50 protein-coding genes and 2 pseudogenes are annotated in these 52150 nt (G+C 52.0%); 27 read left to right on the top strand and 25 right to left on the bottom strand.

Annotation, left to right across the window (positions count from 1 at the left end):
• The 8 genes and pseudogenes from HMPREF3119_RS19850 to HMPREF3119_RS11800 form a co-directional block, all read left to right on the top strand.
• On the top strand, nt 1–505 hold a 505-nt coding region (locus HMPREF3119_RS19850; RefSeq protein ID WP_246829276.1), incomplete at its 5' end, for an ABC transporter substrate-binding protein.
• A gap of 148 nt (nt 506–653) precedes the next feature.
• The gene (gene oppA, locus HMPREF3119_RS11830) at nt 654–2294 is read left to right on the top strand and encodes an oligopeptide ABC transporter substrate-binding protein OppA (RefSeq protein WP_004238181.1); all 1641 of its coding nucleotides are present in this window, start codon (nt 654–656) and stop codon (nt 2292–2294) included.
• Between the two features lie 79 nt (nt 2295–2373).
• Nucleotides 2374–3294, top strand: a complete 921-nt coding sequence (oppB, locus tag HMPREF3119_RS11825) for an oligopeptide ABC transporter permease OppB (protein ID WP_004238180.1) — start codon at nt 2374–2376, stop codon at nt 3292–3294.
• Between the two features lie 14 nt (nt 3295–3308).
• Nucleotides 3309–4217, top strand: coding sequence for an oligopeptide ABC transporter permease OppC (gene oppC, locus HMPREF3119_RS11820; protein WP_004238179.1), 909 nt, complete (start codon nt 3309–3311; stop codon nt 4215–4217).
• A gap of 11 nt (nt 4218–4228) precedes the next feature.
• Nucleotides 4229–5203 (top strand): ABC transporter ATP-binding protein, encoded by a 975-nt coding sequence (locus HMPREF3119_RS11815; RefSeq protein ID WP_004239183.1) that lies wholly within the window; start codon nt 4229–4231, stop codon nt 5201–5203.
• Nucleotides 5203–6201 carry a murein tripeptide/oligopeptide ABC transporter ATP binding protein OppF gene (gene oppF, locus HMPREF3119_RS11810; RefSeq protein WP_032098122.1) on the top strand — a complete coding sequence of 333 codons (999 nt, stop codon included), beginning with the start codon at nt 5203–5205 and terminating at the stop codon, nt 6199–6201. Before HMPREF3119_RS11815 ends, oppF begins: the two co-directional genes overlap by 1 nt.
• Before the next feature lie 231 nt (nt 6202–6432).
• Nucleotides 6433–6646, top strand: a pseudogene (locus tag HMPREF3119_RS11805) (hypothetical protein).
• A 27-nt stretch (nt 6647–6673) separates the two neighbouring features.
• Nucleotides 6674–7231, top strand: a complete 558-nt coding sequence (locus HMPREF3119_RS11800) for a helix-turn-helix transcriptional regulator (RefSeq protein WP_036417280.1) — start codon at nt 6674–6676, stop codon at nt 7229–7231.
• 20 nt (nt 7232–7251) lie between these two features.
• Here HMPREF3119_RS11800 and HMPREF3119_RS11795 read toward each other — a convergent pair whose 3' ends face one another.
• Complete coding sequence (locus HMPREF3119_RS11795; protein WP_032098125.1) at nt 7252–7584, bottom strand: HI1450 family dsDNA-mimic protein; 333 nt, start codon at nt 7582–7584, stop codon at nt 7252–7254.
• 69 nt (nt 7585–7653) lie between these two features.
• The gene (gene cls / locus HMPREF3119_RS11790; RefSeq protein WP_004238173.1) at nt 7654–9114 is read right to left on the bottom strand and encodes a cardiolipin synthase; all 1461 of its coding nucleotides are present in this window, start codon (nt 9112–9114) and stop codon (nt 7654–7656) included.
• A gap of 254 nt (nt 9115–9368) precedes the next feature.
• Here cls and HMPREF3119_RS11785 point away from each other — a divergent pair, with 254 nt between their 5' ends.
• Together HMPREF3119_RS11785 and HMPREF3119_RS11780 are read left to right on the top strand one after the other, a co-directional pair.
• Nucleotides 9369–9548 carry a YciY family protein gene (locus HMPREF3119_RS11785; protein ID WP_015422737.1) on the top strand — a complete coding sequence of 60 codons (180 nt, stop codon included), beginning with the start codon at nt 9369–9371 and terminating at the stop codon, nt 9546–9548.
• A 120-nt stretch (nt 9549–9668) separates the two neighbouring features.
• Nucleotides 9669–10403: a TonB family protein gene (locus tag HMPREF3119_RS11780; RefSeq protein WP_049240517.1), complete on the top strand. Its 735-nt coding sequence runs from the start codon at nt 9669–9671 to the stop codon at nt 10401–10403.
• Between the two features lie 55 nt (nt 10404–10458).
• On the opposite strand, the gene HMPREF3119_RS11775 is transcribed toward HMPREF3119_RS11780, so the two are convergent.
• The 4 genes from HMPREF3119_RS11775 to HMPREF3119_RS11760 form a co-directional block, all read right to left on the bottom strand.
• Nucleotides 10459–11241 (bottom strand): bestrophin-like domain, encoded by a 783-nt coding sequence (locus tag HMPREF3119_RS11775; protein WP_004239188.1) that lies wholly within the window; start codon nt 11239–11241, stop codon nt 10459–10461.
• Nucleotides 11242–11371: 130 nt separating this feature from the next.
• Complete coding sequence (gene dbpA, locus HMPREF3119_RS11770; protein WP_015422736.1) at nt 11372–12745, bottom strand: ATP-dependent RNA helicase DbpA; 1374 nt, start codon at nt 12743–12745, stop codon at nt 11372–11374.
• A gap of 136 nt (nt 12746–12881) precedes the next feature.
• A complete protein-coding gene (gene yciA / locus HMPREF3119_RS11765) occupies nt 12882–13322 on the bottom strand; it encodes an acyl-CoA thioester hydrolase YciA (RefSeq protein ID WP_004238167.1) in 441 nt (146 codons plus the stop codon).
• Nucleotides 13323–13391: 69 nt separating this feature from the next.
• Nucleotides 13392–13931, bottom strand: a complete 540-nt coding sequence (locus tag HMPREF3119_RS11760; RefSeq protein WP_004239196.1) for a septation protein A — start codon at nt 13929–13931, stop codon at nt 13392–13394.
• A gap of 217 nt (nt 13932–14148) precedes the next feature.
• Between HMPREF3119_RS11760 and HMPREF3119_RS11755 the strand changes: the two genes are divergently transcribed.
• A complete protein-coding gene (locus tag HMPREF3119_RS11755) occupies nt 14149–15906 on the top strand; it encodes a SulP family inorganic anion transporter (protein WP_015422735.1) in 1758 nt (585 codons plus the stop codon).
• Here the strand turns inward: HMPREF3119_RS11755 and qseC are convergent.
• Nucleotides 15896–17242, bottom strand: coding sequence for a quorum sensing histidine kinase QseC (gene qseC, locus HMPREF3119_RS11750; protein ID WP_070579996.1), 1347 nt, complete (start codon nt 17240–17242; stop codon nt 15896–15898). The two genes, HMPREF3119_RS11755 and qseC, sit on opposite strands and share 11 nt — an antisense overlap.
• Nucleotides 17229–17900, bottom strand: coding sequence for a quorum sensing response regulator transcription factor QseB (gene qseB, locus HMPREF3119_RS11745; RefSeq protein WP_004239200.1), 672 nt, complete (start codon nt 17898–17900; stop codon nt 17229–17231). Before qseB ends, qseC begins: the two co-directional genes overlap by 14 nt.
• A 181-nt stretch (nt 17901–18081) precedes the next feature.
• Between qseB and HMPREF3119_RS11740 the strand changes: the two genes are divergently transcribed.
• A complete protein-coding gene (locus HMPREF3119_RS11740) occupies nt 18082–18495 on the top strand; it encodes a YgiW/YdeI family stress tolerance OB fold protein (protein ID WP_015422734.1) in 414 nt (137 codons plus the stop codon).
• Between the two features lie 25 nt (nt 18496–18520).
• Here the strand turns inward: HMPREF3119_RS11740 and HMPREF3119_RS11735 are convergent, their stop codons facing one another.
• Nucleotides 18521–19090 carry a YcxB family protein gene (locus HMPREF3119_RS11735; RefSeq protein WP_032098130.1) on the bottom strand — a complete coding sequence of 190 codons (570 nt, stop codon included), beginning with the start codon at nt 19088–19090 and terminating at the stop codon, nt 18521–18523.
• Between the two features lie 87 nt (nt 19091–19177).
• Nucleotides 19178–19954: a YciC family protein gene (locus HMPREF3119_RS11730; RefSeq protein WP_004238158.1), complete on the bottom strand. Its 777-nt coding sequence runs from the start codon at nt 19952–19954 to the stop codon at nt 19178–19180.
• Between the two features lie 425 nt (nt 19955–20379).
• On the opposite strand from HMPREF3119_RS11730, the gene ompW reads away from it, so the two are divergent.
• Entirely contained in the window at nt 20380–21015 is a 636-nt protein-coding gene (gene ompW / locus HMPREF3119_RS11725; protein ID WP_004238157.1) for an outer membrane protein OmpW, read from the top strand.
• Between the two features lie 80 nt (nt 21016–21095).
• On the opposite strand, the gene HMPREF3119_RS11720 is transcribed toward ompW, so the two are convergent.
• From HMPREF3119_RS11720 to HMPREF3119_RS11690, 6 genes and pseudogenes are all read right to left on the bottom strand, one after another.
• On the bottom strand, nt 21096–21410 hold the full coding sequence (locus HMPREF3119_RS11720) for a BON domain-containing protein (protein WP_004239204.1): 315 nt from the start codon (nt 21408–21410) through the stop codon (nt 21096–21098).
• A 124-nt stretch (nt 21411–21534) separates the two neighbouring features.
• Nucleotides 21535–22341, bottom strand: coding sequence for a tryptophan synthase subunit alpha (gene trpA, locus HMPREF3119_RS11715; protein WP_004238155.1), 807 nt, complete (start codon nt 22339–22341; stop codon nt 21535–21537).
• Nucleotides 22341–23531, bottom strand: coding sequence for a tryptophan synthase subunit beta (gene trpB / locus HMPREF3119_RS11710; protein ID WP_070579816.1), 1191 nt, complete (start codon nt 23529–23531; stop codon nt 22341–22343). The genes trpA and trpB overlap by 1 nt, the downstream gene beginning before the upstream one ends.
• Before the next feature lie 32 nt (nt 23532–23563).
• Nucleotides 23564–24931: a bifunctional indole-3-glycerol-phosphate synthase TrpC/phosphoribosylanthranilate isomerase TrpF gene (trpCF, locus tag HMPREF3119_RS11705; protein WP_070579813.1), complete on the bottom strand. Its 1368-nt coding sequence runs from the start codon at nt 24929–24931 to the stop codon at nt 23564–23566.
• A gap of 3 nt (nt 24932–24934) precedes the next feature.
• A pseudogene (gene trpD, locus HMPREF3119_RS19845) lies at nt 24935–26557 on the bottom strand (bifunctional anthranilate synthase glutamate amidotransferase component TrpG/anthranilate phosphoribosyltransferase TrpD).
• Nucleotides 26557–28107 (bottom strand): anthranilate synthase component 1, encoded by a 1551-nt coding sequence (locus HMPREF3119_RS11690; protein WP_070579808.1) that lies wholly within the window; start codon nt 28105–28107, stop codon nt 26557–26559. The pseudogene trpD and the gene HMPREF3119_RS11690 overlap by 1 nt, the downstream one beginning before the upstream one ends.
• 333 nt (nt 28108–28440) lie before the next feature.
• On the opposite strand from HMPREF3119_RS11690, the gene HMPREF3119_RS11685 reads away from it, so the two are divergent.
• The 4 genes from HMPREF3119_RS11685 to HMPREF3119_RS11670 all read left to right on the top strand — a co-directional run bounded on the left by HMPREF3119_RS11685 (nt 28441) and on the right by HMPREF3119_RS11670 (nt 32126).
• A complete protein-coding gene (locus tag HMPREF3119_RS11685; RefSeq protein WP_070579806.1) occupies nt 28441–29310 on the top strand; it encodes an RNase RNM in 870 nt (289 codons plus the stop codon).
• A gap of 13 nt (nt 29311–29323) precedes the next feature.
• Nucleotides 29324–29944 carry an L-threonylcarbamoyladenylate synthase gene (locus tag HMPREF3119_RS11680; RefSeq protein ID WP_070579803.1) on the top strand — a complete coding sequence of 207 codons (621 nt, stop codon included), beginning with the start codon at nt 29324–29326 and terminating at the stop codon, nt 29942–29944.
• A gap of 110 nt (nt 29945–30054) precedes the next feature.
• On the top strand, nt 30055–30987 hold the full coding sequence (gene rluB / locus HMPREF3119_RS11675; protein ID WP_004239215.1) for a 23S rRNA pseudouridine(2605) synthase RluB: 933 nt from the start codon (nt 30055–30057) through the stop codon (nt 30985–30987).
• Between the two features lie 191 nt (nt 30988–31178).
• On the top strand, nt 31179–32126 hold the full coding sequence (locus tag HMPREF3119_RS11670; protein WP_046024640.1) for a hypothetical protein: 948 nt from the start codon (nt 31179–31181) through the stop codon (nt 32124–32126).
• A 15-nt stretch (nt 32127–32141) separates the two neighbouring features.
• On the opposite strand, the gene HMPREF3119_RS11665 is transcribed toward HMPREF3119_RS11670, so the two are convergent.
• Nucleotides 32142–32924, bottom strand: coding sequence for a YciK family oxidoreductase (locus tag HMPREF3119_RS11665; RefSeq protein WP_024473155.1), 783 nt, complete (start codon nt 32922–32924; stop codon nt 32142–32144).
• 179 nt (nt 32925–33103) lie between these two features.
• On the opposite strand from HMPREF3119_RS11665, the gene sohB reads away from it, so the two are divergent.
• Nucleotides 33104–34156: a protease SohB gene (gene sohB / locus HMPREF3119_RS11660; RefSeq protein WP_004239219.1), complete on the top strand. Its 1053-nt coding sequence runs from the start codon at nt 33104–33106 to the stop codon at nt 34154–34156.
• A gap of 90 nt (nt 34157–34246) precedes the next feature.
• Here sohB and HMPREF3119_RS11655 read toward each other — a convergent pair whose 3' ends face one another.
• A complete protein-coding gene (locus tag HMPREF3119_RS11655; protein WP_015422731.1) occupies nt 34247–34498 on the bottom strand; it encodes a YciN family protein in 252 nt (83 codons plus the stop codon).
• A 287-nt stretch (nt 34499–34785) separates the two neighbouring features.
• On the opposite strand from HMPREF3119_RS11655, the gene topA reads away from it, so the two are divergent.
• The 4 genes from topA to acnA all read left to right on the top strand — a co-directional run bounded on the left by topA (nt 34786) and on the right by acnA (nt 41964).
• Nucleotides 34786–37374 (top strand): type I DNA topoisomerase, encoded by a 2589-nt coding sequence (topA, locus tag HMPREF3119_RS11650; RefSeq protein ID WP_004239222.1) that lies wholly within the window; start codon nt 34786–34788, stop codon nt 37372–37374.
• Nucleotides 37375–37743: 369 nt separating this feature from the next.
• Nucleotides 37744–38718: an HTH-type transcriptional regulator CysB gene (cysB, locus tag HMPREF3119_RS11645; RefSeq protein ID WP_004238139.1), complete on the top strand. Its 975-nt coding sequence runs from the start codon at nt 37744–37746 to the stop codon at nt 38716–38718.
• 22 nt (nt 38719–38740) lie between these two features.
• Nucleotides 38741–39145 (top strand): hypothetical protein, encoded by a 405-nt coding sequence (locus HMPREF3119_RS11640; protein ID WP_004239223.1) that lies wholly within the window; start codon nt 38741–38743, stop codon nt 39143–39145.
• Between the two features lie 146 nt (nt 39146–39291).
• Nucleotides 39292–41964 (top strand): aconitate hydratase AcnA, encoded by a 2673-nt coding sequence (gene acnA / locus HMPREF3119_RS11635; RefSeq protein WP_070579800.1) that lies wholly within the window; start codon nt 39292–39294, stop codon nt 41962–41964.
• Between the two features lie 73 nt (nt 41965–42037).
• Here acnA and ribA read toward each other — a convergent pair whose 3' ends face one another.
• Complete coding sequence (gene ribA / locus HMPREF3119_RS11630; RefSeq protein WP_024473150.1) at nt 42038–42646, bottom strand: GTP cyclohydrolase II; 609 nt, start codon at nt 42644–42646, stop codon at nt 42038–42040.
• Nucleotides 42647–42847: 201 nt separating this feature from the next.
• Here ribA and HMPREF3119_RS11625 point away from each other — a divergent pair, with 201 nt between their 5' ends.
• The 5 genes from HMPREF3119_RS11625 to yciH all read left to right on the top strand — a co-directional run bounded on the left by HMPREF3119_RS11625 (nt 42848) and on the right by yciH (nt 46372).
• Nucleotides 42848–43582: a phosphatase PAP2 family protein gene (locus HMPREF3119_RS11625; RefSeq protein ID WP_070579798.1), complete on the top strand. Its 735-nt coding sequence runs from the start codon at nt 42848–42850 to the stop codon at nt 43580–43582.
• Nucleotides 43583–43768: 186 nt separating this feature from the next.
• Nucleotides 43769–44074 carry a LapA family protein gene (locus tag HMPREF3119_RS11620; protein ID WP_015422730.1) on the top strand — a complete coding sequence of 102 codons (306 nt, stop codon included), beginning with the start codon at nt 43769–43771 and terminating at the stop codon, nt 44072–44074.
• A 5-nt stretch (nt 44075–44079) separates the two neighbouring features.
• Nucleotides 44080–45249 carry a lipopolysaccharide assembly protein LapB gene (lapB, locus tag HMPREF3119_RS11615; protein WP_004238133.1) on the top strand — a complete coding sequence of 390 codons (1170 nt, stop codon included), beginning with the start codon at nt 44080–44082 and terminating at the stop codon, nt 45247–45249.
• A 63-nt stretch (nt 45250–45312) separates the two neighbouring features.
• Nucleotides 45313–46047, top strand: a complete 735-nt coding sequence (gene pyrF / locus HMPREF3119_RS11610) for an orotidine-5'-phosphate decarboxylase (RefSeq protein ID WP_004238131.1) — start codon at nt 45313–45315, stop codon at nt 46045–46047.
• A gap of 1 nt (nt 46048) precedes the next feature.
• Nucleotides 46049–46372 carry a stress response translation initiation inhibitor YciH gene (gene yciH, locus HMPREF3119_RS11605; protein WP_004238130.1) on the top strand — a complete coding sequence of 108 codons (324 nt, stop codon included), beginning with the start codon at nt 46049–46051 and terminating at the stop codon, nt 46370–46372.
• Between the two features lie 34 nt (nt 46373–46406).
• On the opposite strand, the gene HMPREF3119_RS11600 is transcribed toward yciH, so the two are convergent.
• The 6 genes from HMPREF3119_RS11600 to rsxD form a co-directional block, all read right to left on the bottom strand.
• Nucleotides 46407–46613 (bottom strand): glycine zipper 2TM domain-containing protein, encoded by a 207-nt coding sequence (locus tag HMPREF3119_RS11600; RefSeq protein WP_004238129.1) that lies wholly within the window; start codon nt 46611–46613, stop codon nt 46407–46409.
• Nucleotides 46614–46821: 208 nt separating this feature from the next.
• Complete coding sequence (locus HMPREF3119_RS11595) at nt 46822–48759, bottom strand: exoribonuclease II (protein WP_015422729.1); 1938 nt, start codon at nt 48757–48759, stop codon at nt 46822–46824.
• A gap of 101 nt (nt 48760–48860) precedes the next feature.
• A complete protein-coding gene (gene nth, locus HMPREF3119_RS11590) occupies nt 48861–49502 on the bottom strand; it encodes an endonuclease III (RefSeq protein ID WP_004239230.1) in 642 nt (213 codons plus the stop codon).
• 63 nt (nt 49503–49565) lie between these two features.
• Nucleotides 49566–50270 carry an electron transport complex subunit E gene (locus HMPREF3119_RS11585; protein ID WP_004238126.1) on the bottom strand — a complete coding sequence of 235 codons (705 nt, stop codon included), beginning with the start codon at nt 50268–50270 and terminating at the stop codon, nt 49566–49568.
• Nucleotides 50270–50896, bottom strand: coding sequence for an electron transport complex subunit RsxG (gene rsxG / locus HMPREF3119_RS11580; RefSeq protein ID WP_004238124.1), 627 nt, complete (start codon nt 50894–50896; stop codon nt 50270–50272). Before rsxG ends, HMPREF3119_RS11585 begins: the two co-directional genes overlap by 1 nt.
• Entirely contained in the window at nt 50893–51987 is a 1095-nt protein-coding gene (gene rsxD / locus HMPREF3119_RS11575) for an electron transport complex subunit RsxD (protein WP_070579795.1), read from the bottom strand. Before rsxD ends, rsxG begins: the two co-directional genes overlap by 4 nt.
• Nucleotides 51988–52150: the final 163 nt, after the last annotated feature.

The following is a 52150-nucleotide window of genomic DNA, read 5'->3' as shown; positions in this document are numbered from 1 at the left end:
AAAAGCGCGCAAACTGCTGGAAGAAGCCGGTTACAGCGAAAAAAATCCGCTGACCTTTGAATTGCTCTATAACACGTCCGATCAGAATAAACAGCAGGCAATTGCCGCCGCCTCCATGTGGCAGAAAAATATCGGCGCGAAAGTGGTGCTGAAAAACCAGGAATGGAAAACCTCCAATCAGAATCGCCATGAAGGAAATTATCAGGTAGCCCGGGCGACCTGGTGCGCGGATTACAATGAGCCATCCTCGTTTCTGAACATTTTTCTGTCAGACAGCAGTAATAACACCAGTTTCTACCGGAATATTGCATTTGACAGTGCAATGCAGCGTGCTTTGCTGGCAACGGATGAAAAAACACGTCAATCCGCTTACCAGGAGGCAGAAACTCAGTTAGATCAGGACTCTGCATTAATTCCTGTTTATTATCGCGTGAGTGTCCGGCTGATAAAACCATCAGTCGGCGGAATTACCGGCAATGACCCGCTTGATTATATGGATATATAGCGCTTATATATGGTAGAAACACATTAATAATAAAAAATTTGCACTCACAGAGTGCGAAAAAAATGAAGGTGCGGAAGTTAAAACGAAAAGCACCTGATAAAAACGCAACAAACGCAAAACACATTCGTCAATGGGGAGTTTATGTAAGATGGTTAATTCAACGAAAAAAACACTGCTGGCACTCAGTGTGGTAGCAGCAATGGGGATGGGTATTGGTACACAGGCGTTTGCTGCGGATGTACCGGCCGGTGTTCAGCTGGCAGATAAACAGGATTTAATCCGCAATAACGGCTCTGAGCCGCAGTCACTGGATCCGCATAAAGTGGAAGGGGTACCGGAAGCGAATATTATCCGTGACCTGATGGAAGGTATTACCCTGGAAGGACCAAGTGGTGAAATTCTGCCGGGCTCGGCAATCTCCTGGGAAAATAAAGATTTTAAAGTCTGGACGTTTAAAATCCGCGAAGATGCAAAATGGTCCAACGGCGACCCGGTCACCGCACAGGACTTCGTTTACAGCTGGCGCCGCCTGGCTGATCCGAATACCGCATCACCGTATGCCAGTTATCTCCAGTATGCTCACGTGGTGAATATTGATGATGTTATCGCCGGGAAGAAAAAGCCGGAAGAGCTGGGCATCAAAGCGCTGGATGATAAAACCCTTGAACTGACCCTCTCTGAAGAAGTGCCGTATATTCCGAAACTGCTGGCGCATAACTCCATGTCTCCGGTGCATCCGGCCACTGTCGAGAAATTCGGTGATAAGTGGACTCAGCCGGGCAATTATGTCAGCAACGGCGCATACACCCTGAAAGACTGGGTGGTTAACGAAAAAATCGAACTGACCCGCAACCCGAAATACTGGGATAACGAAAAAACCGTTATTAATAATGTCCGTTTCCTGCCGATTTCCTCTGAAGTTACTGATGTTAACCGCTACCGCAGCGGTGAAATCGACATGACCTATAACAACCTGCCGATTGAACTGTTCCAGAAACTGAAAAAAGAAATTCCTGACGAACTGCGCATTTCGCCGTATATGTGTACCTATTACTACGAAATCAATAACGAAAAAGCGCCGTTTGATAACCCGAAAGTCCGTGAAGCCCTGAAACTGAGCCTTGACCGCGACATTATGGTCAACAAAGTCAAAGCACAGGGTGATACCCCGGCATTTGGTTTCACACCACCGTTTGCGGATGGTATGTCAGCCAAAGAGCCTGAGTGGTTCGCGAATATGACGCAGGAGCAGCGTAACGAAAAAGCGCGCAAACTGCTGGAAGAAGCCGGGTTTACCAAAGATAAACCACTGAAATTTAACCTGCTGTATAACACATCTGATCTGCACAAGAAAATGGCGATCGCCGCATCGTCTATCTGGAAGAAAAACCTCGGTGCAGAAGTTCAGCTGGTTAACCAGGAATGGAAAACCTTCCTCGATACCCGCCATCAGGGGACTTATGATGTTGCCCGTGCCGCATGGTGTGCGGATTATAACGAACCGTCTTCATTCCTGAATATGGTTCTTTCTTACAGCAGCACCAACACTCCGCATTATAAGAGTGCGGAGTTTGATAAGCTGATGAAACAATCCCTTCAGGTGAAAACCGATGCGGAACGTGCGCAGATCTATCAGCAGGCGGAAGCCCGGCTGGATAAAGACTCTGCCATTGTGCCGGTCTATTACTATGTCAGTACCCGTTTAGTGAAACCGTATGTAGGTGGCTATACCGGAAAAGATCCGCTGGATCACTTCCACACCAAAAACTTATATATGATTAAAAAATAATACCGACGGTTGGCCGCCCTGCGAAGGGCGGCCTGTGTAGTGTGTACCCCCGGAAGCGGGTACTGTATAGGAACGGGCAATGTTTAAGTTTATTCTTCGCCGTATACTCGAGGCGATCCCGACGCTTTTTGTGTTAATTACTATCTCTTTCTTTATGATGCGTCTGGCTCCGGGCAGTCCATTTACCGGTGAGCGTAAATTGCCGCCGGAAGTGATGGCGAATATTGAAGCCAAGTACCATCTTAATGATCCGATTCACGTTCAGTATTTTGATTATTTAGTTCAGTTATCAAAGGGGGACTTCGGGCCTTCCTTTAAATATAAAGATTACTCGGTGAATGACCTGGTCGCCTCCGCGTTTCCGGTCTCCGCAAAACTCGGGCTGGCGGCGTTTGTGCTGGCGCTGATTGTCGGGGTGAGTGCCGGTGTGATAGCGGCACTGAACCAGAACACCAAATGGGACTATACCGTCATGGGCTTTGCCATGACCGGGGTGGTTATCCCCAGCTTTGTGGTGGCGCCGCTGCTGGTTCTTATCTTTGCCATCCATCTGCACTGGCTGCCGGGCGGCGGCTGGAACGGCGGGCAGCTCAGCAATATCATTCTGCCGATGATCGCGCTGTCACTGGCCTATATCGCCAGTATCTCCCGTATTATGCGCAGTTCCATGATTGAGGTGATGCACTCCAACTTTATCCGTACCGCACGGGCGAAAGGTCTGCCGATGCGTAAGATTGTCTGGCGGCATGCACTGCGCCCGGCACTGTTACCGGTGGTCTCTTATATGGGACCGGCATTTGTGGGGATTATCACGGGTTCAATGGTGATTGAGACGATTTTCGGTTTACCGGGCGTGGGGCAGTTATTTGTCAACGGCGCGCTGAACCGCGATTACTCTCTGGTGCTGAGTCTGACCATCCTGGTCGGCACACTGACCATCGCCTTTAACTGTATCGTTGACGTGCTGTATGCCGTTATCGATCCGAAAATCCGTTATTAGTCCCGGAGCACGCTATGTTACCGAATGAAAAAAACCGCGAAGCTCTGGAAAATTTCACGGAGCAGCTTGATGTCGAAGGACGCAGCCTGTGGGCGGATGCCCGCCGCCGCTTTATGCATAACAAAGCCGCGATCACCAGTCTGTGTCTGTTGTTTTTAATTACCCTGTTTGTGATTTTTATGCCGATGCTGTCGGAGTTCGCCTATGACGATACCGACTGGGGCATGATGTCCGCAGCACCGGATACGGAGAGCGGCCACTATTTTGGTACCGACTCCTCCGGCCGTGATCTGCTGGTGCGTGTGGCTATCGGCGGGCGTATCTCGCTGATGGTGGGACTGGCGGCAGCGCTGGTCGCTGTGCTGGTGGGAACACTGTACGGCGCGATGTCCGGCTATGTCGGCGGCAAAACTGACTCTGTCATGATGCGCGTGCTGGAAATCCTCAACTCCTTCCCGTTTATGTTCTTTGTTATCCTGCTGGTGACCTTCTTTGGTCAGAATATTTTTCTGATTTTCGTGGCTATCGGCATGGTTTCCTGGCTGGATATGGCGCGTATCGTGCGCGGCCAGACACTGAGCCTGAAGAGCAAAGAATTTATTGAGGCGGCGAAGGTCTGTGGTGTGCCGACCCGCAATATCATTCTGCGTCATATTGTCCCGAACGTGCTGGGTGTGGTGGTGGTTTACGCCTCACTGCTGGTGCCGAGTATGATCCTGTTTGAATCCTTCCTCAGCTTCCTCGGGCTGGGTACACAGGAGCCGTTAAGCAGCTGGGGCGCGCTGCTCAATGACGGTGCTAACTCAATGGAAGTTTCGCCCTGGTTACTGATGTTCCCGGCAGCATTCCTGGTGGTGACTCTGTTTTGTTTCAACTTTATCGGTGACGGGCTGCGTGATGCCCTTGACCCGAAAGATCGCTGAGGAGGCCGCCAATGACTCAGTTATTACAGGTTAACGACCTGAACGTGACATTCAAAACGCCGGACGGCGATGTCACCGCCGTAAACAAACTTAATTTTTCGCTGGCGGCGGGTGAGACACTCGGGATTGTCGGTGAATCCGGCTCCGGGAAATCACAGACAGCGTTTGCGCTGATGGGACTGCTGGCCCGCAATGGTGTGGTCAGCGGCTCTGCGGTGTTCAACGGGCGTGAAATTCTCAATCTGAAAGAAAAAGCGCTGAACAAAATGCGGGCGGAAGAGATTTCCATGATCTTCCAGGATCCGATGACCTCGCTCAATCCGTACATGAAAGTCAGCAAACAGCTGACAGAAGTGCTGATGCTGCATAAAGGTCTGAGTTCTCACGATGCGTTTGAGGAATCTGTCCGGATGCTGGACGCGGTGAAAATGCCGGAAGCCCGCAAACGGATGAATATGTATCCTCATGAGTTCTCCGGCGGGATGCGCCAGCGCGTTATGATTGCGATGGCGCTGCTGTGCAAGCCGAAGCTGCTGATTGCGGATGAACCGACCACGGCACTGGATGTGACGGTGCAGGCGCAAATCATGACGCTGCTCAATGAGCTGAAGAATGAGTTCAATACGGCGATTATTATGATCACCCATGACCTGGGTGTGGTCGCCGGTATCTGCGATAAGGTGTTGGTGATGTATGCCGGACGTACCATGGAATACGGCACGGCCCGTGATGTGTTCTACCATCCGTCGCATCCGTACTCTATCGGGCTGCTTAAAGCGGTTCCGCGCCTTGACGGGCAGGAAGACAGTGAGCTCGCCACGATACCCGGCAACCCGCCGAACCTCCTGCGTCTCCCGGCAGGCTGTCCGTTCCGCCCGCGCTGCCAGTATGCGACAGACGAGTGTGCGCGGCATGAGCCGCCGTTACAGGCATTTTCTCAGGGCCGTTTGCGTGCCTGCTTCAGAACTGCAGAGGAGTTGGCATAATGACACATTCAGAACGTCCGGTTCTGCTGGAAATTGAAGATTTAAAAGTCCATTTTTCCATCAGAGATAACAAACAATGGTTCTGGCAGCCGGCGAAAAGCCTGAAAGCGGTGGATGGTGTGACTGTCCGTCTGTATGAAGGGGAAACACTCGGGGTGGTCGGAGAATCCGGCTGCGGGAAATCCACGTTTGCCCGTGCGATTATCGGCCTGGTGAAATCCACGGCCGGCCGGGTAACCTGGCTGGGCAAAGACCTGTGCGGTATGAGTGAAAAAGACTGGCACAATGTCCGGAATGACATCCAGATGATTTTCCAGGATCCGCTGGCATCACTCAACCCGCGTATGACTATCGGCGATATTATTGCAGAGCCGTTGCGCACCTATTATCCGTCAATGAGTAAGACGGAAGTGACAGACAAAGTCAAAGCCATGATGATGAAAGTCGGGCTGCTGCCGAACCTGGTGAACCGCTATCCGCATGAGTTTTCCGGCGGACAGTGCCAGCGTATCGGTATCGCCCGCGCACTGATCCTCGAGCCGAAACTGGTTATCTGTGATGAGCCGGTTTCAGCGCTGGATGTGTCTATCCAGGCCCAGGTGGTGAACCTGCTGAAAGAATTACAGCGGGAGATGGGATTATCCCTTATTTTTATCGCTCACGACCTGGCGGTGGTGAAACACATTTCTGACCGTGTGCTGGTGATGTATCTCGGCCACGCGGTGGAACTCGGCACGTATGACGAGGTGTACCACAACCCGCTGCATCCGTACACCAAAGCGCTGATGTCTGCGGTGCCGGTGCCTGACCCGGACAGAGAGCAGAATAAAACCATTCAGCTGCTGGAAGGGGAACTGCCGTCACCGATTAATCCGCCGTCCGGTTGTGTCTTCCGCACCCGCTGCCCGCTGGCGGACAGTGAATGCGCAAGAACCCGGCCGCTGCTGGAAGGCAGTTTCCGCCATGCAGTGTCCTGCCTGAAGGTTGATCCGCTGTAAATACGGTAAAGCCGTTAATTTTATTTTTGAGACAGAGCGCCCGGTACGGGCGCTTTTTTTTCATCTCCACATCCTGCTTTTCCGCACCAGCCGCAAAATCTGACAGGGCGTACTTTGCGGCCTTGCAGGCAGCTTACTGATTCCGTTATTAAAAAGCACAGCCGGTTTTCAGGTGTGTCAATAATGAGTTGTTGACCAATGTCAACATATAAACTACTGTAGGTACAGGAAATGAAGAAACATCCGGATAAACATATTCAGTCCGCGATTGAATATGCACTGTTACAGGGATGCGCCGGGGAATTCCTCGCATGCATTCTGCCGGTTACGGTGCGGGTCACCGTATGATGAACACCGGCAGCATAAGATGAGTGTCTGGTCAACACCGCGAAATACGGAAAACCATGCAAAGCAGATCAGACGAAAAGTGGATGCCTGTCAGTGAAAACGGGCAGCAGGAAAGGGGGAAACGATGGCACTGTATAATTTTACGCTGACGCTGTCCGGTGTGACAGCAGATACAGAGAACCTGGAGGATGCCTTATTTGCAGGCGGTTGTGATGATGCATTACTCTGTTTTTACGGTAAATCAGTCTATCTGGAATTTGACCGGGAAGCACCGTCTCTGGATTGTGCAATCCGTACGGCGGTGGAAGATGCGGAGTCAGCCGGTGTGAATGCACGGGTGGAATCGGTGGATTCTGCTCTTGTCGGCCTGAGTGATATTGCGGAACTGACTGGTATGTCACGTCAGGCAATCGCGTTGCTCAAAGATGGTGCGCGCGGCCCGGGCACCTTTCCGGGGCCGGTGCAGCGGCTGCGCGGGCAATCCCCGTTATGGGACTGGGCTGCGGTCGCGTCCTGGCTGATGGCACAAGGGCGGTTGGCTGCACATTCTGAGATGGCAGAAAATGCAAAAATTATCAGCAAATGGAATCTTGCATTACGTGCAGGGGCTGCAGAGGATCCCGCTGAAATTGACATTATCACAAGGTCATTAATCGCCCGGCGTGAAAAATGCCGCTGCTGACCGCGTGACCGGCGGGGAGATTATTCCCGCCAGCGGACAGCGTATTCCGGTGAGCCGGTAAAATGCCGGGAAATCAGCACACGGGCAAAAATCTGATCGATATCTGCATTTTCATCCGGAGCCAGGCCGATAACCACTTCGGCACATTCCGGGTTTTGTGCCAGAAAAGGTGCAAACTCTGACCAGTCACTGCCGGTTGGTACAATTTCAGCACCGCCGATCTCTTCAAACTGAAGGTTAAACAGCAGGACGTCTGCCGGGTCAAGGTTATCCATTGCCTGTTCCAGAAACAGGTCATAGGCCATTTCAATCGTTTCCTGCTCGCTGAGGCGACGGGGAAGAGAGGTACTCATAGGTCAGGTTACATTCCGGTGATCCCCCGCCGTTTTATACCGGCGGGGATAATAAAGAAAGTCAGTTTATCACAGCAGAGGACTGAAGAAATAACATAACCGCTCAAGAACACGGTTGGTCAGCGGACGTTTTTCCCATTCAGTGTAATCGAGGCGGGTTGCGCGTGAAATATAGTCATTCTGGACAATATTCAGGTCACCGGCAAAACTTTCATCATCGATAACGGCGGTGATTTCAAAGTTGAGCCACAGGCTGCGCATATCCAGGTTTACGGAACCGACCATACTGAGCTGGTCATCCACGAGGACACTTTTCGTGTGCAGCAGACCATCCTCGAACAGATAGATTTCCACGCCGGCTTCCAGCAATTCAGTATAAAACGCGCGGCTTGCCCAGCGGACGAGGAATGAGTCATTAAGGCGCGGCATCACAATTGCAACACGCACGCCACGCATGGCGGCGGTACAGATGGCATGCATCAGGTCATCGCTCGGGACAAAATACGGCGTGGTGAAGGTCAGACGCTCCTGTGCGGCAAAAATAGCCGTCATCAGGGATTGCTGGATCAGCTCTTCAGGGTAACCCGGACCGGAAGCCACAATATTGACGGTATGGCCGCTGTCTTTTTCAAACGGCATTTCAATATCGTCCGGCGGCGGCGGTAACAGGCGCTCTCCGCGCTCCATTTCCCAGTCCAGTGCATAGATAATACCGAACAGGGTGGTGACAGGGCCTTCCATACGAACAAGGATATCAACCCATTCACCGACACCGGCGTCCTGTTTAAAGTAGCGCGGATCCACCATATTCATACTGCCGGTGTAGGAAATATAGTTATCGATAGTGACGATTTTCCGGTGCTGACGCAAATCCATCCGGCGCAGGGCGAAGCGCAGAATGTTTACCGGCAGAGCTTCGACAAATTCTATCCCGGCATTCCGCATCATCTCCGGATAATCATGGCGGAAGAAGTGCCAGCTGCCGGCGGAGTCCACCATAATCCGGCATTTTACACCCCGCTTGGCGGCGGCGAGCAGGGCATTGGTGACATTGTCCACATCACCGCCCGGTTTCCAGATGTAAAACACCATATCAATGCTGTGTTTAGCATTATCGATATCTTTGACAATCTGGCGTAATGAGTCCTCGCAGGTGGTAAACAACTGAATCTGGTTACCTTTTACCCCGGGAATTCCCTGGCGGTGCTCAATCAGCTGAAACAGCGGAGCAGCCTGGGTACTGTTTTCCGTAGCGAAAATGTGTTTTGACTGACGCAGATTTTCAACCCAGCCGGAGACAGACGGCCACATTCCTTTTGCCTGCTCAACCCGGCGGCGGCCGAGATGGAGTTCACCGAAGGCGAGATACGCAATAATTCCGATAAACGGCAGAATATAGATGATCAGTAACCAGGTCATGGTAGATGTTACCGGGCGGCGTTTGTACATTACGCGGACAGAGATACCGGCGACCAGCAGCCAGTAGAAAAGAATACTCAGCCAATATAACAGCGTATAAAATGTCGACATAGGTATTATCTTTCTCTAAGAATAAGGTTTGCAGACAAAACAGGCTCAGGATCTGATTGATACTCCACCGGAAAATGTATCAGAAAGCTTTCTGTAATGCTGCTGTATTTGTGATTTAAGTCAGTTTAACCACTTTTTTCTGCCGGTGTTTGCAGATATTGCGGGAAAGCGGTTGGTTATTGTGTCAGGCAGTTTATAATAATTGCCCTTATTATTAGCTTATTTTTTCACACAGTCTAAAAAAGGGTTTAGTTATGAGACACAGCAGACCGGAAGTTGCACGTTGGCGTATGTTACGGCAGGCAACCCGTCGTCGTCGTCGCTGGCTGGAAAGTCAGTCCCGGCGGAACATCCGGATTTTTGCTCTGCGCAAGCTGGATATCGCGAGACAACGCCGTTCGCTGCTGTTTGCTCAGGCTGAATTAAGCCACTAAGAAGTGACCATCAGCACGATAAGTGACAATGGTTGTGTCTTTCGTATTGAAATTGATTGCTATTTGCATTTACACTAGTGACCATTGTCATTATTAGCTGCTTATAAGATTGTATCGACTATGCCTATTTTTCGCTGGATCAGCTGGCCAATTCTCATTTCTCTTTGTCTGCATGCCTCTGTGGCCGCAGCGATTTACTACAACATGAATAAGGAGGTTGAGGACGAACCTAAAGTGCTGATGGTGGAGATGGCAGCGTTTGCGCCGGCACCGGCAGCAGCTGTGGCTGAACCTCAGCCTGAACCGGAACCCGAAACAGAGCCGGAACCCGAGCCTGAACCTGAGCCGGTCGTGAAGCCGGTTATTGAAAAACCGGTGGAAAAGAAACCGGTTGAGAAAAAACCAAAACCAAAACCGAAAAAAGAGAAAAAAGTTGAGAAACCAGCCGTAAAACCGGTTGAAACCAAAGCACCGGTCTCCGATAAACCGCTGTTCAGTGGTACGCCGGAAGGTCAGCAGAATGTGCAGAAAGCCCCTGCAGGCCCGGTCGGAAATGTGGCTTCTGCCGGACAAAGTGATGTTGGCGGTGGTGACCCGAAAGCCCTGAACCGTGCTGATCCGGTCTATCCGGCACGGGCACGCAGCCTCGGTAAAGAAGGGAAGGTGCGGGTCAGATTTGATGTCGATACCGATGGCCGTATTCAGAATATCGATATTATCGAAGCATCACCGAAAAATATGTTTGAACGTGAAGTCCGTAATGCAATGCGTAAATGGCGTTACGAGAAAAAGCCGAAGAAAGGCATGACGACCACCATTATTTTCCGGATCGACGGTAAAACCTCTATTCAGTGATCCGATAAAAAAAGAAAGCCCGGCACATAAAAATGCCGGGTTTTTTGTTTCTGTCTTATTTTGCCGGGAAAAGATCAGCGCGTAAATTCACCAGATTATCCGGTACTACATGAATAACCCCTTCACCCGGAATATCAATTTCCGCAATCATAAACAGAGCCATGGTTGTCAGCAGCGGCAGAATTAAAATCATAATATTGCTGCCGCGCAGTCCGCGGATATTATACCCGATCAGCACATTGGCACTGACGGCAAATAAAATCAGTAATACCCAGGCGGCTCCCGGGATCTGATAGCGCCAGCTGGCCATGGTTTTTTCTTCGGACACATAGAGATCACTGAATGCGGTCAGTACGGAGGCAATCACCGGATTCGGGGCCGTGCGGGCTTCAGATGCAGCGATCTGCCAGAGAGAGGACTGAGCCTCAAGGGAGATATCCCGCCATTTTTCATTTTTTGCCTGTGAGCCGCCGTTAAAAAAATCAATACGTGCGTCAATATACGTGTTAAGCAGAGTATTTGCCCGCAGGTTATTTTCCGGAGACAGTAATTGTGCCCGCTGGAATGCATTACCGATAGCAATAGCTTCGTTTTCTTCCATCTGTTCGCGGTTATTATAGCCGCCGATAGAGATCGTCAGTAAAAAGCCGATTAATAAGCCGAGCAGGGATAATACGGCACCGAGAACAATTTTGGTTTCATCATCTGCTAATTCGGTTTTCCCATGACGTTTTTTGAACAGGTATTTTCCGGCATAGGCCGAGCCGACAGATAAAATAAAGATAACGACAAATAAAATAACTGAATCAGAGACTAAAGCATTAAACAGCGCTGCCATACAAAGACCCTTTAACAGAAAATGCCTCAGCAGAATACTGAGATGCAGGTGGAATAAAGCCGGCCTGAAAAGGCCGGCCGGATATAAAACAGAGATGTCATCCGCTGACGGGAAATGCTGTCCTTTGTAATTATTTCAGCAATCTGACTCTGACAGGTTTCCCTTTGATTTTACCCTGCTGAAGCAGTTTACGGGCCTGCTGCGCGATACCCTGACGCACCGCGACATAAGCATGCATCGGGTGGATCACGATTTTGCCGATATCTTCGCCGTTCAGCCCCATATCACCGGTCATGGCGCCGAGAATGTCCCCCGGACGGATTTTGGCTTTTTTGCCGCCGTCAATACACAGTGTCGCCATTGCCGCATCCAGCGGGGTGATACGCAGCCCGGCAGGGATTGGCTGCCAGTTCAGTTTCATATGCAGCATCTCTTCCAGTGCGTTTGCCCGGACCGCTTCTTCCGGTGCACACAGGCTGATCGCCAGTCCGCTTTCACCGGCACGGGCGGTACGGCCGATGCGGTGAACGTGCACTTCCGGATCCCACGCCAGTTCATAGTTGATCACCAGCTCAAGGGCTTTGATATCGAGCCCGCGTGACGCCACATCGGTGGCAACCAGCACACGGCTGCTGCCGTTGGCAAAGCGGATCAGGGTCTGGTCGCGCTCGCGTTGTTCCATATCACCGTGCAGTACTAAAACACTCTGTCCGCTGCCTTCCAGGGCTTCATACACATCCTGGCAATCTTTCTTGGTGTTGCAGAATACCACGCAGGATGCCGGTTGTTCGCGGCTCAGTAATTTCTGTAACAGTTCAGTTTTGCCACGCCGTGAAACTTCATAAAACTGCTGCTCAACCGCAGGAAGTTCGTCGGTGCTGTTGATTTCGATGGTTTGCGGATCGCGCTGAAAACGGCGGCTGACAGCTGCAATCTCATCCGGCCAGGTGGCGGAAAACAGCAGAGTCTGACGTTCTTCCGGGGTACGGGAGAGGATTTCAGTAATATCGTCAGCAAAGCCCATATCCAGCATACGGTCAGCTTCATCCAGCACCAGTGTGCGGATAGCATCAAGGTGCAGCGTGTCTTTGTTCAGATGGTCAATCAGGCGGCCCGGGGTGGCCACAATAATATGCGGCGGGTGGATCAGTGAATCGCGCTGGGCACCAAACGGCACACCGCCGCATAAGGTCAGAATTTTGATATTCGGCAGATAACGCGCCAGGCGGCGCAGCTCACCGGCGACCTGATCCGCCAGTTCGCGGGTCGGGCACAGAACAAGCGCCTGGGTCATAAAGTGTCCGGCATCGATATGCTGTAACAGCCCCAGGCCGAATGCGGCGGTTTTCCCGCTGCCGGTTTTGGCCTGCGCACGGACATCTTTACCCGCGAGAATGGCCGGTAATGCGGCGGCCTGAACCGGGGTCATGGTCAGATAACCCAGTTCATTCAGGTTGGTAATTTGTTCTGCGGGAAGTGCATTAAGTTCAGCAAATGAGGTCACGATGAAAATTCCGGATTAAATAAAAAGAGAGGTTTTCGGCAATGATACTATTACCGGACGCCGGTGTCGCGGGGAACCTGTGGTTTATTCCGGCAGACAAAACGGCCACTCAGAAGAGTGGCCGGTATGAAACGCATTATTTTAAATCACTGTTACTGCTGTCTAACTGAAAATGACGTTTTCCGTCGGGCAGCGGGCGGGGACGGTTATCCGCATCCACCGCAACATAACTGAAGACAGCTTCTGTTGCCCGGTAACGGTCACCGATAGGATCGGTAGCCACTTTTTTCACCCAGACCTCAACTTTGACTGTCATGGATGAATTCCCGGTTTTCAGGCAGCGCGCATAACAGCAGACCACATCACCGACCGCGACAGAGCGCAGAAAGGTAATGCCGTCCACGCGGACGGTCACCACGCGGCCGAGTGCAATCTCCTTTGCCAGAATAGCGCCGCCGATATCCATTTGCGACATCAGCCAGCCGCCGAAGATATCCCCGTTGGCATTGGTGTCTGTCGGCATGGTTAAGGTGCGCAGCACCAGTTCCCCGTTAGGTAAACATTGTTGTTGAGTCATGAGAAACACTTACATCCGTTTAACGAAAAAGGATACCGGCGGAAACAAACCGATATCCGGTTGATTTTATTATTTTTCTTCTTCCCGTGGCAGATGACGGTAAATATATACCACACTGGCAACGGTAAATACCAGTGTTACAGCGGTCAGACCAAACACTTTGAAGTTCATCCAGGTATCCATGGATAACCAGAACGCGACATACACGTTCACGGCCGCGCAGACGATAAAGAAGAGCGCCCAGGCGAGATTCAGACGCTGCCAGACCTGTGGCGGCAGGGTCAGTTCTTTGCCCAGCATTTTCTGAATCAGCGGCTTACCGAAGATAAACTGGCCGCCCAGTAACACGAGAGCAAACAGCGCATAAATAATGGTCACTTTCCATTTGATAAACTGCGGATCATGGAAAACGATGGTCAGGGTGCCGAAGATGGCCACAATCACAAAGGTGATAACGGCAGATTTCTCCAGATGTTTATACATGAACCAGCGGACAGCCAGCGCCACCGCAGACGCGGCAATTAAGGCACCGGAGGCGTAATAGATATCAACGGTTTTATATATGGCAAAAAAGATAACCAGGGGGATAAAGTCGAGTAGTTGCTTCATAATTGAGTCTGTCCGAAATTTAAATTTATTTTAAGCACGTGGCATCCAGTCACTTATTTTTAAAGAAAAAAAATATATTACAATTGATTTTGCAATATTTTACCATAAGACGCGGTCTGACTATCTTCTTTATCCGCGTTCGGTTATAAATCAGTTTAACTATTAGCAGTAAAATTAAATTGTACATCTTAATACGATATTTTTATAAGGGGCGATAATGCAGTCGAACCGACTATTGCGCTGGATGCCGGGACTTTCTGTTTTTCTGCACTATGAACGCAAAAACCTGCGCTTTGATATCCGCGCAGGGCTTTCTGTTGCTGCCGTGGCGTTGCCGGTGGCTATCGCTTACACAGGACTGATGGGCATTAATGCGATTGTCGGTCTCTATGCCTGTATCCTGCCGATGGTGACTTATGCGCTGTTCGGCTCCTCCCGTCAGCTGATTGTCGGGCCGGATGCGGCAACCTGTGCGGTGATTGCGGCGGCGATTATTCCGCTGGCTAAAGGTGACCCGGATACGCTGTGGCAGCTGGCGATTATCATGACGCTGATGACGGGTGTCTGGTGTCTGATCGCCGGACATTTCAAACTCGCCGCATTCGCAGATTTTTTATCACAGCCGATTTTACAGGGGCTGCTCAACGGCGTGGCGGTGACGATTATTGTCGGCCAGATAGGTAATGTGCTCGGGCTGGATGAACTGCCGTCCCAGCTGATTGAGTGCCTGGTGGCGCTGCCGGAGCATCTGCATCTTATGCATATGCCGACGCTGATCCTCTCCGCTGCCAGCCTGGCGGCGCTGTTTTTATTACGGGCTGTCCGCCGCAGCTGGCCGGGGCCGCTGATTGTGATGACGATTGCCACACTGGTCAGTGCGCAGCTGGATTTTGCCTCAATGGGGATTGCTGTGGTCGGTAATCTCGGTAACGGGCTGCCGCATATCAAAATGCCGGCATTTGACCCGGGTCTGCTGCGTGAACTGGTGATCCCGTCACTGAACCTTGCGGTGATCAGCATTGTCAGCTTTATGATGACGGTGCGCAGTTTTGCCGAGAAAAACGGCTATGCCATCGATGTGGATCAGGAACTGCGGGCACAGGGGTATATCAACATTGCTTCCGGGTTATCCCAGGGGTTCGCGGTCAGTGCCGCGACCAGCCGTACAGCTGTCAACGATGCCACCGGTGGTAAAACACAGATGGTATCGCTGATCGCCGCCGGATTGATCGCACTGGTGCTGTTTTTCCTGACCGGTTTCCTCGGACACATTCCGCTGGCGACACTCGGGGTGGTGCTGATTTACTCCTCCTGGTCGATGTTCAGCATTCGTCAGATTTTCTCTTTCCGTAAACGGAATAAATCGGCTTTCACGCTGGCGCTGTTTACTCTGGTGGCGGTGCTGGTGGTGGGGCTGATCAACGGTATCGGGTTTGCGGTTCTGCTGGGACTGGTACAGTTCCTGCGCACGGTTTTCCGCCCGACAGACCAGTTACTGGGGGTGGATGAGCAGGGGATGATCCATTCCATCAACAACAGTAACGTGGATATTAGTCAGGTTGACGGATTATTGATGTACCGTTTTAACTCGCCGCTGACCTATTTCAACGTTGCGTACTTTAAAAAGCGGGTGTTACAGGTGGTGAATACCGCACCGAAACGTCCCGGATGGGTGGCGGTGGATGCGACCGTCAGCTTTATCAATAATGACATGAGTGTGTTCAGCACACTGAATGAGCTGGTGACTGAGCTGAAAATCAAAGGCGTTACCCTGATCCTGGCGGGACGGCGCACCGAACTGACACGCTGGGTGTCGGAAAATAAAATCAAACGCAATGATGATGATTTGATTATTGTGCCTGATCTCTATTTCGCTATCCGGCTGATTCAGAGCAAACAGCAAAGCCGTGTCAAAGCGATAGAAGAGGCGATGGAACAGGCGGCAGAGGGAGCGGAAAAACCGCTCACCACCTGATTTCAGCGATAAACCCGCCCTGCGGGCTGCGGCGGAACTGTATGGTCATATGATGCAGTTCCGCAATTCGTTTCACGATAGACAATCCCAGACCGCTGCCGGTTTTTTCCTGTCCCGGCGGCCGGTAAAAACGTTCTCCCAGCCGGGCCAGTATCGCATCACTGACGCCCGGGCCATCATCCTCAATCACTAACTGCTGCGGTGTCAGCGTCAGCTGAACGGTGCCGCCGGTTTTTCCGTAGCGGATAGCATTATGCAGCAAATTGCGCAGCATGACGGTAAGCAGCAGCTGTTCGCCGCGGATCGTCAGTTCAGGCGCGGCGAGCTCAGATATCACGCTGACCTGATGTGCAGCCGCATCCGGAGCTGTTTGTGCAATGGCATCATTAATAATGGCTGACCAGCGCAGCTCTGTACATTCCTGCGGGTGAGACTGTGATTCCAGCCGTGAGAGGGTCAGTAACTGATCCACCAGGCGGGTGGCGCGGTCAATCCCGGTGATCAGATTCGCGGTCACGTGTTCACGAGTGGCGGGGTCATCCCCGGCAATCTGCATCACTTCAGTCTGTACTTTCAGTGCGGCCAGCGGGCTGCGCAGTTCATGAGCGGCATCAGAGGTAAAGCGGCTTTCCCGCTCGCGCAGATCGCGGATACGCAGAAATAATCCGTTCAGGGCGTCCAGCATCGGGCTGACTTCTTTCGGCAGCACCGGCGGGGCCAGCGGCGTCAGCTCAGCCGGGTTACGGCGCTGTAACTGCCGTGCCAGCAGGCGCAGCGGAGTCAGTGCGCGGGTCAGCAGCCACAGGAACAGAAGCAGCATCAGCGGCAGTGCCACCAGCCACGGGATCGCCTGAGCGGTGATAATGGTCAGCCCCATATCCTCGCGGTATTCCCACTCCTGGCCGACCACGATGATGTAGCGGCCATCGGCGGAAGGCAGCTGCACAAAGCGCCAGCGGTCGTTATCATCCGTCAGTGAGCCGTCCCGGAACCCGTTTTTCTTGTCTGAGAACGGAATTTTCCGGCCGTTTTCGCCGTCATCCAGCACCCGCTCGCCCGACGGACTGAAAATAGCAAAAGCGAATGCATCGTCATCCTGTTTTCCCCGGTTGGCGGAGAGCATTTTTTTGGTTTTCTGTATCGCAGACGGCGGGAACTCGAGCCCGGACGGCAAAACTGACAGACGTTTGGCAAAGGCCATTTGTTGTGTATCGAATAATTCATTGATGGATTTTGTGGTCTGCATCCAGGCGAACACACTGGCGACACCCCAGGTCAGCAGGGTGAGCAGCATCAATAATCCGCCCAGCCGCAGGCGCAGACTATACGTCTTCATCATTTTTTCCCGCGACATAACCGACACCGTGAATAGTTTTGATAAATCCGCGCCCCAGTTTGCGGCGCAGATGGTGAATATGCACCTCAACGGCATTACTGGAGACATCTTCATCCCAGTTATACAATTTTTCTTCAATCATCGCGCGGGACAGCACTTTCTGCGGATTGCGCAGAAACAGTGCCAGCAGCGCCAGCTCTTTACCTTTCAGTGATACCGGTACGCCGTTGCGGGTGACGGTCATCGCCACCGGATCCATCTCCACGTCGCCGAGCACCAGTTTTTCAGAGAGCTGACCGTAGCGGCGGCGGATCAGTGCCTGTAACCGTGCCGCGACTTCTGCCAGGGCAAACGGTTTGCACAGATAATCATCTGCGCCCTGTTGCAAGCCGCTGACGCGCTGCTCAAGGGCATCACGGGCGGTCAGGATCAGTACCGGTTCGTCGCGCCCCTCTGACCGCCACTGTTTCAGGATATCCAGTCCGTCCATGCCGGGCAGGGAGAGATCGAGGATCACGGCATCATAAGGAGCGGCATAGAGCGCCTCCCGGCCGGTTTGCCCATCGGTAAACCAGTCAGGGGTAAAGCCGAGCCTGCTCAGGCCGATTTTCAGCCCGTCGCCAATCAACCGGTCATCTTCAATTAATAATATCCGCATAATTCTTATCCGTATAAATAGCGCTATACTAGTTTTAACTCAGATATCTCAGGATAACCACCTGTTTTTTCTGAAATTAAAAATATAATCAAAAATGATATCCCCTTAAGATCCTGTTAAGAACTTAATGGTTTAATAGTGTCCATGAAGCAAAGACGCTTCCTCATAAAGGAGATAAATGATGAAAAAATTACCTGCACTCGCATTACTTGCCACTTTACTGGCAGGATCAGCCGGTTCCGTTTTTGCAGCCAACGGCGGTTTTGAAGGTCCCGGTGCAACAGCCGTGACAACCACCACAGCGGCACAAAACGGCGGTTTCAGCGGCCCTGATGCCCGTAAAATGACCGTTGCGGATGCACTGAAATTATCTGATGATGCACCGGTTGTGCTGCGCGGTACGATTGTCCGCCAGCTGGATAACAAACATTATGAATTTAAAGACAGCACCGGGACTATCCGTGCTGAAATTTCCCCGAAACGCTGGGACGGACTGAAAGTCACGCCGCAGGATGAAATTGAGGTCGAAGGGGAAATCGACAAAGAGTGGAATAAAACCGAACTGGATGTAAAAGCGGTACGCAAAGTACAGTAATCACCACCGCAGATACACCGGATAATCAGGCCATCTTATTGGCCTGATTTTTTATCTGCACATTTCTTATTTTCTGTGACAGCAGGTGCAAAATATCTTTCTTCTGTGCCTCTGACTGAATATCCCGCAGCGGAATAATAATACCGTCATATTTACCGTGGTAAAGATAAAACCCGGTGGCGCTTTCGGCATAATCAATGACCGATTCCCAGGCAAAAAAAGAATGGTAAAGGGCAGAAACCTGGTTTATCCCGTCATTATTCAGTTCAAACGTTGCCGGGCGCAGGAGGTAATGTCCGGACTGAACAGAAAGCTGCTTCATAACCCGTCTGCTTTTGACAAAACGGCTGTAAATAAACACCAGTAGTGCTAAAAACCCGCAGCTCAGCCCGTAAAAAACAGAATAAATATCAAATTTGCCCGGCAGCGGCGAAAATGTACTGAAAATAAGTAATAACATTCCGCATAATATCAGCCAGATAAGAATATAAGGAATTCGTCTCCACCCGACCGGCTCCTGATAAAAATGCCGGAAACTGAACGTCTGATAGTCAGCCAGATCCTGAACAGTAAGCGTGACGGGCAGAGTGATCATAATCGTATTCCTTTATTTCCTGAACAGTCTGCACATCATATTGCGCACAAAAAAGACAATATCATTATCTGTGCGCATTATCAGGCCTTACTGATAGTCGCTGGCAGATTGCGATTGTGTAAATAACTGATAGAACCGGAACAGATAAATAATTACCAGTCCGCTGATGACATTATTAATAAACAGAATAACGGTCATCAAAATATGCTCATTTTCTATCGGAAGTTTACTAAGAAACACTACGGATGCCTGTTTCAGGGCAAACCATATTAAAATAGCAGGCAGAAGTGTTCTGATATTTTTCAGGGCAATATTTCCGCTGATTTTAATGGCGGTAAATACGCTGTTCTTTTCGGTGAACATAATGATCGGTGCCAGCGCCAGTAACATAGCCAGAATTAATCCCGGCAGATACATGGCAACAAGCCCGAGGGCAATCACCAGCGAGCAGATTAACAGCAGCACCAGCATGCGCGGAATGCGTCCTGCAGAGCCGGTGATGGCCTGCAACGCGGATACCGGCTGTCCCTGTGAGGCACTGAAGATCAGGAAAATCATGGACGTTACAAAGACGGCATTGCCCAGCAGGGAACTGAAGATAGTTCCGAGGCCGGTTTTCAGCATTTGCCACTGGTCATCGGATGTCAGTGCGGCGACCGCCCGCTGAAAGCCGCCGGAGCCTTCAGTGGCGTAAGTGGTTTCCAGGGCGCGGATAAGCGCCAGACCGTTGGAGTTATAAGTCAGGAGCACATTGAGCCCGACGGTCACAGCGGCGGTGAGCAGCGAAATGATCAGGACAGACAACAGCTGATTACGGAAAAAATTAAGACTGTCGCGGGCAAGAACCGGCACCGGCATGGACATGGAACAACTCCTGTAAGGCATGAAATAAAAACGTTGATGCAATTGTAAAACAGTATGGCGGGGATTGTAACCTGTTCGTCCGGCAGAAATACAGTGATCAGACGGAATATCCGGAAACAGGCAGCCCAAAAGTCACAAAACATTAACAATAATAAAGCAAAATATTCGACGGTATAGTAAGCATCTTATTTTGCAAATTGATATAAAACACACAAAAAATGATTGCGCTAAAAATGACGAAGGTTGTTTTTGATATAAATCAATAAATGAAAATGTCGCCGTGGAATAATAATTTAGATCTTTGTGAAAAATGCGTTTTTTATTTAAATGTTGTGATCTGTCTTAGATCATAATTGGATTTAAGGTTGTATATTTCAAACTGTACTTATTGTGTTTTTTTTCTTTTTTTTAGGATGGGATAGATAATGAAAAAGCTTTCTGCAGTGTGTTTAGCACTGGCAACTGTTTTACCGTCAGTTTCAATGGCACACCAGGCCGGTGATTTTATCGTTCGTGGTGGTACTGCGACTGTACGTCCGAACGTCAGCTCTGATAATGTTCTGGGTTTCGGTTCTTTTGAAGCGAACAATAATACTCAGTTAGGTTTAACTTTCAGTTATATGATCACCGATAATATCGGTGTGGAATTACTGGCAGCGACGCCGTTTGAGCATAAAATCTCTGTTCCGGCTGCGGGTGAAATTGCCTCTGCCAAACATTTACCGCCAACCTTAATGGCACAGTACTATTTCCGTACTCCGGAAGATAAACTGCGTCCGTATTTAGGTGTGGGTGTTAACTATACCTTCTTCTTTGATGAAGGATTTAACGATACCGGTAAAGGCGCAGGCTTAAGCGATCTGAGCATGAGCAGCTCATGGGGTGTGGCAGCACAGGCAGGTCTGGATTATGAATTAGACCAGAACTGGATGCTGAACGCCTCCCTCTGGTGGATGAACATCAAAACTGATGTTGATTTCAAAGCCGGTGGTGCCAGCCAGTCTTACAAAACTAACCTGGATCCATGGGTATTCATGTTTGGTGTCGGTTACAAATTCTGATAATCCTCGTTATCAGTACCATAAAAAACGGCGCAATTCTTATTGCGCCGTTTTTTTATCCGGTAATCTGATATTCAGAGTCACCGCAACTTCATTGAGTTAATAACAACCTTCACACCCGGAACTTTACGCGCGGTATTTACCGCCAGGTTCGCTTCTTTTTCTGAAGAGACAAATCCGCTCAGCTGAACTTTACCTTTAAATGTTTCCACGCTGATTTGAGTGGATTTAATGCCTTTCTCACCCAGTAACGCTGTTTTCACTTTAGTGGTAATGACGGAATCATCAAAATACCCCCCGGTACCTTCACTGGTGGCAGTCGGGGCACAGGCGGACAGGGTGAAAGCCATAAACATGACAACAAAAAATGAGGTGACCAGTTTCATATACTTCATTATGTTCTCCTTATTACCGGCACGGATCGCAGAATAATGTGTGCCTGACCTTTTCAGTATTGATGAAAACCGGATGTTTCTCAACAAAAAATAACCCGCTGTTAACAGCGGGCGGAATGAAAAATTATAATTGCGTTGCGTTTTTCATTTTCTGCGTAAATTCCCGCAGTTTCTGACACATCACCGGTATATTATCCAGATTTGCGGCGATGATTTTTACCACAGCAGAGCCGGAAATCGCCCCTGCAGCACCATTCCGCAGTGATTCCTGTACCTGTTCCGGTTCAGAAATCCCGAATCCCTGAACCGGCGGTGCGGCATTCAGCGCGGTCAGTTTTGCCGTCAGATCAGCCAGGGACTTTTCAGCCCGCTTTTCTGTTCCTGTCACCCCGGCGCGGGAGAGCAGGTAGGTATAGCCTTTTCCGGCGGCGGCCAGTGTTTCCAGTAATTTATCATCCGCATCCGGCGGGCAGATAAAGACCGGTGCGATATTATTGGCCAGCGCGGCATCCCGGAACGGCTGAGACTCATGCAGCGGCACATCGGCGATCAGCACCGAATCCACCCCGGCTTTTGCCGCTGTTTCATAAAACTGACTGATACCGTTATGGAAAACCAGGTTGGCATACATCAGCAATCCCACCGGCAGTTCCGGATATTTTGCACGGATTTGTGCAATCAGCTCAAAGCAGCGTGCCGGGGTCATACCGGCCGCAAAGGCACGAAGGTTGGCATCCTGAATCACCGGACCGTCTGCCAGCGGGTCAGAAAACGGAATACCGATTTCCAGGGCGTCGGCACCACCGTCCACCAGTGCATCAATAATTTGCAGGGAAACCTCAGCGGACGGATCACCCAGAGTGACAAACGGGATAAACGCACCCTGATTACGGGACTGCAAACGCTGAAAAAGTTGTTCATACCGGCTCATCAGAAATCACCTCTTGCTTTAAAAATGTCATAAACAGTGAAAATATCTTTGTCTCCGCGACCGGAAATATTGACGATAATAATTTGTTCTTTCTCCGGATTTTCACGGATCATTTTCAGTGCGTGTGCCAGGGCATGGGAGGATTCCAGTGCCGGGATAATCCCTTCCTGACGGCTCAGGGTTTTAAAGGCGTCAAGTGCCTTGTCATCGGTGGCGGAAACATAATCCGCCCGGCCGATAGCATTCAGATACGCGTGCTGCGGCCCGACAGACGGGAAATCCAGACCGGCGGAGATGGAGTAAGATTCCTCGATCTGACCGTCTTCTGTCTGCATCATCGGTGATTTCATGCCGAAATAGATACCGATGCGGCCATGTTTGAGCGGCGCACCGTGTTCACCGGTTTCAATACCGTGTCCGGCCGGTTCGACGCCGATCAGGGCGACGGATTCATCGGGAATAAACCCGGCAAATGCGCCGATAGCGTTTGAACCGCCGCCGATACAGGCGATCACCGCATCCGGAAGACGACCTTCACGGGCGAGGATCTGGGCGCGGGCCTCATCACCGATCATACGCTGGAACTCGCGGACAATGGTCGGGTACGGATGCGGACCTGCCGCGGTGCCTAATAAATAGTGGGCGCGGTCATAATTGCCGCTCCAGTCGCGCAGCGCCTCATTACAGGCATCTTTCAGCGTGGCGGAGCCGCTGTGCACCGGAATGACTTCCGCGCCCATCAGCCGCATGCGGAACACATTCGGAGACTGACGTTCCACGTCTTTTGCCCCCATATATACCCGGCATTTCAGGCCGAGCAGCGCACTGGCCAGTGCTGCCGCCACGCCGTGCTGACCGGCTCCGGTTTCGGCAATAATTTCCGTTTTTCCCATCCGTTTTGCCAGCAGTGCCTGGCCGAGCACCTGGTTGGTTTTATGCGCACCGCCGTGCAGTAAATCTTCGCGTTTCAGATACAGTTTGGTTTTGCTGCCCGCAGTCAGGTTTTTGCACAGTGTCAGGGCTGTCGGGCGTCCGGCATAGTTTTGCAGCAGATCGGTAAATTCACGCTGAAATTCCGGGTCTTCCTGAGCGGCAATAAAGGCATCTTCGAGCTGATCGAGTGCCGGGATTAAAATCTGCGGCACAAACTGCCCGCCGAATTCACCAAAATAGGGATTTAATTTACTCATTGTTTTCTGATCCTTTTTCTTTTCAGTCGTAGTCAGGCAACTTGCTGATGTAATTGATTAAATATCTGACGAAGTTTTTCTGCATCTTTAATACCGGGGGCGGATTCGGCGCCGGAGTTAAAATCCAGCCCGGCAGCACCGGAGGCGGCGGCGGAGACACAGTTTTCCGCATTCAGCCCGCCCGCCAGGGTAAAGGGCACCGGCAGTGAAGGGGGCAGAGTCTGCCAGTCGAAAGTCTGCCCGGTGCCGCCTTTGCCGTTATCCAGCACCAGCCGCACTACGCCGTCAGGCACGGTGATATCCGTACCGTGCGACATATCCAGCGCTTTCCAGATCTCACATTTTGCCGGAAGGTGCAGACGCAGCAGCGCGATATCGTGCTCGTTTTCATCACCGTGTAACTGAACCGCATGCAGTTTCAGACGGCGGGCAATGGCAGCGATATCTGCGGGGTCATGGTTACGGAACACGCCGACGTACGCCAGCGGCGCACCGCACATCACCTCCGTTGCCTGTGCTTCATCCACATAACGCGGCGATTTGCTGACAAAAATCAGGCCGCCGAAGGTGGCACCGGCGTCATAAGCGGCGCGGGCATCGTCCGCACGGGTCAGTCCGCAGACTTTGTGTTCGCCGTAAATCAGGCGGCGGATAGCTGTGTCCAGATCAGGCTGCGCCATAATGGCACTGCCGATCAGGAATCCGTCAGCATGGGGACGCAATTCGCGGATGTGCTGATGGGTGGTAATGCCGGATTCACTGATAATAATGCGGTCAGCCGGAATATGCGGTGCAAAATCCGCTGTCCGGCGGCGGTCAATGGAGAGGTCGCGCAGATCGCGGTTATTGATACCGATAACCTGTGCATCAAGGGCAATAGCGCGATGCAGTTCTTCTTCCGTACTGACTTCCGTCAGCACACCCATATTGAGGGAATGAGCCAGGGTCGCCAGTGAGTGATAATCCGCATCATTCAGGACGGAGAGCATCAGCAGAATCGCGTCTGCTCCATAGTGGCGGGCGAGATACACCTGATAAGCATCAATAATGAAATCTTTGCACAACACCGGCTGAGTGATCAGCGCGCGCACCTGCCGCAGATAGTCATGTTGTCCCTGAAAATATTTCTCGTCGGTCAGTACGGAAACTGCTGTGGCATACGGCGCATAGGCCGCGGCGATTTCACTGAGATTAAAATCCTGACGGATAAGCCCTTTCGACGGAGAGGCTTTTTTGCACTCCAGAATAAATGCGGTTTCCGCGCTGCGCAGTGCCTGATAAAAATCGCGGTCACTCAGCGGCAGATTATCCGCAAAACTCAGCAGCGGCTCCTGCTTCTTCCGCGCAACCAGGGAGATACGTTTATCATTCACAATCTGTTCTAATACGGTGCCTTTCATGGTTTATCCTCTTGCGGCCAGGGCGGTGACGCGCTCAAAGGCGTTACCACTGCGGATCATTGCCAGCGCGTGCTGCGCATTATCCTGTAAGTCTTCGTTATCATTGAGTTTCATCAGCAGGGCGACATTGGCTGCCACGGCGTGACTTTGTGCTGCGGTGCCTTCTCCCTGTAATAACCGGGTCAGCAACTGACGGTTTTCTTCCGGGGTACCGCCGCGCAGTTCCTGCATGTCATAACCGGGCAGGCCGAAATCGTCTGTGGTCAGGCGGTATTCGCGGATCTCCCCGTTATGCAGTTCGGCAACCTGTGTCGGCGCATGGAGGGAAACCTCATCCATTCCGCCGCTGTGCACCACAGCGGCACGCTGATAGCCGAGCACTTTCAGCGTCTCAGCAACAGGGCGGATCAGCGCCGGGCTGTATACGCCGATCAGGGCAACCGGCGGACGGGCCGGGTTGATCAGCGGCCCGAGGACATTAAATAAGGTACGGGTTTTCAGTTGCTGACGCACCGGTGCGGCAAAACGGAAGCCGTCGTGATAGTGCGGGGCGAACAGGAAACAGACGCCGACATCATCCAGTGCGCTGCGGGATACATCTGCCGGGGTGTCCAGCGCAATCCCGAAGGCGTTCAGTAAATCAGAAGAGCCGGTTTTGCTCGAAACACTGCGGCTGCCGTGTTTGGCGACTTTTATCCCGCAGGCCGCTGCCACAAAGGCGCTGGCCGTGGAGATATTGATGCTGTCGGAAGCATCGCCGCCGGTGCCGACAATATCACTGAAACGATAGTCCGGGCGCGGGAAGGCGCGGGCATTGTTCAGACAGGCCTGGGCGGCACCGGCAATTTCATCCGGCTGCTCGCCGCGCATTTTCATGCTGATCAGCGCTGCCGCCAGCTGGGTTTCACTTAGTTCTCCCCGGATAATCGCGGAAAATAACTCCCGGCTTTCCGCCAGGGTCAGTGTTTCACCCCGGTAAAGTTTTTCAAATAATGTTTGCATCTCTCTGTTCCTTAATCTGTTTTTTTATCTGTTATTCAGGTTGAGTTATGCCTGTGCCCACGCCAGGGTATTAGCCAGCAGGGCTGCGCCGTCCGGTGTCAGGACGGATTCGGGGTGAAACTGTAAGCCGCAGACTTTGTCCTGTTCATGGCGGACGGCCATCACAATGTTGTCGCTGGTGGCACACACGGTCAGGGCTTCCGGGATGATTTCTGCTGCCAGTGAGTGATAGCGTGCCACTTTCATCGGGTTCGGCAGACCGGAAAACATAGATTGCTCATCGTGGTGCAACTGGCTGGCTTTACCGTGGAGCACAGCACCGGCGTGACTGACTTTGCCGCCGTAGGCTTCAACAATTGCCTGATGGCCGAGGCAAATACCAATCACCGGGTAACGTCCTCTGACACGGCTCAGCACTTCCGGCTGACATCCGGCATCTGCCGGTTTTCCCGGCCCCGGAGAGAGCACCAGCACCGGGTTTTTCATGGTTTCCAGAGCGGACAGAATGACCTCTGCCGGAACCCGGTTGCGGTAAATCACCACCTGATGGCCCTGAGCACGGAACTGGTCGGCCAGGTTATAGGTAAAGGAATCGACATTATCGAGCAGTAAAATATCAGCCATCAGAATGTCTCCTCTGCATGATGGGCGCGGGTGATGGCGCGGATCACCGCGCGGGCTTTGTTGCGGTTTTCGTCAGCTTCCGCCTGCGGGTCGGAATCCAGTACCACACCGCCGCCGGCCTGCACAGTGGCAATGCCGTTTTCGACATAGGCAGAGCGGATCACAATGCAGGTATCGAAGGTGGTATCGCCGCGAAAATAGCCGACCGCGCCGCCGTAGCTGCCGCGACGGACTTTTTCGGCCTGTGCAATCAGTTCCATTGCACGGACTTTCGGTGCGCCGGTCAGGGTGCCCATGTTCATGCACGCCTGATAAGCATGGAAAATATCGAGGTCGTCGCGTAATTCACCGGTGACGCGGGACACCAGGTGCATCACAAACGCATAACGATCCACTTTGGTCAGTTCCGCCACACTACGGCTGCCGGGACGGCAGATACGGGCGAGGTCATTACGGGCAAGATCGACCAGCATGAAGTGTTCGGCCAGCTCTTTCTGATCCGTACGCAGATCAAGCTCCAGACGGCTGTCTTTATCCGCATCCACCGAACCGTCTGCTGACAGACCGCGCGGACGGGTGCCCGCAATCGGGTAGATTTCAATCTGACGGGTTGCCGGGTCATATTTCAGTGCGCTTTCCGGTGATGCGCCGAACAGAGTGAAATCCGCATCCTGCATAAAGAACAGGTAAGGACTCGGGTTGCGGGTTTTCAGTTCGCGGTAAGCGGCCATCGGGGATGGGCACGGTAACTGAAAGCGGCGTGACGGCACGACCTGGAAGATATCACCCTGAACAATGGATTGTTTTAACTGATTCACGATAGTGCAGAAATCGGCATCCGAATGTGACGTTGTCACGCTGATGTCTACCGGTGTGACAGACGCAGAACCGGTTACCGGCTGTGCCAGAGTCGTTAATACCTGCTGATGCTGTGCTGTCAGGCGGGTTTGTTCTGCGGCATCCGCTGTAAATGTCAGAGTAACCAGTTCACTGGTCTGCTGCTGGTGGTCGATGGTGAGCAGTGTTTCCGCCAGATAAAAACAGTAATCCGGGCAGCTGTTAGTGCGCTCAACCGGCGGCAGTGCCTCAAAGGCCGCGACCAGGTCGTAGCTGAACAGTCCGCCGCAGAACAGCGCGTGACGGTCATCTGCCTGTGACGGCAGGTTCATCAGGGTGCGGAGCACATCAAAGACCGAGGCGGCGCGCAGGCGGGTATCTTCATCCGCATGGGCGGCCGGCGCAGTGAAATGCAGTGTCAGTGTGTTACCGCTGATAGTCCCGGCGGACAGACTTGCCTGCAATACCGGCAGCAATGCAGCGCCGTTGGCGGTCAGTGCTTCTGCGGTGACGGTGTGTCCGGTGCAGCGGATACGCAGTGCGCTGTGCAGCACCAGCATGCTTTTTAAATTTGCTCTGGACTCGATTTCGGCGGATTCTAATAACAGCGTTGCAGGACGCTGTGCGCAAAGCGCGGTGAATACCGCCGCCGGGTCGGGCTGATAAGCCGGATAAGCTGTCCGGATGTGTTGTGTGAAAATCGTGCTGTCCATGATAATTACCTTGCTATGTGAATTTTTTGCCATAAAAAAACCCGCCACGGGGGCGGGTTCTGTGCTCTGGTACAGCCGGTTAACTGACATGCACGCACAACCATTCCGCCCGACGGGAAAGATTGCGCCACCAACGATTGTTCAGTTTGTGCATGTTCATGGGATGTCCTCAGTATAAACAGTGATTACAGATAACTCGTTCTATGTACTAGTTAACTAGATCGCGGTTGGTGTGTCAAGGGTTTTTGTGGAATACTGTGCGTCCCGTAAATGCGGATGAAATTTTATGAAGTCACTTCTGGCAATGAATTGTCAGAACAGAAGGGAGACGCGATGGAGCCGGAAAACACAGGTATTGACCTGTCGTGCTATGATTTACACAGCCATACCACTGCGTCAGACGGCATGCTGACACCGGAGCAGTTACTGGACAGAGCCGCTGAGATGGGCGTGACCGTGCTGGCAATTACCGATCACGACACCACGGATGCACTTCCGGCGGCACATCATTATCAGCAGGCAAATAATTTGCCGCTGACGGTGATTAATGGTGTTGAAATATCAACGCTTTGGGAACATCATGAGATTCATATTGTCGGGCTGAATATTGATATTACCCATCCGGCAATGACAGAATTACTGGCGCAGCAGTCAGAACGGCGCCGGGCACGCGGGATGCTTATCAGTGAACGGCTGGCAAAGGCCGGAATTGAAGGCACCTGGGATGAGGCGAATGAGCTGGCGCAGGGCGGTGAAGTCACGCGCGGACACTTCGCCCAGGTGTTGATCGCCCGTGGTGTGGAACCGACGATTCCGAAAGTGTTCAAACGTTATCTCGCCCGTAACAAAACCGGTTATGTGCCGCCGCAATGGTGTGATATCCCTGACGCCGTGCAGACCATTCATGCCGCCGGCGGACAGGCCGTGCTGGCACATCCCGGCCGCTATGGCTTATCCGCCAAGTGGCTTAAACGCCTGTGTGATTTCTTTAAACAGGCCGGCGGGGATGGCATGGAAGTGGCGCAATGTCAGCAGGCTCCGGATGAGCGCCGGACTCTGGCACAATACGCAATAACATACGGATTAAAAGCCTCCCAGGGATCCGATTTTCATCAGCCGTGTTCGTGGATAGAACTGGGCCGTAAATTGTGGTTACCGGGTGATGTAATACCAATCTGGCAGGATTGGTCACTGAAGGATTAACAGAGGAAACAACATGGGCCAGATGTTTTATATCCATCCGGATAACCCGCAGGCACGCCTGATCAATCAGAGCGTGGAGATTTTTAACAAAGGCGGCGTGGTGATTTACCCGACCGATTCCGGCTATGCCATCGGCTGCCGCCTGGAAGATAAAGATGCGTTACAGCGGATCTGCCGTCTGCGTCAGATAGACAGTAATCATAACTTTACCCTGATGTGCCGCGATTTATCGGATATCTCTACCTATGCACATGTGGATAACACGGTATTCCGTTTAATCAAAAATAATACACCGGGTAATTACACCTTTATTCTGCGGGCGACCAAAGAAGTGCCGCGCCGTCTGATGAGTGAAAAACGTAAAACCATTGGTCTGCGTATTCCGGCAAACCCGATTGCCATGGATTTGCTTGCTGCAATGGGCGAACCGCTGATGTCCGCCAGTCTGATTTTACCGGGTAATGATTTTGCGGAATCTGATCCGGAAGAAATTAACGATGCCCTGGGCAAGCAGGTGGATCTGGTGATCCACGGCGGTTATATCGGCCAGCAGCCGACCACGGTTATCGATTTGACTGACGACGTGCCGGTTGTGGTGCGTGAAGGAACCGGAGATGTAACGCCGTTCCTGTGACCGCCATGTGCGTCACATGTGTAAAATGCGTTAGCGCCGTGCATTAACCTGTGTATAATGCTGCGGTTGATTTTTATGACGCCTGTGAAGGCGACAGCAGAGGGTGCTCAATGAGCCAGAAAACAGAAAAGTTACAAAAGGTGTTGGCGCATGCAGGGCATGGCTCACGCCGCGAAATTGAAAGTTACATCGAAGCGGGTCGTATCTCCATTGACGGCAAAACTGCCACACTGGGTGACCGTATCGATGTTAATACGAATGCTAAAATCCGCCTCGACGGCCGGATTTTAGGCATCAAAGATGCACAGAAAAACCCGTGTCGTGTTCTGGCGTATTACAAGCCGGAAGGGGAATTATGTACCCGCCACGACCCGGACGGCCGTCCGACAGTCTTTGATCGTCTGCCGCGTATTCAGGGAGCCCGCTGGATTGCCGTCGGTCGCCTGGATGTGAATACCAGCGGATTACTGCTGTTCACCACCGACGGGGAACTGGCAAACCGCCTGATGCACCCGAGCCGTGAAGTAGAGCGTGAATATGCGGTCCGTGTCTTCGGTGAAGTGGATGATGCCAAACGCAATCAGCTGCTCAAAGGTGTTCAGCTGGAAGATGGGCCGGCCTCATTCCGTTCGCTGAAATTCAAAGGCGGGGAAGGTATCAACCAGTGGTTTAATGTCTCCCTGACCGAAGGCCGCAACCGCGAAGTCCGCCGGATGTGGGAAGCGGTCGGTGTGCAGGTCAGCCGCCTGATCCGTGTCCGTTACGGCGATATCGATCTGCCGAAAGCGCTGCCGCGCGGCGGATGGGTGGAACTGAACCTGGAAAAAACCAACTATCTGCGTGCACTGGTGGGACTGCCTGCAGAAACTACCACCAAGGTTTCTGTGGAAAGTGATAAACGCCGGATCAAAGCCAATCAGATCCGCCGTGCGGTAAAACGTCACTCACAAGTCGGCACCACCGCATCAAAACGTAATTCCGGGCGTCCGTCATCAACCCGTCAGGGTACCGGAAATACACAGAAACGCCGTACCGGTAAATAATAATCCGGTTACGTAAAACCGGTATTTTCTGTTATTTCAGCCTGTATTTGTTCTTATAAACGTCCTGTGCCATCGCACGGGGCGTTTTTTTGTACAGGAGTCATGCAAATACCCGCAGTGTGGGTTAAAATAATCAAAACAGTATTTCCCGCCGGTGAATGACCGGGAAACAGAGATATATCTGCGAGGAGATGATTATTGCGATAACCAGATGCGGTCTGTTAACGCTCATCTTTCTGCTCCCCGGATGTGATGACGAAACACAGCCCGGCACACCTGAACTGAGCCGGTATTACTACAGTAATATTACCGGGGATGATCTGTTTTTTACGGTAAACGGAAAAAGTTATCACCTTGCACATGACGCGGAGGGCATTGTTTATCTGCCGTCCGGCCTGAATAAGCTGGAAACCCCGCAGGGACAACAGATTTCCTTTATGGCTTATCCCGGAAACAGCGGCGGGATCCTCAATCCGTCCCGTGCCCGTTATTATTCCTATACCATTCATGACGGCGATACGCTGTATTCACCGCAATTTAATTCCATGGTGAAGACATTTAAATTTGACGGCCATTATTATCAGGGACCGTTGCGGACGAGTAATGCCGACGTTATCGATAATAACCTGTTTAAATGCCGGTATCCTTCCGATGTGCCGGATATAAAAGCCGTACTGGACAGATTTGTTGCCGGGGAAAAAGGAATGATGACAATCTGTATGAATGAAAATGAATTTCGCCGGTTCCTGGAATACAATCCGCGCGGTGTCAGTTTATTACCGGATAATACGGTGCTCACCCCGGAACAGGATGCGGATACCGGCAATAATAACCGTCTGTCTGATATTCAGTTTCAGGATGCGGAATTGCGTGAGGATGCAGAGAAAATCACTGATATTGTGACGGAGTTCCGGCATCAGACTGATGTGACAAAAAAATATGAAATATACAGCCGTTATCACACGGTACTGATGCGGATGGCTAATCGTTACCGTCAGATACTGCTGCAAAGCGATAAAGAGAATAAGACAGATAAAGAAGAGAGCAGGAGATTCAGTGAGTTTGTGCAGGAAACCGGTGAAATTTTCGGTGCCGGGGTTTTACCGCTGCAAACGGATGAAACGCCCCCGGCACACTGACGTTACTGCCTTTAATTATTCCGCCGGTCCGGCTTTGCGTCCGGGCTGTGCATCATAGCTGATCCCGTTTTTACCGGCACTGTCATCACACATCACATATAAATAGGTCGGCATAATATCCGCCGGGGTTTTCAGTTTTTCTGATGCCTCATCCGGAAATGCGCCGGCGCGCATGGCCGTGCGGGTACCGCCCGGATTAATGCAGCTGACGCGCAGCCCTGTGCCTTTATATTCCTCAGCCAGAACCTGCATCATACCTTCAGTGGCAAATTTTGAGACGGCATAGGCTCCCCATCCGGCACGGCCTTCGCGGCCGACACTTGATGATGTGAATACCAGCGAACTCTGCGGGGATTTCAGCAACAGCGGTAACAGTGCCTGTGTCAGTATAAAGGTGCCGTTAACATTCACCTGCATCACATCCTGCCATAACTGCACCGGCTGCTCCGTGACCGGCGCGACCACGCCGAGAATACCGGCGTTGTGCAGTACGCCATCCAGACGCGGAATTTCCTGTTCCAGTGCGGCAGCGAACTGACGGCTTTGCGCTTCTGTCAGTGTCAGTAAGTCCTGATGATAAATACGCGGCACTGACCCGTAACGCTGCGTGATTTCATCACGGACGGCCTGTAATTTGGATTCTGTCCGGCCGGTCAGGATCAGTTCCGCACCGTAGCGGGCATAGGTCAGGGCGGCTTCGCGGCCGATCCCGTCACCGGCACCGGTTATCAGGATGATTTTATTCTTCAGTGCATCAGGGGAGGACGGGGAAAAGCGGGATACATCATTATTATGCATGGTGATAACTCCGGAAAAGCAAATGGACGGGTATCACATCCCGGACAGGGTGTGAACCCGTTTTTATCATACCGTCCTCAGGGCGTGATTGCCATCAAGGGTTACAAAACTAGTTGAGCATTTATCAGATTTTTTAGTTAAAATAGCGCCATTCAATTTAACAGTATTAAGGTGTGCCGGTGGAGTTTCTCTCACAATACGGTTTGTTTCTTGCTGAAACCGTAACTATTGTTCTGGCAATCATTGCCATTGTCGTGTTCTTTGTCATGCTCAGCATCCGTAAAGGGCAGTCTCTGGGTAAATTACGTCTGACGGATCTGGGTGAAAACTACCGCGACAGACAGCGTGAAATGCAACATGCCCGCATGAGCGAAGCAGAGCAGAAAGTCTGGAATAAAGCGTTTAAAAAACAACAAAAAAACGAAGATAAAAAAGACAAAAGCAACGCCAAAAACGGTCAGACCCGTCTGCGCAAATCCTGTATCTATGTAATTGACTTTAAAGGCAGCCTGGATGCGCACGAGGTGGAATCACTGCGTGAAGAAATCACCATTATTCTGTCCGTGGCCGAGCCGGGTCTGGATGAAGTGCTGGTGCGTCTGGAAAGCCCGGGCGGGCTGGTTCACGCCTATGGTCTGGCAGCCGCTCAGCTGACCCGTCTGCGTGAGAAAAATATCCGTATTACCATTGCGGTTGATAAAGTCGCGGCCAGCGGTGGTTATATGATGGCGTGTGTGGCGGATAAAATTGTGGCCGCGCCGTTTGCGATTGTCGGCTCGATTGGTGTGGTGGCACAGGTGCCTAACATCCATCGTCTGCTGAAGAAAAATGATATTGATGTGGAAATGCATACTGCCGGTCAATATAAACGCACGCTGACATTCATCGGGCAGAATACTGATGAAGGCCGAGAGAAATTCCAGCAGGAGCTGGATGAAACGCACGTTCTGTTCAAAAGCTTTGTTTCTCAGAACCGTCCGTCTCTGGACATTGATAAAGTGGCGACCGGTGAACACTGGTACGGCACCCAGGCGAAAGAGCTGGGTCTGGTTGATGAGCTGGCAGTGAGTGATGATTTAATTGTCGCGGCAATTCCTGACCACGAAGTGATTCAGGTGCGTTATTTCCGCCGTAAGCGTCTTATCGATAAAATCACCCAGAGTGTGATGATGAGTGCTGACCGCCTTATTCTCCGCTGGTGGCAGCGCGGGAATGGCCCGGTCGGGAAATAACCGTCTCAATATAAATAACGGCAGCGCAGGCTGCCGTTATTCTTTGCGGATTATTATTATCCGGCCGGTGACTATTCCGGTATCCGTCTGTTAATCCGCCAGATGATATTGTTCTGACAGAACGTGAGCGAGATGTTTAAACATATTAAAGACGGCCGCACTTTTGAGTGTCGGCAGGCCCTGGTCGTCTAAAAAGTATTCACCTTTAAAAACCAATACGCCGGATTTCTGTTCAACATCATCAGCCTGCATACCCTCCAGAAAATCTTCATGTTCCTGTATGATTTTATTGGCTTTTTCTAACAGCTCTTGTTTGCTGATGGCGATGGTTTCTTTTTGCATTCTGTGAACTCCTTTGAAAAATAATTTGTTGCGCATCACTATTTATCAGGTAGAGTGTGAACTTTTCAAGAGCCCCGCAACGTGGCGGGAAGACTATTTGCGTAATACACTCCGGTGACGGCGATATTAAAAATACATCATTTCCTGACAGATGTTTTGAGTTGAAACAAAGCATTAGTATAAAAAGAGTTGATCTATTACGAAAGTGCCTCAATATAAAAGGCAGTGTATTTAACGCAAAAATTGGCGTTTTTATAATCGCCCCGAAAATTTAGGTAATGATAATTATGGGTAAAGCTCTTGTCATCGTGGAGTCCCCGGCAAAAGCCAAAACGATTAACAAGTATCTCGGCAAAGACTACGTGGTGAAATCCAGCGTCGGTCACATCCGGGATCTGCCGACGAGTGGTTCAGCGAGCCGTAAACCCGCTGCTGCAGGCGATAAAACGAAAAAAGTTAAAAAAGACGAACGCACAGCGCTGGTCAGCCGGATGGGTGTTGACCCGTACCACGGCTGGGAAGCGGATTATCAGATTCTGCCGGGCAAAGAAAAGGTTGTTTCTGAATTACAGCACCTGGCCGCCGATGCATCACACATCTATCTCGCAACGGACCTTGACCGCGAAGGGGAAGCCATTGCATGGCACCTGCGGGAAGTGATCGGCGGTGATGACAGCCGCTTCAGCCGGGTTGTATTTAATGAAATCACCAAAAATGCGATAAGTCAGGCGTTTGAACAGCCGGGCGAACTGAATATTGACCGTGTGAATGCCCAGCAGGCGCGCCGCTTTATGGATCGCGTGGTGGGTTACATGGTGTCTCCGCTGCTGTGGAAGAAAATTGCCCGTGGTTTATCCGCCGGTCGTGTGCAGTCTGTCGCGGTGCGTCTGATTGTTGAGCGCGAGCGCGAAATCAAAGCGTTTGTACCGGAAGAGTACTGGCAGATCCACGCACTGCTGTCTGATAAAAAAGATCAGCTGCGCATGGAAGTGGTGCAGGAAAACGGCAAAACCTTTAAAGCGGTCAATGAGAAACAGGCACATGCTGCTGTCAGCAAGTTACAGGCTGCCACCTTTAAAATTACTGACCGCGAAGACCGTCCGACCTCCAGCAAGCCGGGTGCACCGTTTATTACCTCCACACTCCAGCAGGCCGCGAGCACGCGCCTGAGCTTTGGTGTGAAGAAAACCATGATGATGGCACAGCGTCTTTATGAAGCCGGTCACATCACCTATATGCGTACCGATTCCACCAACCTGAGCCAGGATGCCATTACAATGGCGCGTGACTATATCACTGAGAATTTCGGTGATAAGTATCTTCCTGCCTCGCCGAATCTGTACAGCAACAAAGAGAATTCCCAGGAAGCGCACGAAGCTATCCGTCCGTCTGATATCGCTGTAACGGAAGAGATGCTCAAGGATATGGAGCCGGATGCGCGCCGCCTGTATCAGTTGATCTGGCGTCAGTTTGTCGCGTGTCAGATGACACCGGCAAAATACGATTCCACCACACTGACCGCAGAAGCGGGTGATTTCACACTGAAAGCCAAAGGGCGCACACTGCGTTTCGACGGCTGGACCAAAGTGATGCCTGCACTGCGTAAGAATGATGAAGATAATACGCTGCCTGCGATTGCGCCGGGCACGGTCATGACGCGCGAAGCGATTGATCCGGTACAGCACTTTACCAAACCGCCTGCGCGTTTCAGTGAGGCGTCGCTGGTTAAAGAGCTGGAAAAACGCGGTATCGGTCGTCCGTCCACCTATGCGTCAATTATTTCCACCATTCAGGATCGCGGTTATGTGAAAGTGGAAAACCGCCGTTTCTATGCTGAGAAAATGGGTGAAATTGTCACCGATCGTCTCGAAGAAACCTTTGCGGAACTGATGAACTACGACTTTACCGCACGGATGGAAAATCAGCTCGACCATATCGCCAACAATGAAGCGAAGTGGAAATCGGTGCTGGACGAATTCTTTGCTGATTTCAGCAAGCAGCTGGATAACGCGGGCAAAGAGCCGGAAGAAGGCGGTATGCGAACGAACCCGATGGTCATTACCTCGATCATCTGTCCGACCTGTTCCCGCCCGATGGGGATCCGTACCGCATCCACCGGGGTATTCCTGGGCTGTTCCGGTTATGCTCTGCCGCCGAAAGAGCGCTGCAAGCAGACCATCAACCTGATTCCGGAACACGAAATCCTCAATATCCTTGAAGGGGATGACGCGGAAACCAATGCGCTGCGTGCCCGCCGCCGCTGCCCGAAATGCGGCACTGCGATGGACAGCTACCTGATCGACACCGGCCGTAAACTGCATGTCTGCGGTAACAACCCGGAATGTGAAGGGTACGAAGTCGAAGAAGGTGAGTTCCGCATTAAAGGGTATGATGGCCCGGTCGTTGAATGTGAGAAATGCGGCTCTGAGATGCACCTGAAAATGGGGCGTTTCGGTAAGTACATGGGCTGTACCAACGACGAGTGTAAAAACACCCGTAAAATTCTGCGTAACGGTGAAGTCGCTCCGCCGAAAGAAGATCCGGTTCCGTTACCGGAACTGCCGTGCGAAAAATCAGACGCGTACTTTGTACTGCGTGATGGTGCTGCCGGTATCTTCCTGGCGGCGCACAATTTCCCTAAATCACGGGAAACCCGTGCACCGCAGGTAGCAGAACTGGTTCGCTTTAAAGATCGTCTGTCTGAGAAAATGCGTTATCTGGCGGAAGCGCCGGTGGCGGATCCGGACGGTAATCCGACGACTGTCCGCTGGAGCCGCAAAACCAAACAGCAGTATGTGGCATCCGATAAAGACGGCAAAGCCACCGGCTGGTCTGCATTCTATATTGACGGCAAATGGGTTGAGAAAGCCAAATAATCTGTCGTCATAATATCGGCGGTATCGTAATAATAAAAACCGGTCAGGAATTTTCCTGACCGGTTTTTTTATGCCGGAAACAGTGATCTGACGGTGTATTGTACGGCAGACAGTGATTAATAGCTTTTTGTTATAAGCATTGATGAAAACGGCCTAAGAGGAGGTAGCCGCGATTTTCCGCACTTTCCCGTGAGATGTGCGGTATAAGGGTATTAGCCTGTTATATTTTGACTGGTGTCAGTGCGGTTTTTGTTATATCGTCGGTGAATAGAATAACGTTATAACAATTTGCTCACTTATTCTTTTTCGGAATAATAAAGATGAAAAAGGAGTAAGCAATGCCGAGCCTGCACGGAAAGGAATAAGCGGATGAAATTACAGCAGCTGCGCTATATTGTGGAAGTGGTTAATCACAATCTGAATGTCTCCTCGACTGCCGAGGGGCTGTACACATCACAACCCGGTATCAGTAAGCAGATCCGGATGCTGGAAGATGAGCTGGGAATGCAGATTTTTGCCCGCAGCGGTAAACATCTGACCCATGTGACACCGGCCGGGGAATCCGTTATCCGTATCTCCCGTGAAGTGCTGGCGAAAATTGATGCCATCAAGGCTGTCGCCAGTGAGCACACATATCCGGAGCAGGGAACCCTGAGTATCGCCACAACCCATACCCAGGCACGTTATGCACTGCCGCCGGTGATTAAAGGCTTTATTGAGCGTTACCCGCACGTTTCCCTGCATATGCACCAGGGCACGCCGACACAGATAGCCGAGGATGTTTGCAAAGGCAACAGCGATTTTGCCATCGCGACAGAAGCCCTGCATCTGTATAACGATTTGATTATGCTGCCGTGCTATCAGTGGAACCGGGCCGTGGTGGTCCGCCGTGATCACCCGCTGGCACAGCGGCGTGATCTGACTATCGCGGATATCGCGGAGTATGAGATTGTCACTTATACCCACGGTTTCACCGGCCGTTCCGAGCTGGACAGCACCTTTGAAAAACAGGGGCTGAAGCCGAAAGTGGTCTTTACCGCAACAGATGCGGATGTGATTAAAACCTATGTCCGTCTCGGGCTCGGGATCGGGATTATTGCCAGTATGGCGGTCGATCCGGAGACGGATAAAGACCTCGTCAGTATCGATATGCGGGATAAATTCAGCTACAGCACCACAAAAATCGGTTTCCGGCGCGGTAGTTTCCTGAGAACCTATATGTATGATTTTATGTGGCGTTTCGCGCCGCATCTGACGCGCGATGTGGTGGATAAAGCGATTGCGCTGCGTAATAATGAAGACATCGAAGCCATGTTTAAAGACATTCCGCTGCCGATTGTCTGAATACTTATTATCAGGGGAACTGATGAGTAAATTATCCGCACTGACAGGCGCTGTCCTGCTTGCCGCCGGGCTGTTGCCGGCGGTTGTATCTGCATCCGTACCGGCGGCACCGGTCTGTAAAGAGACCGTGCGTGACCCGGAAAGCTATGATTCAACGGATGAATGCTACTACAAAGGCAGTAATCTGGTTCAAACTTACGGGATCTACCGCAACACAACCGGAGAGCCAAAGAATCTGACGGAAAAACTGACACCCGGCACGGATCAGTCTTTCACCGATTATGGTGATACGGTCAGTCTGGAATACAAATGGCGGGGCAATAATCACCTGACGGTAACGCAGTTATTTAACGGCGGTCAGGATACCATCTCATTTGAGAATGACGGGCAGGGAACCCGGGTTATTACAGAATACAGTCCGGATTAATTATCCTGCAAAATTGTTAGTTTTGGTTACATTGAATTAACAAATTGTGTGGCTGCCCCCGCAAAGATTACGGGAATATGGTATCTTTATAATGAAAATAATAAGGAAGATACCTGTTTAACCCGTACACTCTGTGTGGAGGCGTTATGTCGTTAACCTTAAAGCAACAGTGTGAAACCCTGCTGACAGCGGGTGGAAAACACTACCATATCTATCATCTCTCCCGCCTGGCGGAACAGCTCGGCAATCTTGATAAACTTCCCAAATCCCTGAAAGTGCTGGCCGAAAACCTGTTGCGTAATCTCGATGGCGACAGCGTACAGGTGCGCGATTTACAGGCGCTGATCGACTGGCAGAAAACCGGCACCGCTGACCATGAAATTGCCTTCCGGCCCGCCCGTGTGCTGATGCAGGATTTTACCGGTGTGCCGGCGGTGGTGGATCTGGCGGCGATGCGCCAGGCTATCCGCGTGCTGGGCGGAGAAGAGAGTAAGGTCAATCCGTTGTCGCCGGTCGATCTGGTTATCGACCACTCGGTGATGGTGGATGAATATGCCAGTGAGCAGGCTTTTGCTGATAACGTGGCCATTGAAATGTCACGTAATAACGAGCGTTACCGCTTTCTGCGCTGGGGACAACAGGCCTTTGACCGCTTCCGTGTGGTTCCGCCGGGAACGGGGATCTGCCATCAGGTCAACCTCGAGTACCTCGGGAAATCAGTCTGGTATGAAACCCGCGACGGTAAAACCTATGCTTATCCGGATACCCTGGTCGGGACAGATTCCCACACCACCATGATTAACGGCCTCGGCGTGCTGGGCTGGGGCGTGGGCGGTATTGAAGCGGAAGCCGCGATGCTCGGACAGCCGGTGTCAATGCTGATCCCGGATGTGGTCGGGTTTAAACTGACCGGCCGTCTGCGCGAAGGGATCACCGCTACTGACCTGGTACTGACTGTGACACAAATGCTGCGCAAACACGGCGTGGTGGGCAAATTTGTTGAATTCTGGGGTGACGGTCTGGCGCAGTTGCCGCTGGCTGACCGCGCCACGATTGCCAATATGGCACCGGAATACGGTGCAACCTGTGGTTTCTTCCCGGCGGATGAGGTCACACTCAGTTATATGCGTCTGACCGGGCGTAGTGATGACGAAATCGCACTGGTGGAAACGTACTGCAAAGCGCAGGGATTGTGGCGTCACGAGGGGGATGAGCCGCGCTTTACCTCCGGGCTGGCGCTGGATCTGGCGGATGTGCAGACCAGTCTGGCCGGGCCGAAACGTCCGCAGGACAGAGTGGTGCTGGCGCAGGTACCGGGCGCGTTTCAGGCGGCGGTTGATCTGGAACTGAACAAAAAATCCCCGGCGGCGAAAGTCCCTGTTTCTCTGCATGGCGACGATTTTATCCTGGAAGATGGTGCCGTCGTGATTGCCGCTATCACATCCTGTACCAACACTTCCAACCCCGGTGTACTGATGACCGCCGGTCTGCTGGCAAAAAATGCCGCTGAAAAAGGGCTGACCCGCAAATCGTGGGTGAAAACCTCTCTGGCCCCCGGTTCGAAAGTGGTGACAGATTACCTGAATGCCGCCGGATTCACGCCGTATCTGGATCAGCTGGGGTTTAACCTTGTCGGTTATGGTTGTACTACCTGTATCGGCAACTCCGGGCCGCTGGATGCAGAAATCGAAGCAGCCATTAAAGAGAATGACCTGACAGTCGGTGCCGTGCTGTCCGGTAACCGTAACTTTGAAGGGCGCATCCATCCGCTGGTGAAAACCAACTGGCTGGCTTCTCCGCCGCTGGTGGTGGCTTATGCACTGGCAGGCAATCTGCACTGTAATCTGGAAACCGATCCGCTGGGTTATGACAAACAGGGCAAGCCGGTACTGTTAAAAGATATCTGGCCGGATAATGCCGCAATTGCTGCCGCAGTGGAAAAAGTGAAAACAGAGATGTTCCGCAAAGAGTATTCGGCAGTGTTTGACGGTGATGAGCAGTGGCAGTCACTGCCGGTGGAAAATACCCCGACTTACCAGTGGCAGCCGGATTCCACCTATATCCGTCATCCGCCGTATTTTGAGGGAATGCCGGTTTCCCCGGCGCCGGTCAAAGATGTAAAACAGGCGCGGATTCTGGCGATCCTCGGTGATTCTGTCACCACTGACCATATCTCTCCGGCGGGGAACATCAAAGCAGACAGCCCGGCGGGGCGCTATTTACAGGCACACGGCGTGAAACCGGCGGATTTTAACTCCTACGGCTCACGGCGCGGTAACCATGAAGTGATGGTGCGCGGCACGTTTGCCAATATCCGCATCCGCAATGAAATGGTGCCGGGCACGGAAGGCGGATTTACCCGCCATATTCCGTCCGGGGAAACGCTGGCTATCTTTGATGCCGCGATGCGTTATCAGGAGTCAGGGACACCGCTGGTGGTGATACCCGGGAAAGAGTACGGCTCCGGTTCCAGTCGTGACTGGGCAGCGAAAGGCACTAATCTTCTGGGTGTGAGAGTGGTGCTGACGGAATCCTATGAGCGGATCCACCGTTCTAACCTGATTGGTATGGGGATCCTGCCGCTGGAGTTTCCGGCGGGAACCGATCGCCGTACGCTGGGGCTGACCGGGGATGAACTGATTGACGTCGGCGGCCTGAACAGTGTCACACCAAAACAGATTGTGCCGGTGAAAATCACACATGCGGACGGACGTGTGACTGAACTGAATGCCCTGTGCCGTATCGACACACAGACGGAGCTGGAATATTACCGCCACGGCGGCATCCTCTGTTATGTGATCCGGCAGATGCTGGCGTAACGTTGTCAGACGGGGAAAAAACAAAGCGCGGTATTTTTGCCGCGCTTTTCTGTTTTTACTTTTTGCAGGTGGATTAGTGATTACAGCCCGGAGACTGGCACAGCATGTGTCCCATTTTCTCCGCTTTGGTATCCAGATAATGGGCATTAGCCGGATTACGGCCGACAATCAGCGGCACGCGTTCAGTAATGTTAATCCCGGCCTGAGTCAGAATCTCGACTTTTTCCGGGTTATTGGTCAGCAGGCGGATGGCGTGCACATCCAGCAGTTTGTACATATCGGCGCACAACGTGAAATCGCGCTCATCTGGGGCAAAACCCAGCTTCTGGTTGGCTTCAACGGTATCCAGCCCGGTATCCTGTAATGCGTAGGCACGGATTTTATTCAGCAGGCCAATATTACGGCCTTCCTGACGGTGATACAGTAATACACCACGGCCTTCTTCCGAGATCTGTTTTAAGGCGGCTTCCAGCTGAAAACCACAGTCACAGCGCAGGCTGAACAGCGCGTCACCGGTTAAACATTCTGAATGGACACGGGATAACACCGGCTCATCACCGCTGATATCACCGAACACCAGAGCCACGTGATCGTGACCGGTGGCAATTTCTTCAAATCCGACCATCAAAAATTCCCCGAACGGGGTAGGTAATTTTGCCTGTGCGACACGTTTTAACTGCAACTCTTTATTCATGATTTATTAACTCATTGATATAAATATCTTTATTTAAACGCACATAATCGTATTGGCGATGTTATTATCTGCGTTGCCCGGGAAATGAAACTGACATTCCATTTGCGGGTCAAATAACTGAACATGACCATAGTAGTACATCAGTTTGACAAAAATAATATTTATTTTTAACGGAATGATTCAACCCGGATGAAAAACCTGACAAAACCCTTTATCGCCGGTGTCATATTGCTGATGCTGGTACCGCTGGTGACATTACTGACCGGCTGGCGCTGGCAGCCATCAGGTGATGATGACCTGCTGCGCGGCCTGTGGCGCCTGACAGATACCGCGGCATATCCGCTGGCCATTATCGTATCACTCATTTTTTGTATTCTGTTTGTCCGTTTGTTTCGCGGCAGCAGAAAGCAGGCACTGCGCGCGGCAGCACTGATCCTGGTGGTGGTGGCTGCGGGACAGGGCATTAAAGTGGCGATGAAAAACACCATTAAAGAGCCGCGCCCGTATGTGGTCTGGCTGGCACAGCAACATATTGTGTCAGAACAAGGGTTCTATGACCTTTCCCGGAAAGCACGGGCGCAACTGCTGGAAAATACTGTGAAAAATCATTATCAGGTGCCCGGCTGGCTGCTGAAGCACTGGAAAAGTGAAACCGGTTATGCATTTCCGTCCGGTCATGCACTGTTTGCAAGTGCATGGGCGCTGATTCTCTTTGTGTTTTTTACCGCACAGGGCCGCCGCGGGCTGGCGGGCGTGATTCTGCTGTGGGGCATTCTGGCGGAATACAGCCGCCTGGCGCTGGGGATGCACTGGCCGTCAGATATCATTATGTCTGTGATTATTAACGCAATCCTGGCCGGAATATTCTTTATCTGGCTTAACAGACAGAAGGAAAATGGTGTGGAACCGCCGCCGCTGACCTGAAATCATGTTATTATAAGGCGCGTGAAACCCGTTGCCGGTATTCTGTGCGGATACCGGCAAAAAAGCGGAAAAAACTCGGGAACACAACAAATTACTTTCATTCTCCCCGGGGTAAATGGTAACTTAAGGGGTTAGTGCGTCTGCAAGAAGCAGGCGCGGAATGCAAGCCTGATAATAGGAACGCCGGTGAAATATTTTCTGATTTTTATCCTTGTACTGGTGGTTTTCATCATTTCGGTGACACTGGGCGCAAATAACGATCAGGTAGTCACATTTAATTATCTGATTGCGCAGGGACAGTATTCTGTATCCACCTTGCTGGCCGTACTGTTCGGTATCGGTTTTGTGCTGGGCTGGATTGTCTGCGGTCTGTTTTATTTACGTCTGCGGTTGTCGCTGGCCCGTGCCCGGCACCGGATCAAACGTCTGGAAGCTGACCAGACGGTGCAGTCTTCCGGTTCGGTTGCACTGCGGGACACCACTAAGGAATAAGCATTATGCTTGAGCTGTTGTTTCTTCTGTTGCCCATTGCTGCCGCATACGGCTGGTATATGGGGCGGCGCAGCGCGCAGCAGAATCAACAACAACATGCTGACCGCCTGTCACGCGACTATGTGGCAGGCGTAAACTTTTTGCTGTCCGATCAGCAGGATAAAGCGGTTGATTTGTTCCTCGACATGCTGAAAGAAGACAGCTCTGCATTTGAAGCTCACCTGACACTCGGCAACCTGTTCCGTTCGCGCGGCGAAGTGGAACGCGCCATCCGCATCCACCAGTCTCTGATGGAAAGCGCCTCTCTCTCCTATGACCAGCGTCTCCTCGCCACACAACAGCTGGGCCGCGATTATGTGGCCGCCGGGGTCTATGACCGGGCGGAAGTCCTGTTTTTACAGCTGATTGATGAGGCGGATTTCAGACAAAGTGCACTCCAGTCGCTGTTATCGATCTATCAGTCCACCAGTGACTGGAGCAAAGCTATCGATATCGGTGAAAAGCTGCTGAAACAGGGTGATAGCGGGCAGCGGGAGAATATCGCTAATTTCTATTGTGAGCTGGCATTGCAGGCGCTGGGCAGCGATAACACTGACGGGGCATTTGCGTATCTTGCCAAAGCGGCGGGGGCGGATAAAAACTGTGCCCGGGTGTCGATTATGCAGGGGCGCATTCATATTGAACGGGCGGAATACAGCAAAGCCGTTACCGTGCTCAAGCGGGTGTTTGAGCAGGATAAAGAAATGGTCAGTGAAACACTGCCAATGCTGGAAACCTGCTACACGCACCTTGATCAGCCGGCAGAATGGGCAGAATACCTGCTGCACTGTTCGGATGAAAATATTGGCGCTATTGCCGAACTCTATCTTGCGGATATTATTGAACAGCAGGAAGGGCCGGAAATGGCGATCACCTATGTTAACCGCCAGTTGCAGCGCCATCCGACCATGCGTCTGTTCTGCCGTCTGATGGAATATTATCTGTCAGAGGCGGAGGAAGGGCGTGCCAAAGAGAGTCTCGGCCTGCTGCGTAACATGGTCGGCGAACAAATCCGGACAAAACCGGATTACCGCTGCGGCAAATGCGGATTTACATCACACGCCCTGTACTGGCACTGCCCGTCCTGCCGGTCATGGGATACTATCAAGCCTATCAGAGGGCTGGACGGACAGTGACAACGTCACATTTATCCGTAATTATTTACCCGTATTAATTCACCAACCACAGGTAATACATTCATGACATCTCTTTCTTCGCATACAGGCCGTGCAGATATCGCATCGCCTGTTATTGTTGCGCTCGATTACGACAACCCGGATGATGCGCTGGCTTTTGCCGACCGTATCGATCCGGCACAGTGCCGTCTGAAAGTCGGTAAAGAGCTGTTTACCTTCTGCGGGCCGGAATGTGTCCGCGCGTTACAGCAGCGCGGGTTTGAGGTCTTTCTTGACCTGAAATTCCATGATATTCCGAATACCGCAGCGCATGCGGTGCGGGCAGCGGCTGAGCTGGGTGTGTGGATGGTTAACGTCCACGCGGCAGGTGGTGAACGCATGATGACAGCGGCAAAAGAGATCCTGCTGCCGTACGGCAACGATGCGCCGCTGCTGATCGCTGTGACCGTGCTGACCAGCATGGAGCAGTCCGACCTGGCCGGTACCGGTATTGATGCCACACCGGCAGAGCACGCGCTGCGTCTGGCAAAATTAACACAGAACTGCGGGCTGGATGGTGTGGTCTGTTCTGCTCATGAAGCGAAACTGATGAAAGAGACCCTGGGCCGGGAATTTAAACTGGTCACGCCGGGGATCCGCCCTGAAGGCAGTGATGCCGGTGACCAGCGGCGTATCATGACACCACCGCAGGCAGTCAGTGCCGGGGTGGATTACATGGTTATCGGGCGGCCAATCACCCGCAGTGATAACCCGCAGGCGGCATTACAGGCGATTAATGCTTCAGTGGGAGTATTATAAGATGGACAATAATTCACGCCTGGTTTATTCCACAGATGCCGGCCGTATTGATGAGCCGGAAGTCAAAGCGGAACGCCCGAAAGGTGACGGTATTGTCCGTATTCAGCGTCAGACCAGCGGCCGTAAAGGTAAGGGTGTGTGCCTGATCACCGGTATTGATTTGGATGATGCTGCACTGAGCAAGCTGGCGGCAGATCTGAAAAAACGCTGCGGCTGCGGCGGGGCGCTGAAAGACGGTGTAATTGAAATTCAGGGTGATAAACGCGATTTACTGAAGCAACTGCTGGAAGAGAAAGGCTTTAAAGTCAAACTGGCAGGCGGCTGACAGAGAGATAAGGCGTCCGTTGCGGACGCCTTTGTCACTGACCGGCCTCGTGGCCGATAATCCCGCCGACGGCAGCACCACCCACTGTACCCAGACCGGAACCATCCGTCAGGATCGCGCCGCTGATAGCACCTAACTCAGCACCAATTGCGGTATCTTTCTCCTGCTCTGACAGGTTCTTACAGCCGCTGAGTGCCAGCAGGCCACCAGCAACAAGCAATGCCGTTACTATTTTCTTCATCTCATTTCCCCGCTGAATGTCTGATTATCATCACTATAGCAATCACGTTACTAATTACTATCCTCATGATTTAAATAAAATTTAAATGCTGATAAAGGTATTAATGTCCGGGATTTAATGACAGGAACAGCGGCGGGTTCTGAGTGGCAGGAATAAAAAAACCGCCGTTAATACAAAACGGCGGTTCTTATCAGTAAGTGATTCCGGATCAGAGCGGGCGGGCCAGAATACTGCGGGTTTCCATCTTAACTTCCTCAATTTTCACCGGAATGATGTCATTGAGGCGGTAACGTACTTCACCTTTAATCAGCACTGAGCCGGTTTCCTGGCTGCACTGGAGCTCATCTTTGACCGGGTGAATAAAGGTGCCGGGGATAAAGGCGACCGCGCCGTTGTCTGTCAGACGGACACGCACGCCACCGCGGGTGATATCAATGATCTCAGCCGGGAACGGGGTATCTGTACCGGCATACGGCTGCAGATAACGGGCATATAACCAGTCACCGACATCACGCTCTGCCATACGGTTGGCACGGCGGCGCTCTGCCAGGTGCTCGGCCAGGGCTTCAGCTGGTTTTTCCGCAGACTGACCGGCGATAATCGCTTTCAGCAGACGGTGGTTCACAATATCGCTGTATTTACGAATAGGGGATGTCCAGGTTGCATAGCCATCCAGTCCCAGACCAAAGTGCGGGCCTTTTTCCATGCGTACTTCGGCAAAGGTCTGGAAGCGGCGGATACGGCTGTCGAGGAACTGTGTCGGCTGATTATCCAGTTCACGGCGCAGACGACAGAAACCGTCGAGAGTCAGTAATTCTTCAGCGCTGAAGTTAATACCGTTTTCGGCGAGCAGGGCAACGGCCTGACTGATGGTCAGCGGATCCAGCCCGGTGTGCACGTTATAGACACCAAAGCCGAGTTTTTTATCCAGCACTTGTGCGGCACAGATATTGGCGGTGATCATCGCTTCTTCCACAATGCGGTTGGCACTGCGGCGCTGTTCAGCCACGATATCCGTCACTACGCCGTTTTCATCAAGGATAAAGCGGTAATCAGGACGATCTTTAAAGACCAGCGCATGAGTTTCACGCCAGTGATGGCGGCGCTGATACATATCCTGCAACAGGGAAATCTGACGGCGGATAGTTTCATCCGGCGTCACGCGGTCAGCCACACCTTCCAGCAGGTCGGAAACATCGTCGTAAGCCAGCTTGGCTTTGGATTCAACCCAGGCGGCGAAGAATACGGCATCATCAGACAGAGAGCCATCCTCATTAACGGAGACCTGACACACCAGTGCCGGGCGGCGCACATGCGGATGCAGCGAGCACAGGTCATCAGACAGGTTACGCGGCAGCATCGGGATATTAAAGCCCGGCAGATAGTTGGTAAATGCGCGTTTATGGGCAATAGCGTCCAGCTCGCTGCCGGCCGGGATGTAGCTGGTCGGGTCCGCAATCGCGATAGTCAGCTGAAGCTGATTGTTATCACCGGTAGTGATGTAAAGTGCATCATCCATATCTTCGGTGGATGCGCTGTCGATAGTGACAAAATCCAGATGGGTCAGATCAGTACGCGGCAGATTATCATCCGCCATGGTTACCTCAACCGGCTCCGGCTCTTTCAGTGCGTGCTGGTGGCGGGTCAGTGTCACCCACCACGGCGCGTAATGGTCGTCCGCATCGGTGATAAAGCCGGTGATTTCCGCGTGGAAGCTGCGATCACCTTTCAGCGGGTGGCGGCGCATTTCCGCAACTGCCCAGTCACCCTGACGAAACTCATGATCAACGCCTTTTGCCGGACGGCAGGGAATGGAATCTTTTAACAGCGGATGATCAGGAATGATCCAGAGACGGTCATCATTTTCCTTGCGCTGCACACGGCCGACAAACCGGTCCAGAAACGGGGTGATCAGCGCTTCAGGCTCAGCCACATCTTTATTATTCACCGTGTGAATAGCTGCGGTGACGCGGTCGCCGTGCATGACTTTTTTCATCTGCGGCGGCGGAATAAAATAGGATTTTTGTCCGTCAACTTCCAGGAAACCGTAGCCTTTATCGGTACTTTTTACGATCCCTTCGACACGCAATGTTTTATCGTGGAGCTGTTGTTTTAGCTGAGCTAACAGCGGGTTATCTTGAAACATAGGTTCCCGTACTGGTTGGGTGAGCAAATTTATGGTTATTTTTACGCGAATTTACGCTGCCCGCAAGCACAGAGGGCAATTTCTGTTTAAAGCGCAGCAGATTAATCTTCCGGATACACTTTTTCGCTGAATTCACACAAATCCTCAATGATGCATGAACCGCAGCGGGGTTTGCGGGCAACACAGGTATAACGCCCGTGCAGTATAAACCAATGGTGGCAGTCGACTTTAAATTCTGCCGGAACAACCCGCAATAATTTTTGTTCCACCTCATCCACATTTTTACCGGGGGCAAATTTTGTGCGGTTACAGACACGGAAAATATGGGTATCAACAGCAATGGTCGGCCAGCCGAACGCAGTATTGAGCACCACATTGGCAGTTTTGCGCCCCACACCCGGCAGCGCCTCAAGCGCGGCTCTGTCTTCCGGTACCTCACCGTTGTGCAGATCAACCAGCATCCGGCAGGTTTTAATCACATTTTCTGCTTTGGTATTAAATAACCCGATGGTTTTAATATAGGATTTCACACCGTCCACACCCAGATCCAGAATGGCCTGCGGCGTATTGGCAACGGCATACAGCGGACGGGTGGCTTTATTGACACTGACATCTGTCGCCTGGGCGGATAATAAGACGGAGATCAGTAATTCAAACGGAGAATCAAACAGCAGTTCAGTGGTGGGTTGCGGGTTGTTGTCCCGCAGGCGGGTCAGGATTTCAATACGTTTTTCTTTATTCATAACGACATTGGCTCATTCATGATAAAAGCAGCCTCCCGGAGAGGAGCCTGCTTAATTATACAGTTATTTGACCAGATGGCTTCCGCATCCTTTTTCAGTTTCATATTGCGGAGCGGCAGGTGCATTTTTGCGTTTTTTCATTTTCTCATCAATAAGATACTTGCCTGCCAGCATTAAGCCAAGCCCGATAAAGGCACCCGGTGGCAGCATAGCCAGCAGGAACGGGGTGTCAAGGTGCAGCACATCGACGCGCAGCACTTTAGCCCAGTCGCCAAGCAGCAGATCCGCACCGTCAAACAGAGTGCCGTTGCCGAGAATTTCACGCATGGCGCCGAGCACAAACAGCGCGGCGGTGGCACCAAGCCCCATCGCCAGGCCGTCAATCGCAGAAGGGTAAACGGCATTTTTGGCAGCAAACGCTTCGGCACGGCCGATGACAATACAGTTGGTCACAATCAGCGGGATGAAGATACCGAGCGACTGATATAAGCCGAAAGCATAGGCGTTGATCAGTAACTGAACCGCAGTCACGACGGAGGCAATCAGCATCACATAAATAGGAATGCGGATTTCTGACGGGATCCAGCGGCGCAGTGCGGAAACCGCCACGTTAGTACAAATCAGCACCAGGGTGGTGGCCAGTCCCAGACCCAGCGCATTGGTGACCGTGGAGGAAACCGCCAGCAGCGGACACAGCCCCAGTACCTGAACCAGGGCAGAGTTGTTTTTCCATAATCCGTCGGCGAATAACTCTTTAATCTGACTCATTATTCTGCTCCGCATTGAGGTAAGGTGTTCAGCAACGGCGGCAGTGTCTGCATATAATCCGCTGTTGCACGGACAGCATTGACGACTGCGCGCGGCGTGATGGTGGCACCGGTGAACTGATCAAAATCCCCGCCGTCTTTTTTCACTGCCCAGTGCGGGTCATCAGCGGATTCAATGTGTTTGCCGCTCAGAGAGGTGATCCAGTCGGAAATCCGGGTATCAATTTTATCACCCAGCCCCGGTGTCTCTTTGTGTTCGGTCACGCGGGAGCCGAGCACGGTGCGGTTAAAATCAGCGGCAACCAGCAACTGAATATTACCGGAATAGCCGTCCGGCGCGGTGGACTCCAGCACTGCGGCGACCGGTGTGCCGTCTTTGCGGGCAACATACAGCCGGTGCGGCAGTTCATTACCCAGGGCAGGATCGGTGACCAGATAACACTCTGCAATCACATCATTATTATAAACCGATTCCGGCAGGATTTCGGCAAACAGCGCCTTTTGCTGTGCGGCAGCCTGTTTATCAATTTCCGGTTTTGTCAGAGTATAGACAAACCCGCTCAGCCCGGTGGTACCGGCGGCAAACAGGGCGAGGATCAGGCCGTAACGGCGTAATGTGGCAATCATTTATTCCCCCGTTTGTGCCCGTAAACACGCGGTTGTGTGTAGGTATCGATCAGCGGCACGGTGATATTGGCCAGCAGAACGGCAAATGCCACCGCATCCGGATAACCGCCGTAAACACGGATAATCCACAGCAGAAGGCCGATCAGTATCCCGTATATCAGGCGGCCGCGTGGTGTGGTGGAAGCGGTGACCGGGTCGGTAGCGATAAAGAATGCCCCGAGCATGGTGGCACCGGAAAACAGCTGTATAACCGGGGATGTAAAGTGTGATGAATCAATCAGGTATCCGATCACTGACAATACCGCGAGTGTTCCCAGCATGGCGGCCGGGATCTGCCATGAAATCACTTTACGGTTAAGCAGAATACAGCCGCCGATCAGGTAACCGATATTCACCCACTGCCAGCCGATACCGGCGACAGAGCCCTGTAAAACGGGTTGTGTCAGGATTTCGGACATATCGCGGGTCAGCAGACCGGTTTTGAAACTGTCGAGCGGAGTCGCCTGGCTCATACCATCCGCTCCGGCGCGTAACTGCTCCAGTGTCTGGCCACCATCTGATAACCCGGTGAAAATCACATGCAGACTGTCACTGAGCGAAACCGGGGTGATTTGCAGACTCTCCGGCGGCAGCCAACTGGTCATCTGTACCGGGAAGGAGATCAGCAACACCACATAACCGACCATTGCCGGGTTAAACGGGTTTTGTCCGAGACCGCCATATATGTGCTTGGCAATAATCACGGCAAAGAATGTACCGATAACAATCATCCCCCACGGCGCCAGCGGCGGAATACTGACAGCCAGCAGCACTGCAGTGACCAGCACGGAGTTATCTTTCAGATACGGCATCACAGGCTGATTGCGCAGCCGGACAGCAATACTTTCGGTGACCAGCGCAGTTACAACTGCAATCAGAATCTGAAACAGGGTACCGGCGCCGAAAAACCAGAGCTGCGCGGCAATTCCCGGGATCATGGCAATCACCACCCACAGCATGATGGCGGAGGTGTTGTCACGGTTATGCGTAAACGGTGATCCCGCAATTTTCAGCCGGTGCGGGGCGTTTGAGGAAACGGGCCTAAATTTCATGCTTATTTCGCTTCATTAATCAGTGGTTTCTTCAGAATGTTGTGCAGCGGCCTGAGCGGCTTTCTTCGCTTTGGCACGGGCAATGGCGGCAGCGACAGCGGCTTTGCGCGGATCTGTCTCTGCTTCCGCTGCCGGTTGAGCAGCTTCCGCCGGAGCTTCAGCA

The sequence above is a fragment of the Morganella sp. HMSC11D09 genome, from assembly GCF_001807955.1.
Taxonomy (GTDB): Bacteria; Pseudomonadota; Gammaproteobacteria; order Enterobacterales; family Enterobacteriaceae; genus Morganella; species Morganella morganii.
This window is presented reverse-complemented; position numbering and strand designations above follow the sequence as displayed.

Bases quoted from the DNA above. Each gene is read 5' to 3' on its own strand.
- oppF (WP_032098122.1), top strand. From the start codon at position 5,203: ATGACACATTCAGAACGTCCGGTTCTGCTGGAAATTGAAGATTTAAAA.
- oppA (WP_004238181.1), top strand. From the start codon at position 654: ATGGTTAATTCAACGAAAAAAACACTGCTGGCACTCAGTGTGGTAGCA.
- HMPREF3119_RS11780 (WP_049240517.1), top strand. From the start codon at position 9,669: ATGCCTATTTTTCGCTGGATCAGCTGGCCAATTCTCATTTCTCTTTGT.
- pyrF (WP_004238131.1), top strand. From the start codon at position 45,313: ATGACATCTCTTTCTTCGCATACAGGCCGTGCAGATATCGCATCGCCT.
- oppC (WP_004238179.1), top strand. From the start codon at position 3,309: ATGTTACCGAATGAAAAAAACCGCGAAGCTCTGGAAAATTTCACGGAG.
- HMPREF3119_RS11795 (WP_032098125.1), bottom strand. From the start codon at position 7,584: ATGAGTACCTCTCTTCCCCGTCGCCTCAGCGAGCAGGAAACGATTGAA.
- HMPREF3119_RS11800 (WP_036417280.1), top strand. From the start codon at position 6,674: ATGGCACTGTATAATTTTACGCTGACGCTGTCCGGTGTGACAGCAGAT.
- HMPREF3119_RS11625 (WP_070579798.1), top strand. From the start codon at position 42,848: ATGAAAAACCTGACAAAACCCTTTATCGCCGGTGTCATATTGCTGATG.
- oppB (WP_004238180.1), top strand. From the start codon at position 2,374: ATGTTTAAGTTTATTCTTCGCCGTATACTCGAGGCGATCCCGACGCTT.
- acnA (WP_070579800.1), top strand. From the start codon at position 39,292: ATGTCGTTAACCTTAAAGCAACAGTGTGAAACCCTGCTGACAGCGGGT.
- rsxD (WP_070579795.1), bottom strand. From the start codon at position 51,987: ATGAAATTTAGGCCCGTTTCCTCAAACGCCCCGCACCGGCTGAAAATT.
- HMPREF3119_RS11585 (WP_004238126.1), bottom strand. From the start codon at position 50,270: ATGAGTCAGATTAAAGAGTTATTCGCCGACGGATTATGGAAAAACAAC.
- HMPREF3119_RS11755 (WP_015422735.1), top strand. From the start codon at position 14,149: ATGCAGTCGAACCGACTATTGCGCTGGATGCCGGGACTTTCTGTTTTT.
- HMPREF3119_RS11690 (WP_070579808.1), bottom strand. From the start codon at position 28,107: ATGGACAGCACGATTTTCACACAACACATCCGGACAGCTTATCCGGCT.
- nth (WP_004239230.1), bottom strand. From the start codon at position 49,502: ATGAATAAAGAAAAACGTATTGAAATCCTGACCCGCCTGCGGGACAAC.
- HMPREF3119_RS11640 (WP_004239223.1), top strand. From the start codon at position 38,741: ATGAGTAAATTATCCGCACTGACAGGCGCTGTCCTGCTTGCCGCCGGG.
- cysB (WP_004238139.1), top strand. From the start codon at position 37,744: ATGAAATTACAGCAGCTGCGCTATATTGTGGAAGTGGTTAATCACAAT.
- HMPREF3119_RS11760 (WP_004239196.1), bottom strand. From the start codon at position 13,931: ATGAAGCAACTACTCGACTTTATCCCCCTGGTTATCTTTTTTGCCATA.
- topA (WP_004239222.1), top strand. From the start codon at position 34,786: ATGGGTAAAGCTCTTGTCATCGTGGAGTCCCCGGCAAAAGCCAAAACG.
- HMPREF3119_RS11595 (WP_015422729.1), bottom strand. From the start codon at position 48,759: ATGTTTCAAGATAACCCGCTGTTAGCTCAGCTAAAACAACAGCTCCAC.
- cls (WP_004238173.1), bottom strand. From the start codon at position 9,114: ATGTCGACATTTTATACGCTGTTATATTGGCTGAGTATTCTTTTCTAC.
- ompW (WP_004238157.1), top strand. From the start codon at position 20,380: ATGAAAAAGCTTTCTGCAGTGTGTTTAGCACTGGCAACTGTTTTACCG.
- trpA (WP_004238155.1), bottom strand. From the start codon at position 22,341: ATGAGCCGGTATGAACAACTTTTTCAGCGTTTGCAGTCCCGTAATCAG.
- HMPREF3119_RS11670 (WP_046024640.1), top strand. From the start codon at position 31,179: ATGATTATTGCGATAACCAGATGCGGTCTGTTAACGCTCATCTTTCTG.
- HMPREF3119_RS11655 (WP_015422731.1), bottom strand. From the start codon at position 34,498: ATGCAAAAAGAAACCATCGCCATCAGCAAACAAGAGCTGTTAGAAAAA.
- trpCF (WP_070579813.1), bottom strand. From the start codon at position 24,931: ATGAAAGGCACCGTATTAGAACAGATTGTGAATGATAAACGTATCTCC.
- rsxG (WP_004238124.1), bottom strand. From the start codon at position 50,896: ATGATTGCCACATTACGCCGTTACGGCCTGATCCTCGCCCTGTTTGCC.
- qseC (WP_070579996.1), bottom strand. From the start codon at position 17,242: ATGAAGACGTATAGTCTGCGCCTGCGGCTGGGCGGATTATTGATGCTG.
- HMPREF3119_RS11740 (WP_015422734.1), top strand. From the start codon at position 18,082: ATGAAAAAATTACCTGCACTCGCATTACTTGCCACTTTACTGGCAGGA.
- HMPREF3119_RS11600 (WP_004238129.1), bottom strand. From the start codon at position 46,613: ATGAAGAAAATAGTAACGGCATTGCTTGTTGCTGGTGGCCTGCTGGCA.
- HMPREF3119_RS11665 (WP_024473155.1), bottom strand. From the start codon at position 32,924: ATGCATAATAATGATGTATCCCGCTTTTCCCCGTCCTCCCCTGATGCA.
- HMPREF3119_RS11680 (WP_070579803.1), top strand. From the start codon at position 29,324: ATGGGCCAGATGTTTTATATCCATCCGGATAACCCGCAGGCACGCCTG.
- HMPREF3119_RS11735 (WP_032098130.1), bottom strand. From the start codon at position 19,090: ATGATCACTCTGCCCGTCACGCTTACTGTTCAGGATCTGGCTGACTAT.
- HMPREF3119_RS11785 (WP_015422737.1), top strand. From the start codon at position 9,369: ATGAGACACAGCAGACCGGAAGTTGCACGTTGGCGTATGTTACGGCAG.
- HMPREF3119_RS11685 (WP_070579806.1), top strand. From the start codon at position 28,441: ATGGAGCCGGAAAACACAGGTATTGACCTGTCGTGCTATGATTTACAC.
- qseB (WP_004239200.1), bottom strand. From the start codon at position 17,900: ATGCGGATATTATTAATTGAAGATGACCGGTTGATTGGCGACGGGCTG.
- yciA (WP_004238167.1), bottom strand. From the start codon at position 13,322: ATGACTCAACAACAATGTTTACCTAACGGGGAACTGGTGCTGCGCACC.
- HMPREF3119_RS11775 (WP_004239188.1), bottom strand. From the start codon at position 11,241: ATGGCAGCGCTGTTTAATGCTTTAGTCTCTGATTCAGTTATTTTATTT.
- HMPREF3119_RS11815 (WP_004239183.1), top strand. From the start codon at position 4,229: ATGACTCAGTTATTACAGGTTAACGACCTGAACGTGACATTCAAAACG.
- lapB (WP_004238133.1), top strand. From the start codon at position 44,080: ATGCTTGAGCTGTTGTTTCTTCTGTTGCCCATTGCTGCCGCATACGGC.
- trpB (WP_070579816.1), bottom strand. From the start codon at position 23,531: ATGAGTAAATTAAATCCCTATTTTGGTGAATTCGGCGGGCAGTTTGTG.
- rluB (WP_004239215.1), top strand. From the start codon at position 30,055: ATGAGCCAGAAAACAGAAAAGTTACAAAAGGTGTTGGCGCATGCAGGG.
- HMPREF3119_RS11730 (WP_004238158.1), bottom strand. From the start codon at position 19,954: ATGTCCATGCCGGTGCCGGTTCTTGCCCGCGACAGTCTTAATTTTTTC.
- yciH (WP_004238130.1), top strand. From the start codon at position 46,049: ATGGACAATAATTCACGCCTGGTTTATTCCACAGATGCCGGCCGTATT.
- HMPREF3119_RS11720 (WP_004239204.1), bottom strand. From the start codon at position 21,410: ATGAAGTATATGAAACTGGTCACCTCATTTTTTGTTGTCATGTTTATG.